The organism is Pirellulales bacterium (assembly GCA_035533075.1).
Classification (GTDB): Bacteria; Planctomycetota; Planctomycetia; order Pirellulales; family JAICIG01; genus DASSFG01.
Genome location: DATLUO010000081.1, coordinates 1 through 55,433 on the forward strand (window position 1 = coordinate 1; position 55,433 = coordinate 55,433).

Here is a 55,433-nt window from a genome sequence, read left to right on the forward strand (position 1 = left end):
CGACGAGCCCGCCGATAAGGTGATCTTCCACCTGCCCGTCACAAGGCCCTGGTTGAGGCAGCTCGTTCTGGGCCTGGCCCTGCACTGCCATAGTTCGTTCCGTGGCATTCAGGATCTGCTCGGCGACGTGTTCGACACCTCTCTGTCCATCGGCACCATCCACAATGTTCCACAACGCGGTGGCTCAAGCGCGCGAGGCCAACGCGCGGCCGGATTTGTCGCGGGTCCGGATCGGCGCTCACGACGAAATCTTCCAGAACGGCCGACCCGTCTTCGGTGGTCTCAATGTCGAGTCGACGTACTATTATCTGCTCAGCTTGGAAGACCATCGCGACGCCGAAACGTGGGGCGTGCGTCTCTTGGAGAGGACGGTCGAACGAAAGCTGAAGGTGATTCGCAGCCGCTGGCAGTCTTGACGTCCCTGCCCACATGGCCTACCGGGACGCCGACGTCCCGGCGCGCCGGGGCTCGCCGAGCCGGCCACAATCGGGCCACGAAAGGCCAGTTTTTGGCCGCCGGAACGGCTTTTGGCCGCTTCCAGCCCCGGTTTTCGGCTTTTTTTGGCCTCCGGGGGCATTTTTCGGGTTGCTTTTTCGCTTTTGTCGGTTTTAATCGTCCCGTCCCCACATTTTTCGGACGGACGTGCGTTTTGTTCTATTTCCCTGGTCCCCGCGAGGAGGATTGCGAAACTATGGCGAAAGCCCCAGCAGCGACGGGAGCGAAAAAGCCCAAGGCTCCCAGCAAGAGTGAAGTGTTGAATGCCATTGCCGAAGAAACCAATGTGCCGAAGAAGGACGTGGCCGCCGTCCTCGACGCATTGACCACCGAGATCCAAAAGGCGATGAGCAGCCGCGGTCCGGGAATGTTTCAGATTCCCGGCCTGGTGAAGATCACCCGCAAGAGCGTGCCGGCCCGCCCGGCGCAGAAGAACGTGCCGAACCCCTTCAAGCCCGGCGAGTTCATGGACCGCCCCGCCAAGCCGGCCTCGAAAAAGGTGAAGGTCATTCCGCTGAAGAACCTGAAGGCCATGGTCTGACGACTTGTTCGATCGGCTCACGGACTATCCAGCCCGGCACGCGGCACTTCATCGCTCGTGCCGGGCTGTGTTCGTTTGCTGTCGACGATCAGCGTGACCGGCCCGTCGTTGACCAACGCCACCTGCATCGTTTGCCGAAACCGGCCGGTGGCGACTTCGATCTGCGCGGCCCTCGCGGCGCTGACGAAGACTTCATACAGCCGCTCGGCTTTTTCGGGCGACGCCGCGGCCGCGAAACTTGGCCGGCGGCCGCGCCGGCAATCGCCCAACAGCGTGAACTGACTGACGACGAGCATCGCTCCGCGAGCTTCGCGGAGCGACAAGTTCATCTTGCCGGCCTGGTCTTCGAAAATGCGCAGGCCGGCAAGTTTGTCGGCCAGCCAGCGCGCGTCGTCTTCGCCGTCGTCGGCAGCCACTCCCAACAGCACCAGCAGGCCGCGGCCGATTTCAGCCACGACTTCGTCGCCGACGCGGACACGTGCTTCCAGCACTCGTTGAACGCAAACTCGCATGGAAATAGGGTACAGGGATGAGGGAACAGGGGAACAGGGTAGAGGCGTCAGGCGTCAGGCATCAGGCGTCAGGCATCAGGCGTCAGGCATCAGGCATCAGGCATCAGGCATCAGGCAATTGCAACTTTGCGATTTGCAATTTGCAATTTCCCTCTCACTCCTGTTCCCTGCGCCCTCTAACCTGTACCCTGTAACATAATGACGCCCGTCCTCCTGCTCGCCGTCTATTGCACGCTGATCTTTGCCGCCGCGCTGTCGGGCGGGCTGCTGCCGTTTTTGTTTCGGCTCACGCACGTCTGGTTGCAGCTCATCATGAGTTTTGTGGGCGGCGCGATGCTGGGCGTTTCGCTGTTGAGCCTTCTGCCGCACGCCTTCTATGAGTTCGACGGGGCCATTTATCCGGCGGCCATCTGGCTGTTGGCTGGATTCTTGGCGATGTTCTTTGTCGAACGGGCATTCCACTTCCACCACCACGATGCACCGCCGCAGGCCGACGCCTGTGAGACCGCCGGACAGCACAAACACCACGATCGCAGCCATCACTCGCCTGCCCATCCGCATGCGACGGAGCCGCGGCGGCTGACCTGGACGGCCGCTCTGATCGGCCTGGCGCTGCACAGCATGATCGACGGCATGACGCTGGCGGCCAGCGTCGTCGCCACGTCGTCGCACGAAATGGTGGAGGCGTGGACCGGCCTGGCCGTGTTCCTGGTGATCGTGCTGCACAAGCCGTTCGATTCGCTCACTTTGGGTTCGCTGATGCTGGTCGGCGGGCAAACGGCACGGACGCGGCACGTCGTCAATTTTTTTTATGCCCTGGCGGTGCCCACGGGCGCCGCCCTGGCTTACTTCGGCGTCGAGTATGAGGCCGGCGGCGGCTCGCAAGTTTTGGGGCCGTTGCTGGCGGTCGCGGCCGGCACGTTTCTGTGCATCGCGACCAGCGACCTGCTGCCTGAACTGCAGTTTCATTCCCACGACCGCGTCAAGCTTTCGGCCGCCCTGCTGGCCGGCATCCTCCTGGCCGGCGTCATGGTCTGGTTTGAAGAGTCAGGCCATTCGCACGAACACGGCCCGCCGGTAGGAACGCGGCACGGGCACGACGAGCCGTGAGCTGCGTTCGCCCGGGTGATTCACTGGCCCGCCCTGGATTGATCAACGAACCGCGGCCCCTCAATTTGACTTCGGTATCACCGACTCTCGGCGAGGCAGTATAGCGCGTGCTCGCCGCGCAGAAACAGCTCATCACCGGCGATTGCGGCCGACGCGCTGAAGGTGTCGTCGAGTTGGTTGCGGGCCAACAGCCGCGGCGTGTCGCTATGGCTGATCACCAGCGTCAAGCCGCTGCGATCGGTCACGTAAACACGATCGGCCGCGCCGACGGGCGAGGCATAAACCTCGCTGACTCCGCCCAGGCGAAGCGGCCCTGGCCGGTCTTCGCCCGTCCGCGCATCGACTCGATTGAGGATGCCCTGATAGTGCGTGAGGAAATAAAGCGTGTCGCCGTACAACAGCGGCGACGGAACATAGGGCGTTCCGCGCGAGCGGCTCCACAGCACCTGTTCGCTGCCGGTGATGTCGCCCTGGGCGCCTTCGAGGCGAATCGCCAGCAAGGCACGCTTGTCGTAACTGCTCCCCACATACACTACTCCGCGGCTGGAAACCGGCGAGGCCACGATGTTGGCCGACAGGCCGCCGCACTCCCACAGAATCTTGCCGCTGGCCAGATCGTAGCCGCGCACGCGGTTGGTGCCGCTGATAATGACCTGCGGCTTGCCCGCCTGTTCGACGATGATCGGCGTAGCCCAGGAAGTGACTTCATCGCGTGCGACTTTCCAACGCTCGTCACCGCTCCGCTTGTCGAGGGCCACCACGAACGACTGGCCCTCATGGTCCCAATTGATCACGAGCGTGTCGCCGTAGAGCGCAGGCGACGCTCCCTCACCGTGCCCGTGCAGCGACTGCATGAGGCCAAAATCCTTCTGCCAAAGCACTTCGCCGTCGAGATCCAGGCAGTAGAGGCCGAAGGAACCAAAGAATGCAAACAACCGCTCGCCGTCGGTGACGGGCGAATGCGAGGCCAGGCTCGCAGTGTGGTGTCCTTGCTCGTGCGGCAGCGCTTCGCGCAGTTCTCGTTGCCAGAGGATGTGGCCGTCGCCCCGGTCGAGCGCCAGGGCCACAAACCGCTGCCGGCGGGTCACGGGCAGATTGTCGTGATTGCCCGGAGCCGTGCTGGGCCGCGGCGGCATTGGGTCGCCATAGGGCACGGCAGCGGTCAGAAACACGCGGTCGCCCCAGACGATCGGCGTCGAATGTCCCAGGCCCGGCAATGCGACCTTCCAGCGGACGTTCTTCGTTTCGCTCCACTCGATCGGTGGATTGGCCTTCGGTGCGACGCCGTTGGCCAGCGGTCCCCGCCATTGCGGCCAGTTCTGCTCGGCATCTTGGATGCGAACAACGGTATCCGCGGCAGCGGTTGGTGCCGCCAACAAGAGGAACGCGCAGAAGAAATCGAAATAGCGACGAGCCATGTGGTCATTGTGACAGATTGTGGCGGAGACGGTGCCGTGGCGGCGAGTCGGTCCCTCACGGCTGCGGCAGTTGCGGGACCGTCGGGGGCCGAGGCGGGAAGAACTCATCGCCGCGCATTGGCTCATACGGCGCCTGCCGTATCAGCTCGACAGCGCGATTCAGCGCGTTGACGACATATCCGGCCAAGACGACGGGCCAGCGATCTCCCTCGCCAATCCCCATCTCCCGGCGGAATGCCGGATCGTCTAGTCTGTCCTTCGCCCAGGGGTAGGCGTCGTCGAAGCAATGTTGGACCAAGTCTCCGACCCGATCCTCTGTAAGAATCCCGCGCTCCGCTTTCAGTGAATGCGCGAGCTGCTCGACCAACTCCTCATCGAGCCCAGCTACGACGCGAAGATCACCTACCATTTCGGGGGGCAGCGCGCGCCCGCTGACCTCGTCTGGGACCAACAGAAATTCATCGGGCATAGCGACTGGCCTGGCTTTTATCGAGGGCGGTTTTAGCCGACGGCGAGGTTTCGCTCACCTCTAATAATGGCATCGTCAACGTGCATGAGGCAAGCCCTTGGACGGCATCCGACGACCAAAAAGTTCCTAGAAATCTACCAACCGGCAAAGTCGGAGGCGATGAGGCGCCATAATGCGTTCCACCAGGCGATCTCGCACGCGGATCCATCCGATAGCCGTTGACGAGCAGAGGGCGAAAACAATCGCCGGCAGAGCGATCAATCGAAAACCCAAAATGGTGGTGGGTATTCTTCATGCCAGCAATCCCCTGATCACTTCGCCGTGTACGTCCGTCAGGCGATATTCGCGGCCTTGGTATTTGAAGGTCAGACGCTTGTGGTCGAGGCCCAATTGGTGCAGCACCGTGGCGTTCAGGTCGTGGACGTGGACGGGGTTCTCGGCGATGTTGAAGCCAAACTCGTCGGTCTTGCCATAGCACACACCAGGCTTGATGCCGCCTCCCGCCAGCCACATACAGTAGGCGTCTTTGTGATGGTCGCGGCCGGGCGACGTCTTGACGCCTTCGCCGGAAATGCCTTGCCGCAACGGCGTGCGGCCGAACTCGGCGCCCCAGATCACCAGCGTTTCGTCGAGTAGGCCGCGTTGCTTGAGATCGCGGACCAGGGCGGCCATGCCCAGGTCGACGTCGCGGCACTTGGCCGGCAGCCGTTTGGCAAGATCGGCATGATGGTCCCAGTCGGCGTCGTAAAGCTCGACCAGCCGCACGCCACGCTCGACCAGCCGCCGGGCCAGCAGGCAGTTGCTGGCGAAGGACGGCTTGCCCGGCGTCGCGCCGTACAGAGCGAGCGTCTCGGCCGGTTCGTGGCTGATGTCAACCAGCTCCGGCACCGACATCTGCATGCGAAAGGCCATTTCATATTGGCTGATCCGCGTGGCGATCTCCGGATCGCCCACGGTGGCAAGCTGCCGCTGGTTCAACTCCTGGACGGCGTCGAGCACGCGGCGGCGGTCGGCGGCGGCGTGGCCCGGCGGATTCGACAAGAACAGCACCGGGTCGCCGCTGGAGCGAAGCTGGATGCCCTGGTAGACGCTGGGCAAAAAGCCCGCCGACCAGAGCGAGGTGCCGGCGCCGCCGAGCGGCCCCGATTGCAGCACGACGTAGGCCGGCAAATCCTGACTTTCTGAGCCGAGTCCATACAGGACCCAGGAGCCAAAGCTCGGACGGCCGCCGCGGCCGAAGCCCGTGTGCAGGAACATTTGGGCGGGGGCGTGATTGATCTCGTCGGTGTGCAGCGAACGGACAATCGCGATGTCGTCAGCCACGCCCGCAAGCTGCGGCAGCAGCTCGGAGATTTCCTGCCCGCTCTGTCCATGTCGAGTGAACGTGAACGGCGAGCCGGCCAGCTTGAGCTCGCCGCCGATGAAGGCGAAGCGCCGTCCGCGAGTCAACTCTTCCGGGCAGGTCTGGCCGTCGCGTGCGTTCAATTCGGGCTGGTGATTGAACAGATCGAGCTGCGATGGGGCGCCGATCATGTGCAAATAGATGACGTGCTTGGCGCGCGGCGGCAAGTGGCCGGCGTGCGCCGTCAGCGGGCCCGTCGGTTCAGCCGATGCTGCCGCCGCACGATCTTCGTTCAACAGGGCGCCGAGCGCCACGGCGCCCAGGCTCAGGCCCGAACGACCGAGGAAGCCGCGTCGCGTCAGGTTTTGGAGGTAGGTGTTGATGGGGTGCATGGCTTGGGATTGGAGGCGTAAAGCGTATCTACTGTGGCGATCTGGACTTCGTCGGCTTCGACCTCGAGCTGGCTGCCGTTGCTGAACAGGACCGAGTGCCGAAAACAATCGGGCCGACTGCCGAGGTCGACTTCGTCGTACATCCACTGCATCAAGGTCGCACGAAACTCGCTTGCAAAAGCGTTGCTGTTGAGACGGACCTTATCGACCGTGCGGTAGGTCATCAACACCGTGCCGCTCAGTGGGGAGTCGCGCTTGAGCAGAATCGCGAAGAAGGGCCCGGTCTGACCCATCCAGAATACTTCTGCATCGTGCAGCCTCACCCCGTCGAGAAGTTTCAGCGCCGAATCGGGCAGCTTGTCGCGCACCGCCGCCAACCGACGCTCGTACCGGCCCTCCGCATCTTCCCAATCGGCGTCGGCGGCGTCCATGTCAGCGACGTCAGGCCGCTGCAGACGCACATAAAGATCGGGGGTGAAAAACTTCATTTGCCCTTTCTCGCCTTGGCATTCGCCGTTTCATAAAATGTATGACCGTGTGGCGGCGGACTGCGTTGCTGGAAGTGTGGCAGGGCCATCGCGCCCGCCGACCAGGTGTGTTTCTGTTGTCGCATCCACGGGCCTACCGCTTCTTCGATTCTTAACGCCACTTGCCGATTCGCCTGCGCATCGTCGCCACAGACCACAACGTCCTGACCACCGTTGCGTCCGCTGATCGCCGTTGCCGTGTCAATTTCGCCGCCTTTGATAACGGCCCCGCTGCCATCGGTAGCCCTTGTCGCGAGGTGGATTGTCGTAGCGGCCGGTGGGACGTGCTGCTGATCTCCGTTGGGTTGGTTCAACGTTATTGTATCCCCGTTGGTGCATCAAGTCGCCGGTCGTCAGCAGGTCGTGTTAATTCTTGGTGATCGTCTCATCCAGGTTCAACAGGGCCGAGGCCACGGAATACCAGGCGACAAGCTGGTCCGTCGGACCGGCACTCGCAGCGCCGGCTTGCTCGGCCAGTGTCTTGGTGGCCGCCTGGCCGGCATGGGCCGCGGCCAGTTGCCCATCGTGTAATTGTCGCAAGACGGCCAGTTCCGCATCGTCGGGGTTTCGCGCCAGGCACAACCGCCAGGCATATCGCAACTGTTCATCGAGCGGCGCATCGGCGCGCTCGCGCAAGACACGCCCGGCCAAGGCAAAGGCTGCTTCCACATACACCGGATCGTTGAGCAGCGTCAGGGCTTGCAGCGGAGTGTTGGACCGCGAGCGCTTGACGGTGCAAGCCAGCCGGGCATTCGCGTCGAAATTGACGAAGCTCGGATAGGGCGAAGCCCGCTTCCAGACGACGTAGACGCCGCGACGATACCGCTCGTCGCCAGGGCTGACGATATACTCCAGCGGCTGACCACCGACTTTCGTCCACAAGCCGTCGGGCTGAGGAGGGCGAATCGGCGGTCCGGTCGCACGCAACGAGAGCAAGCCGGCGATGGCCAGGGCGTTGTCGCGAATGGTTTCGGCGGCGAGGCGGAACCGCGGCCCACGGGCGTAAAGCAGATTCTCGGCGTCGCGGGCCAACTGGTGGGTTGTCGCCCGTGAAGATTGCCGATACGTCGCCGAAGTCACGATCTTCCGCAACACGTTCTTCATCGACCAACCGTTCTCCATCAACTCGACGGCCAGCCAATCGAGCAATTCGGGGTGCGTGGGCGGCTCGCCCTTGATGCCGAAATCTTCGAGCGTGGTCACAACGCCGTGGCCGAACAATTCGGCCCACCAGCGATTCACCACTACGCGGGCCGTGAGCGGATTGTGGCGATCGACCAGCCAACGGGCCAGCGTGAGGCGGTTGGGCGGTCCTGCCGGCAGCGGGTGTAGCACGGGCGGAACAGCGGCCTGAACCGGCCCGCCGGGCGTGCGGAAATCGCCCCGCGTGAAAATGCTCGTCGCTCGCGGCGCCGCCAACTCACGCATCACCAGCGTGGCCGGCTTCTTCAGCGCTTGCTGCGATTTTTGCAGCGCATCTCGGCGGGCACGCAGTTCTTGCGCGGTGGCGTCGCGCTCGAGCCGGAAATCGAGCAATCGCGAGTGTTGCGCGTCGCTGCGCGCCTCCGCCGCGGTTTTCAAAATCGCCGCCACCTCGGCCGGCAGCGACGCGGCCCCAGGGTCGCCCGTCAAAGCCGAAAGACGCAGCCGGCCAAGGGTGCGGCCAGTGCCAAATTGTTGCACCAACGTGAAGGTCAGGCGCGTGCCGCCTTCGTTGCCTGGCAAGGAAGGCACATCGAAAACCGCCCAGTGTGGTTGATGGAATCGGGGTGCGATTGCCCAGCCGGTCTTCGGTCGCTCGTCGAGTGCGGCGGCCAGCGGAAAGTTCGCTTGCTCAAAGCTGGCACTTCGGGCGACGAGCCGCACCGGCTGCGGCGGACGACGGTCGTCCAGCGGCGCCGCCGTGACGGCGAACGTGTTGAGCACGAAGTTCGGTCGATCGGCGTCGCCGCGCCCCGGCCCCATGCCCGGCAACGCCGGATCGGTCAACGCGTCGAGTCTGATGCCCGTGATGCCGCGCAGCGTGGTCTCCACCACGATGGTGTAGGTGTCGACGTTCGGGGAATCGTCGACCAGCAACACCGAATCGTCGTCGAGCAGCTTGTGCGCGGACCCTTCGGCCGATTGGAATTCGGCGATCTTGAGCGCGTGCGTGGTCGGCGCTCGGTCCACTTCGCCGGCCAGCGTCGCTTCCCAAGCGGCCAAATCGCCGCCAAGCTCGCCGCGCCGCGCGGCAATCGCCTGGTCGATTTCCTGCATCTCGCCCTTCAGCCGCTGCTGCTCGGCTTCGATGGATTTGTCGGCCAGTTCCAGCGACGGACCGAGAAAACGGATCGAACCGGGCACATTCGGATTGCTGCGGTCGGCCTCGATCTCGGTGTTGTTGAAGAAGGCCAGCAAGCCGTAATAATCTCGCTGCGTGAACGGATCGTACTTGTGGTCGTGACACTGGGCGCATTCCAGCGTCGTGCCGAGCCAGACGGTCGCCGTGGTGTTGACGCGGTCGATGACCTGGTTGGTGCGCGTTTCTTCGGGGTCGGATCCGGCTTCGACGTTGGTGGTCGTCGAGCGATGAAAGCCCGTCGCGATAAGCTGCGATTCGGCCGCGCCCGGCAATAGATCTCCGGCGAGCTGCTCGACCGTGAACTGGTCGAACGGCATGTCTTCATTGAGGGCGCGAATCACCCAGTCGCGATAAGGCCATAGCTCGCGCAGATCGTCGCGTTGAAAACCGTGCGAATCGGCGTATCGGGCCAGATCGAGCCAGGGCCGCGCCCAGCGCTCGCCGAACTGCGGCGAGGCCAGCAGCCGATCGACAAGCTTTTCATAGGCGTCGTCGCTCGCGTCGGCGACGAACGCGTCCACGTCGGCCGGCGAGGGCGGCAAGCCGATGAGATCGAGCGACACGCGGCGGATGAGCGCCGTGCGGTCGGCATCGGGCGAATGCGGCAAATGTTCGCTCTTCAATCGGGCCAAAACGAAATCATCGATCGCATTGCGGCACCAGGCACTCTCCGCCACCTTGGGCCGCGCCGGCCGGACCGGCGGCACGTAAGCCCAATGGGCGACGTGCTCGAGCTGAGCGGGCCAGACGGCACCGGACTCGATCCAGGCACGCAACGTTTCGATCTGCCGCGGCGTCAGCGGCTTGCCACGGGCCGGCATGATGTCGTCGTGGCCTTCAGGCAGCATGACGCGACGCAACAACTCGCTTTCGTCGGGTTTGCCGGCCAAGATCACGGCCCCGCTACCGCCGCCCGCCAGGGCCGACTCACAAACGTCGAGCCGCAAGTCGCCTTCTTGCCGCCGCGGTCCATGACATTCCAGGCACGAACGTTCAAAGATCGGGTAAACATCACGCGCAAAATCGACCACGGGCGTTTGGGGTTCCGCCCGAACGGGACTGGAACACGCGAGCACGGCGAACAACACCGCGACGCAACATCGAAAAGTCTGTGGGCTGAACATGATGCAAGATGCCGGGTCACTACGGCGCGTTCCGTAGGTTGCTCCATTATGCCGGATGTCGCCCTGGATTTCACGCCAGTGACGGAAATCGTAGAAACGGACGGGGCCGGCGGCTATCATGGCGTGCCACGGAACCGAGGTCACACATCAGAGGCGTTCTTTTTATGCATTGGGTTCAGGTCTATGATCCTTTCCATTCACCTTGGATCTCGACCTTGGCCGCCGGAGTGCCGATCATCGCGCTGTTGGGTTTGCTGGCGCTGGGCATGCATGCACATCGGGCGGCGGTGGCAGGGCTGGTCACGGCACTGGTAGTGGCGATGGCCGGCTTTGGCATGCCCGCACGCGCCACCCTGGCCGCCGCTGGCTATGGGGCCTGCTTCGGCTTGCTGCCGATCGGCTGGATCGTGGTTGCCGCGGTCTTTCTCTACCACCTGACTCTCCGCTCCGGCCAGTTCGAAATCGTCAAGCGTTCGGTGGCCGCGATTTCGCCCGACCGGCGGCTGCAAGCGCTCCTGATCGCCTTCTCGTTCGGCACGTTCGTGGAGGGCGCGGCCGGCTTCGGCACGCCGGTGGCCATCTCGGCGGCACTGATGATCGGGCTGGGCTTCTCTCCGCTGTATGCCGCCGGCCTGGCGTTGATCGCCAACACGTCGCCCGTGGCCTTCGGGGCGCTCGGCACTCCCATCCTCACGTTGGCTCAAGTCACCGGCTTCGATGAAATGCTGATCAGCAAGATGGCCGGCCGTCAGCTTCCCCTGTTTTCGCTGATCGTGCCGGCCTGGCTGGTGGCGACGATGGCCGGTTGGCGCGGCGTCGTCGGATGCTGGCCGGCGATCGCCGTTTGCGGCGGGAGCTTTGCCGGGTTGCAGTTTCTGACTGCGAACTTCCACGGGCCGACGCTGGTGGATGTTGTCGGTGGGCTCGGCTCGCTGGTTTGTCGGACGCTGTTCTTGAAAGTCTGGCGGCCGCGAGAGGTGTGGCGATTTGCCGATGAGCCGGTGCAGACGGTTCTCGCCGATCAGCCGCCGTTGCGCGTCGGCCAGGTCGCTTATGCCTGGATGCCTTGGGTGTTCTTGTCAGTGATGGTCTTGCTATGGGGCTGGCCCCCGGTCAAGACGGTTCTCAACGGAGGCCCGACGGACCGGCCCAACCTGCTGGCCGGCCGAAGCAAGCTCTCTTTTTCGGTTCCCGGCTTGGACAAATTCGTCTATCGCACGTCGCCTGTGGCCGTCGTGCCCGCCGGTCTCGATCACGCGGCCGAACCGGAGAAAGCGGTCTACGATTTCAACTGGCTGTCGGCCACCGGGACGGGCATCTTTCTGGCGGCCATTCTTTCGGCCGTGTGGCTGCGAATCGGGCCGAAGCAGTTCATGGAAATCTTCCTGAGCACCGCCTGGCGAATGCGGTGGGCGCTGCTCACGATCGCCTGCATGTTGGCCTTGGCGTTCGTGACCAAGTACAGCGGCAGCGATGCCACGATGGGGCTGGCGTTCACCCGCACCGGCTGGTTTTACCCGTTCTTCGCGCCGCTGCTGGGCTGGCTGGGCGTGGCTCTTACTGGGTCCGATACTTCGTCGAACGCGCTGTTCGGCAGCTTGCAACGGATTACCGCGGAGCAGCTCAATCTCAATCCGCTGTTGATTGTGGCTTCCAACAGCACGGGCGGGGTGATGGGCAAGATGATCGATGCTCAGAGCATCGTGGTGGCGGCGGTCGCGACCGAGCAAACCGGCGGCGAAGGCAGGATCCTGCGGTTCGTCTTCTGGCACAGCGTGACGCTGGCGGCGTTGATTGGGCTCTTGACGATGTTGCAGGCCTATTGGCTGACTTGGATGATTCCGCAGGCGTCGCCCTAAAAATCCCCCTCGCCGCAACCCATGTCGGGGAGTTAAGATAACATCGGTGAGGCGTGGTTGAACCGCATCGACGCGTGGCCGAGAGAACAACATGGATAGCTGGGACCTTGCCCTTTGGGCGATCGCCGGTTACGTGGCGGTCTTCACGCTGGTGCGGTTGATGAATGCCCGGCGCACCAAGGTGCTCGGCGAGCTGCGCGAGCGTGCGGCCGCGCAAGCCAGCCGCGCACCGGCGACCGAAGAAGGCGAGGCAAAGAAGTAGTCAGGCTTTCGGCCTGACGGAGTTTTATGTCAGGCCCGCAAGCCTGACTGGGAATATGGGTCGGAAACTATACATCGAAACCGTCGGCTGCCAGATGAACATGCTCGATAGCGAGCTGGTGGTCGCCAGCCTGCGCAATCAGGGCTATGAGCTGGTTTCGACGCCCAAAGAGGCCGACACGATCCTGTTCAACACCTGCAGCGTCCGCCAACATGCCGAAGACAAAATCTACAGCGCCCTGGGCCGCCTGAAGCACGCCAAGACCCGTCATCCCGACAAGATCATCGGCGTGCTGGGGTGCATGGCCCAGAAAGACCAGCGGCTGATCTTCGAGCGCGCCCCCTACGTCGATCTCATCGTCGGTCCCGGCCAGCTCCACCAGGTGCCGGCCCTTTTGCAGGAAATCGCGGCCGGCGGCGGGCCGCGGATGGAGGTCAGCCTGGGCCGCAAGGAGGGCAACCGTCACGAAGTGGAAGAAAGTTTCGAGAGTTACGACCCGCTGCGCGACGAGCAGATGCGGCCCACGCCGTACCAGGCGTTTGTGCGGATCATGATCGGCTGCGACAAGTTCTGCACCTATTGCATCGTGCCCAGCGTGCGCGGGCCGGAGCAAAGCCGCCATCCCGGCCAGATCGAGGCGGAAGTCCGCCGGCTCGCCGCCGAGGGCTGCCGCGAGATCACGCTCCTGGGGCAAACCGTCAACAGCTACCGCTATCACGCCGACGGACGGACCACGCGGCTCGCTGATTTGATCAGCCGGCTGCATGAGATCGACGGTCTGGACCGCATCAAGTTCGTCACGAACTTTCCCAAGGACATGACCGACGACCTGTTGCAGGCGGTGCGCGATCTGCCCAAGTGCTCGCACTATTTGCACGTGCCCGCCCAGAGCGGCTCGAACGAGATTCTGCGCCGCATGAAGCGGAACTACATGGTGGAAGAGTATCGCGAGATGCTGGGCCGCATTCGCGAAACAATTCCCGACGCGGCGGTGACGAGCGACTTCATTGTCGGCTTTTGCGGCGAGACCGACGCCGACTTCGAAGCGACCGCAGAGCTGGTGCGCGAGTCGCGGTTCAAGAACAGCTTTATTTTCAAGTACAGCCCGCGGCCCGGCACGAAGTCCGACGAGTTGTTTGCCGACGACGTGCCCGAAGAGGTGAAGCGCCGCCGCAATAACGAGCTGTTGGCCATCCAGAATACGATCAGCGAGGAAGACAACCAGGCGTTTTTGGGCCGCGAGGTGACGGTGCTTGTCGAAGGGCCGAGCAAGAGCAGCCGGAAGCACGCCAGCGACGGCGAGGCATTGCAGCTCACCGGCCGCACGAATTGCGACCGCATTGTGGTGTTCGAGGGCAACCGCCGACTGATCGGGCAGTTTTTGCCGTTGGTCGTTTACGATGCGAATGCGTTTACCCTGTTCGGCAGCGTGGTGACCCAGCACGTGGGACCGGAGATATTCGAGTTAAGGGTAGCCAATGGAAGATCCGGACCGGGGAATCCACCAATTATGGCGGGAGCCTTGGGAGGGGCTGCATCGCCATGACTCCAAGCACTACTGAGGCAACGGTCGAGCAGCAAAATCTTGCGACGCGAATTGAAGGGTTTTATCACTTCTTGAACGCCAAGCAGTGGCAGAAATGCTTTGACCTTGTCGACCCTAAGCTGAGGGACGCAGGTGAAGTTGAAATTGCGGCCTACACCAACTCGCTCTCGTCATTCTTTGCGAAGCACGGGCCGATGGTGAGTCAGACCGTTGAGCGTCTGCGACTCTACGTGAACGCTCCGAATAAGCATGACGACCGAGATTTCGCCTACGGGCTGGTCGCGTTGGAAGATCGGGAACATCATTCCCTTAAGATACGCGAACGTTGGGTGAAAGCGTCGGACGGCCGCTGGTACACACGGACGGCGGGCATGGTGTAATTGAAATTTGAATGTACGGATTTCGCGTCCGGCTGCCACTATTAAGGATGACGGTTCGATTCACTCCCTTTTACCGGCGGTTCTGACCCATGCGATTGACGCTCCGCACGATGCTGGCTTATCTGGAAGACCTTCTGGAGCCGGCCGACGCCGAACAGGTCCACAAGAAGATCGAGGAAAGCGAATTCGCCACGAGCCTGATGCACCGCACTCGCGATGTGACGCGGCGGCTGCGGCTGGGGGCGCCCAAATTGCACGGCCGGGGCATGGGCTTCGATCCGAACACGGTGGCCGAGTATTTGGACTACACGCTCCCTTCGGAGCGGGTGCCCGACTTCGAAAAGGTCTGCCTGGAGTCCGACGTCCACCTGGCGGAAGTGGCCTCGTGCCACCAGATCCTGGCTCTCGTGCTCAGCAAGCCGGCGGAGATTGAAGGCGGCAGCCGCCAGCGGATGTACGAATTACTCAGCCAAGCCGATGCGACCGCGGCCGCGCGGACGGCGGCCAAAAGCGAACGCACGTTGGCCGAACGGGCGGCGCGGTCGTCTCGCCGCAAGAAAAAACGCCGCCGCCCCAAGGTGCCCGACTATCTACGCGAAGCGTCGGACACGCCCGCCCGGTCTCGGCCGTGGGCCGTAATGCTGCTGGCCGCGCTGGTGTTGCTGGCCGCCGGTATTGGCGTGGCGAGCTTCTGGCCGCAGATTTCGGCGCATTTCCGGAACGGGGAGGTGGTGGCGCGGGTCGAGCCGCCCGACCATGTCGCCGACGTTAACCATCCGCCGGAAAACGCAGGCGGCGTCTCCGCACCGCAGTTCCAGAATCAGGCCCCAAGCCGAACGGCGGACCAAGAGAAAACGCCCTCCGGCGCGCAGGAAGCCGCATCGTCGGACAACAAGTCTGCGGACAACAAATCGGCGACCGCCGACCGGCACACCCCGCCCGAGCCGTCTCAGGAACAGCCGGCCAAGGCAACGAAGGACGCGAACGCGAAACCAACGCAGACCGGCAACGCCGACGAAAGCACGATGCCCGAAAAGGTCGCGGCCGAGAGTTCGGCGGCGCGCGAGGGCCCGCAACCGGCACGGCCGGGCCGCCCGCCAGCGGCGTCTGACGAAGAGGCAAGCCACACGGCGTCGAGCACCTCCAAGCGGCCCGTCGAAAAGGAGCCTGCCGACGAAGGACCGGCCTCGGAGGCGATCGGACGACTGATTACCGATCAGGACGTGCTCTTGCGACTGGCCGGCGACGACTGGCAGCGCGTGGCCGCCCGCGGCACCGTCCATGCCGGCGAGCGGCTCATCGGGCTGCCGACCTATCGCCCCAGTGTGACCATGAGCAACGGCGTAACGCTGCAATTCGTCGGCGGCGCCATCGCGGCATTGGGGCGGCCGGATGCCGATGGCACGCCCGAAATCCGCCTGACGTCGGGGCGGCTGCTGCTGCTGACCGTCGCCAAGCCGGACACCAAGATTCGCTTGCAGGCCGGCGACTATGCCGGAACCATCGAGTTCGGCAAAGAAGAAGCCGCTTTGGCGATTGAGGTCCGTCCCTTATTGCCCGAAGGCGCCAATCCCGAAGAAGAGGCGGCTCCGGCCGCGGTCGACCTGTATCTGGCCAGCGGCCAGGCGACCTGGACCGACCGCAAGGGTCGCAGCGATACGATGAGCGGGCGGGCATGGCGCTCGCTCGGCAGTGCCAAGACCGGCAACCGGCCGGCCGAGGAGCTGCCCATCTGGATCGAAGACAGCGAACTGAATCCGACCGACCGACGGGCGTCGGAGGAAATCGAGAAATTCCTGCGTGCCGACAAGCCGGCGACGCCCGCCCTCACGGAGCTGGCCACGCACCGCAAGATCGAGAACAGTCTGCTGGCCACGCAAAGCCTGGCCCTGATCGATGAATTTGGCCCGATCATTCCGCTGCTCAACGACAAAGCCTATCGCATTGCCTGGACCTCGCAGATCGAATCGCTGCGATCGGCCCTGGCGCGGGGCACCGAAACCGCCGCCCTGGTGCGGCAGGCCTTCGAGAGTGCGCGCGGCAAAGCCATGGGTAGCGACCTGTATCGGATGCTCTGGGGTTACGACTCGCAGCAACTTGAAGACGGCGCAGCGGCGCAGCTCATCGAGTGGCTCGACGCGCCCGACGAGCAGCTCGACTACCGCGTGCTGAGCTTCTGGAATCTGCACCACATCACCGGCCTGGGGCTGTATTATCAGCCGGGCGACCCCGAAAAGCAGCGTCGCACGTCGATTCAGCGGTGGAAGCAGAAGCTCGAATCCGGGCTGATCGTGCCCAAAGCGGCGTGATGCTGGCAAACCGGACGGCGGCAAGTTACAACAATGGGGAAGGACCGTTTCGTCTTCCCACGCCCCCGCTCCCATCCACCGAGGCATTTTGCCATGAATCGAAAGCCGCCCGAATCGCCTGCCCGACAAACTCGCCGTAAGTTTCTTCGCACTGGCGCGACGATCACCGCCTCCGCCTTCGCGGCCCCGATGGTGATACCGCGGCACGTGCTGTCCGCTCCGGGCAAGCCCGGCGCGAACGACCGCATTACGGTGGGAGCCATCGGAGTGGGCGGCCGCGCCAAGCTGCTCTTGCAACAGCTCCCGGAGTCGGCCCAGATCGTGGCGCTGTGCGATTGCAATCTGCCGCGGGCCGACGAGTTCAAATCGAAGGCCAAGCAAGACTGGCCCGTCTATCAAGACTATCGAAGTTTGCTGGAGCGAAAGGACATCGACGCCGTGATCGTCGGCACCGGCGAGTTTCAGCGGGTGTTGCCATGCATTCACGCCTGTCAGGCGGGCAAAGACGTCTATGCCGAGAAGCCGCTGACGCTCTACGTGCGCGAGGGGCGTGCCTTGGTCGAGGCGGTGCGACGCTCCGACCGCGTGCTGCAGGTCGGTTCACAGCAGCGGTCGATGGCCATGAATCGCGTGGCCTGCGAGCTGGTCCGCGGCGGCGGCCTGGGCAAGCTGCTGGAAGTGCGGGCCATGAATTACAGTAATTCGTCGCCGGCCGAACCGCGTCCGGCGGCGGCCGTGCCCGACGGACTCGACTGGAATATGTGGCTCAACCAGGCGGCCGAGCGGCCTTATCATCCCGACTGGATGGGCTGGATGCGGTGGCGCGATTTCGCCGGCGGCGAGATGACCAACTGGGGCGCTCACGGCGTCGACCAGATCCAATGGGCGCTGGGCATGGACGGCAGCGGGCCGACCGAAACGCGTCCCCTCTCGGCCGGACCGAACGGGCAGGTGGCCATGCGGTACTCCAACGGCGTCGAGGTCAAGTTTGTGCTCGAACAGGGGCACGGCCCGATGGGCGGCGCCGTGTTCGTCGGTGAAAAAGGCAAGCTGGAAATCAACCGCAACAAGTTCACATCGAATCCGCCCGAAATCGCCGAAGAGCTCAAGAAGAAGGTCAACGTCGAAGAAGAAGAGCGGAAGTGGAGCGATCAACTGGCCCTCTGGCAGGCGCGCTGGCACATGCAAGACTGGCTCGACTGCATCCGCAGCCGCGAGCGGCCCGTGGCCGACGTCGAGATCGGGCACCGCTCGATCACGGTGTGCCATCTGGCCAACATCACTCGCGCCCTCGGCCGCGAGCTGCGCTGGGATCCGGTCCGCGAACAGTTCGTCGGCGACGATGAGGCCAACGCGATGCTCGACCGACCGCGGCGCAAGGGATTTGAGTTGCCGACGGTCTGAACGGTTCCTGACCATCTGCGTCAGAAAATCAATCAGCCGCGCCGCATCGTCGACCACCAAGTAGGGCGTGACGCTAGGATGACCTTCGGGAATCGGCTTAACGGCCATGATCGGCGGTCCTCACCGTCTTTTCCGTCGCCGTCGCCGTGGCGAGGCGGAAGGCGGCGCAAGCCAGGGCCGCGCCAGAATGACGGATGACGCCGGAAGCCCGCGCCGGAAACATACCACCGCGGAACTCGTCCACGTACTCTTGCCCGCCGCCCGCCATGCCGAAGCACTTGCAGCGACAGATCGAGCTACTCAAGCAGAAGATTCTTTTCGTCGGTTCGATGGTGGAAGGGGCGATCGCCAATGCCGTGGCCGCCCTGGTGGAACGCGACGAAACGCTGGCCGCCAAAGTGCTGGAAGAAGACGCCGAAATCGACCGCATGGAGGTCGATGTCGAGGAAGACTGCCTCAAGATTCTGGCCCTCTATCAACCGGTGGCCGTCGATCTGCGGTTCGTGGTCGCCGTGCTCAAGATCAACAACGACCTGGAGCGGATGGGCGACCTGGCCAAGAACATAGCCAAGCGAGTGCTCTATCTGGCGAGGGTCGACCGGGTGGACGTGCCCGTCGATTTCCGCGGTATGGCGGTGCGTGCTCAGGACATGGTCAAGCGGAGCCTCGACGCCTTGGTGCGGGGCGATTCGGCGTTGGCCCACCAGGTGCGCCAGGACGACGACGAATTGGACGCCATGCGGCGGACGGTCCACGAGAAAATCCGCGTCGCTATCCGCGAGCGGCCGCAGCAGACCGAAACGCTGATGAAGCTCTATTCGATCGCCAAGCACCTGGAGCGGCTGGGCGACATGGCGACCAATGTGGCCGAAGACGTGATCTATATGGTCGAGGGCGACATTGTCCGCCATCAGGACGAAGAAGCCTGAGCGGGCCGGCAAAATGGGCAGGAGGGCCAAAGCGGGCGTGTTCGGCGGAATGTTTGTTTCGCAAAAAGTCGGGTAATTCTCCGCCGCCGAGGGGACCGAACTAAGCGAAGAGTGCCGATTGCTCGTCAGAAGCCGGCTGGTGCGCCGCGCGGATTGGATCCGCCGGCTTTGGCCGGGCCGCCTTGCGCGGCGGGTTGGGAATTGCCTTCGTGTCACGCATCTCGATTATCATCCCGACGTTGGAAAACACCGAAGCCCTGGAAAGCACCCTGCTTTCGGTGCTCGAACGCCGTCCGCCACGAAGCGAAATCGTCGTCGTGTTGGGCTGTGTTTATACAGACCCCTACGGCCTGAAGGACGAAATCCGTTTCGTTCAGGCGCCCGACCGGTCGACGCTGGTCGACTTGGTCAATTGCGGCATTGCCGCCGCGCGGAGCGAGGTTGTCCATGTGTTGGCCTGCGGAGCGACGGTCGACGACGGCTGGACGCTCTCGGCGGTACGCCGCTTCGAAGACCCGCACGTGGCCGCGGTCGCGGCCGTGGTGTTGGACGCAACGGCACCCGCGCGCGTGATCGCAGCCGGCTCGACATGGTCGTGGGGCGGGCACTCGGCGGCGTCGGCCCACGGTTGCCCGGTTGAAGCCGTCGGTGTGATCGGTCGCACGTGGGTTGGCCCGCATCTGGCCGGCGCGTTTTATCGCCGCGGCGCCTTCGTCGAGCTGGGATCGCTGGACGCCACGTTGCCGGCCGAGCTGGCCGCCGTCGACCTGGCTTTGCGAATGCGGCACGCCGGCCGGCATTGCGTGCTTGACTGCGAGTCGAAGATCTTCGTCGATCCGCGACTTGTGGGCGGCGACGGTTTCTTCCGGCGATCGCGGCACAGCGAACGGCTGTTCTGGCGACACGCCCGGCAGCGCGGTTGGGTACGCAGCCTGTTTGCCCACGGCTGTCGCGTGGCGGTCGAGGCGCTGACCAGTATTCCGCGGCCGTGGCTCGTGACGCAACTCGTCGGCCGCATGGCGGGTCTGTGCGACGGAACTGCTCCGCAGATTTCGCCGATCGCGCCTGTGGCGGAAACAAATGCCGCTACGGCCGTGAGCAATCCGGCGCGGCGGGTTGACGCAGCCCATAAATCGCCGGAAGAGAGAAAGAAAGCTTCTCGCCGTTCAACGGGCCGCCATAAACGGCGCCAGCGGAAAGAGATCATCTAAGGCTGTCGGCCTGGAACGTCTGCGCCGCAAGGGGGCTCACTCCCGTCGCGCGGCCACCTGCCGCAACTCGCGGGGCAGCGGAAAATAGACCTCTTCGGGACGCACGCTCCGCGATTCGACGCTGGCATCGAACCGCTTGCGCAAGAACTCGATGCAGTCTTCCACCACCAACTCCGGCGCGCTGGCCCCGGCCGTGACCAACACCGTTTCGTGGCCGCGAAACCAACTGACGTCGATGTCGGCCGAGCCGTCGATCAAGTAGGCCGGCACACCGTTCTCCGTCGAAATCTCGGCCAGCCGCTGGCTGTTCGAGCTGTTCTGGCTCCCCAAAACCAGCACCAGGTCGGCTTCGCGCGAGAGCACCTTGACGGCCTCCTGCCGGTTTTGCGTGGCGTAGCAGATGTCTTCCTTGGGCGGGTTGGCAATCTGCGGAAAGCGTCGTCGCAGCCGCTCGATGATGCGGTTGGCGTCGTCCACGGAAAGCGTCGTTTGCGTCAGGTATGCCAGCTTGGCTCCCGGCGGCACCTGCAGGCGATCGACGTCGTCGGGCGTTTCGACCAGCACGATCGAGCCGGGTGCTTCGCCCATCGTGCCAATCACCTCGTCGTGCCCCTCATGGCCGATCAGCACGATCGTGTAGCCCTCTTTGGCGTAGCGGATCGCCTCCAGGTGGACCTTCGTCACCAAGGGACACGTGGCGTCGATCGTTTGCAGGCGGCGTTCATCGGCCAGCCGCCGAATTTCGGGCGAAACCCCGTGGGCCGAGTAGAGCAGCACCGCTCCCTCGGGCACTTCGGCCAACTCATCGACAAACACCACCCCTTTGGCGCGGAACGTTTCGACGACGTAGCGATTATGGACGATTTCGTGATAGACGTAGATCGGCGTGCCGTAAATCTCGATGGCCAGATCGAGGCTTTCGATCGCCATGTTCACGCCCGCACAAAAACCGCGCGGGCCGGCCAGGATGATTCTCATAACGGTTTGTCTCGGAGGCGAGGATTCATCATAATACATCATTGGGGGGCGGTTGACCATTTGAACGGACGCTGATGACTTCTGCTGTATTCGCCGCGGAATTGGCAAGGCACGGCCCCGCCGCCGCGGTACGTGAGCCGCCGTCGCTCGCCGCCAGCCGGGACTATTGCCGGCGTCTGGCCCGCCGTCATTACGAGAACTTCGTCGTCGCCAGCCGCTTGCTGCCACGTCCGCTCAGGCAGCACTTCGCCAACGTCTATGCCTATTGCCGCTGGTCCGACGACCTGGCCGATGAAACCGCCGGAGCGGAAGAAAGTCTCGCATTGCTCGATTGGTGGCAAAAGCAACTTGAAGAGTGCTATGCCGGCCGGGCCTCGCACCCGGTGTTCGTGGCCCTGAGCGAGACGATTCGCGAGTTCGAGATTCCGCCCGGTCCATTGCGGGCGCTGCTGAGCGCCTTTCGACAAGACCAGCGGGTCACGCGGTACGAAACGTTCGACGATCTGCTCGATTATTGCCGGCGGTCGGCCAACCCGGTCGGCCGGCTGGTGTTGTGCTTGGGGCGGGTCCACGACGAAGATCGCGGCCGCCTTTCCGATTCGGTTTGCACCGGCCTGCAGCTTGCCAACTTCTGGCAAGACGTGGCCGGCGATTGGCGACGCGGCCGCATCTATGTTCCGCTGGAAGACGTTCGCCGCTTCGGCTTTTCGGAAAGCGATTTCGCGGCCGGCAGATCGAACCAGGCTTTTCAGCGGCTGATGGCCTTTGAGGTCGAGCGGGCAGAAACCTGGCTGCGCAACGGGTTGCCGCTGATCGAACGCTTGCCCGGCTGGCTGGCGGGCGACGTGTGGCTGATCGTTCAAGGCGGGCTGAAAATCCTCGACAAAATCCGTTCGGTCGAGTTTGACGTCTGGTGGCGACGCCCGCGGGTGACGCGCTGCGACCAGGCACGTCTGCTGGCCGGCTACCTGGTGCGCCGCGCGACGGCGGGAAGAAGATGACCGTTTCGCTCGCCGCCAGCTACGACAACTGCCGCCGCCTGGCCCGCCGCTCGGCCAAGAATTTTTACTATTCGTTTCTCGTCCTGCCGCGCGAGAAACGCCGGGCGATGTGTGCGCTGTACGCCTTCTCGCGCCAGACCGACGACTTGGGCGACAGCCCCCGGCCGCTCGATCAGCGGCGGGCGGCCTTGACGCAATGGCGGGCGTCGCTCGACCGTTGCCTGAGCGGCGTCTACGACTCACCCATCTTCCCCGCCTTGGCCGACACGATCGAACGCTATCGGCTACCGCCGGAGCACTTGCACGCTCTGATCGACGGCGTCGAGATGGATCTCGGTTCCTGCCAGTACGAGTCGTTCGCGGACCTGAGCGATTATTGCTACAAGGTCGCATCGGTCGTCGGCCTGTGCTGCATCCGGATATGGGGCTTTAGCAACGAGCGGGCGTTCGAACCGGCGGTGAAGTGCGGCCTTGCCTTGCAGTTGACGAACATCTTGCGCGACCTGGAAGAAGACGCCGCCGCGGGCCGCGTATACCTGCCTCAAGAAGACCTGCGCCGGTTCGGCTACGCCGCCGATGAATTGCGGCGAGGCGTTGTCGACCGCCGGTTTCGCGAGTTGATGCGGTTCGAGATCGAGCGTGTCGAGCGGTTTTACGACGACGCGGCCGAACTGCACCGCTGGCTGTCGCCCGACGGCCGGTCGGTGTTCGGCGCCATGACGAGCATCTATCGCGGGCTGCTCGATGAAATCAAGCGTCGCGACGGCGACGTGTTCGGGCATCGCGTTCAGCTCACGGCGTGGCGCAAGCTGAGCATCGCCGGTCGCTGGCTGCTGGCGAGTCCCGGCCATGCGGTGCCCGCGCCGGCCGGGGCCAGGCGGCAATGACGCCCGACGCCGCCCCGCGCCGCATCGCCATCGTGGGAGGAGGCCTGGCCGGCCTGGCCGCGGCGGCGGCGCTGGCCGAACGGGGCTTCGAACTGGAACTGTATGAGTCGCGCCGGCGGCTGGGCGGACGCGCCGCCAGCTTCTACGACGCGGCCAGCGGCGAGTGGATCGACCATTGCCAGCACGTCGGCATGGGGTGTTGCACCAACCTGATCGACTTTTGCCGCCGCACCGGACTGTCGAAGCTCTTGCGACGCGACCGGGTGCTCCACTTCTTTGGGCCTGACGGCCGATGCTTTCGGCTGGCGGCCAGTCGTTGGCTGCCGGCGCCGCTACACTTGGCGCCGGCCTTGCTGCGCATGGGCTATCTCTCCTTGGGAGAGCGGGCGGCGATTGCCCGGACCATGCTGCGGCTCGGCCGCATCGGATCGGACGGCAACCAGGAAGCGACCATCGGCCATTGGCTGCGCGACCAAGGTCAAAGTCCGCGGGCCATCGAGCGTTTCTGGTCGGTCGTGCTGGTCAGTGCTTTGGGAGAGGATCTCGATCGGGCCTCGCCGGCGGCTGCTCGAAAGGTGTTCGTCGATGGGTTCCTCGCTGCCCGCACGGCGTATGAGATCGATGTCCCTCGCGTCGCGCTGGGCGAGCTCTATGGCGAGCGGCTGGAGGGCTGGTTGAATAGCCGCGGCGTGTCGCTGCAGTTAGGCACGCCCGTCAAGCAGATCGAAGGCGACGCCGCGGGCGTGAGCAAGATCGTGCTGGCCGACGGCACGCGGCGCGAGATCGACGGCGTGATTGCGGCCGTCACTTGGAAGCGGGTTCACGAGTTGTTCGACGCTCCGCTACTGGCCCGACTGCCCGAGTTGTCGGGCGTCGATCAGATCGAGGCGGCTCCCATCACGGGCGTCCACCTCTGGTTCGATCGCGAGATTACGCCCTTGCCGCACGCGGTGCTGGTCGGCCGGTTGAGCCAATGGCTGTTCAATCGCGGCGGCGCGTCGGCAGGACCGGTCGAGCACTATTATCAAGTGGTGATTAGCGCATCGCGGTCGTTGGCCGGACGCGATCGCGCGGCGGTGATCGACGAAATCATCGGCGACCTCGCTGCGATCTGGCCGGTGGCACGGGAAGCAACGCTGCTCCGCTGGCGGATCGTGACCGAACAGGCCGCGGTGTTCTCCGTGCGGCCGGGCATCGAACGTCTGCGTCCTCCGCAGCAAACCTCGATCGCCAACCTGGCGTTGGCCGGCGACTGGACGCGCACGGGCTGGCCCTCCACGATGGAGGGCGCCGTCCGCAGCGGCTACTTTGCCGCTGAAGCAATCTTGAACGCCTTTGGGCGCCACGAGCGAATCCTGGTGCCGGACATGAGGCCATCCTGGTTGGCCAGGCTGCTGCTGGGCTGCGGCGGACAAGAGGGATGGAAAGGCACGGCCTGAAATGATATTCTGTACACGCTGGGTGGATCGAAGGGCGTACTTTGGAATATGGGCGACGGGGACGTTTACGGAGCGACATGGTGAAAATCAAGAACGGGTCATCGCGGAAGCGGAATGGAAACGGCTCGCAAACCGCTTTGTTCGAGGAAGACGCGCGCGAGTCGGTCGTTTGCGGAGCGGGGCACGAATACTTGACGGTGCTCCCGCCCGCAGATGTGTCGGACACCCTGCAAGCAGTCCGCTCCCCCGTGAAAGTCGTCATGCTCGACCCTTGGTACAACAAGGGCTTTGGCGGTGTCCGCGACGACTATGACGAATGGCTCGCCGACGTCGTGGCGAAGTCGGGCAAGATCGCGGAGCACGTCTACGTGTGGGGCTTCCCCGAGATTATTTGGCGGCTGTTGAACAACCTTCCTGGCGATTTGAAATTGATTGCATGGTTGACCTGGTTTTACCGAAACTGCCCCTCGGTCATTCGCGGCTGGCGTTCGGCACAATACACCTGCCTGCACTTGGCGCGGGAGGATGCTCAACTCTATGCCGAGCATTTTTTGAACGACGTTCAGCTCGCGAAGCAACGCGAGGGCAAGTTGAGGTACATCCCCGGACCGCCGAGCGTAATCGACGTTCCGCTCAATATTGGGTTTGTCGGCAGGAACGAACAAACGGGGCATCCCTCGCAGAAGCCCGAAAAGGTCATCGAACCGCTGATTCAAATGGCAACGAAGCCCGGAGATACGGTTTTGGACCCCATGTGCGGTTCGGGGACGACGGGAGCGGTTTGCGCCAAGCTTGGCCGGCACGCGATACTGTGTGACATCTCCGAGGAATACACGGTGATTACCGAACAGCGGCTTGGGGTCACGCGCTGTCAATCGCCGAAGTATTCGCGCAAGAAGTCATAGACGGCCCGCTTTTCGCGCTCTGGCGCCGCTTGCACGATCGCGTAGACATTCAGTTTGCCAGTTGCATGGTCCCAGAAATTCTTCTTGACGACCTGGTGGCGACCGCAAAGCGCTTGCCAGGCATTCGGGTCATGGGCGTCCGCTTGGGGATTCATGGAATGCGGCGTCTTGTGATCGGCGGTCAGTTTTACGGTCCCGCCGCCGATCGGGTCTTGTTCACCCGCTTTCAGCCCGCACCGAACGCCACCGTCCTCCCATTCGCACGAATGTCGAGCGCGTTCCAACACCGCTTGCCATGTCTTGGGGGCGATTTTAACCCGCCTGCCCGACGTCGTTCGCCGTTCCGCCGACACCAGGCGGTACTCCGACCGCTTCAGTTCTTGGGTGTCGCGCGATGACTGAATGGTGTAACCGTACTCGACGCGGAGCTCAGACAGTCGCTGGTGCCAGTTTTCGGGAATCTTTCCCGTCACCGGATCCGCGGCGACCTCCAGGATTCGCTCGCGCGTTACGATCCTCCCGACGTTGTCGAGAAACAACGCTTCCAGACGCTGCAAGATCGACGCCTGGGTGTACTTCTTTTTCTTCGTGGCCATTCGCCTTGCACCGCGCGGGACCGCACTTCGCTTTGATCGACAGGCTGCGACCGATAGCTGAAGGCGTTTCCTGGCCGTGGGACGCGACGGCCCCCCGGAGCCGCCGAGCCCGGTTGGACCGGAGCACCGTTTGGCCTTATGCTGAAAGAGGGCGACCGAGAGCATATAAATCGGGGCGTTTAACGTAGTCGTTGCGAGGACTGAGCAGATGCCGCACATTGTCGTAGACACCACCGAAGCGGAACTGATCGCCGCTGCTGGTAGCACGGTACACGTGCGTGATCCCAAGGGACGCTTGGTGGGCTTTATTACGCCTGCCCCACCGGAAGAGGAGATCGCCGCGGCCAAGGCGCGACTGGCCGAAGGTCGAAAAGGCCCGACGTATACGACGGCCGAAGTCCTTGCGCATCTTCGCTCGCTTGAGAACCAATGACTCGCTTCACGGTCACGTGGTGGGATCCGGCTCGCGAGGAACTGACTGAAATAGGGCTGGCGGATCCTGGGCAGCCTCCAGGATTCGCTCGGGCGTCGCGATCTTCCCGACGTTGTCGAGAAACAATGCTTCCAGACGCTGCAAGATCAGGATCCGCTGTCTCTGGAAAAACGGCCCAGCTTACCGCATAATCCGAATTCACAAACCCCGCCTCCTCCGAACCGCACGCATAAGGGAAACTCTCGCATGACTCAACCGCTCAACGTCGGCATGATTGGCTACGGCTTCATGGGCCGGGCACACTCCAACGCCTATCGCCAGGTAAGCCAGTTCTTTCCGCACCAGCGCCGCCCCGTGCTCAAGGCCTGCTGTGCCCGGAATGAAGAGAAGATCAAGGCGTTTGCCGAGAACTGGGGATACGAGTCTTACGAGACCGATTGGCGGAAGCTGATCGAGCGGAAAGACATCGACCTGGTCGACATCGGCTCGCCGAACAATACGCACCGCGAGATCGTGCTGGCCGCGGCCAAGGCGGGCAAAATGATTCTTTGCGAGAAGCCGCTGGCCATGAATGTGGCCGAGGGCGAAGAGATGACCGCGGCCGTCGAAAAGGCGGGCCTGCCGAACATGGTCTGGTTCAATTATCGCCGCGTGCCCGCCATCGCGCTGGCCAAACAGCTTGTCGACGAGGGCCGCATCGGGCGTCCGTTTCACTACCGGGCAACCTATTTGCAGGACTGGACCATTGCCGAAGACGTGCCGCAGGGCGGGGCCGCGCTGTGGCGGCTCGACGTGAATGTGGCCGGATCAGGCGTGACGGGCGATCTGCTGGCCCACTCGATCGACGCGGCCGAATGGCTCAACGGCCCGATTCGCCGCGTGACCGCTGCCACCGAGACCTTCGTCAAACAACGGATGCACCAGGAGACCGGCAAGCTGGAGCCGGTCGGCATCGACGACGCCTGCATGTTTCTGGCCCAGTTCGCCAACGGCTCGATGGGCACCTTCGAGAGCACGCGCTACGCCCGCGGCCGCAAGAACTACAACACCTTCGAATTGAACGGCCAATCCGGCAGCGTTTTCTTCGATCTGGAAGACCCGCAATACCTGCAATACTTCAAGTACGCCGATCCGAAGACGGGGGCGAAGATCGAGAGCCATCTGACCGGCTGGCAGAAGATTCACGTCACCAACTTCGAGCATCCCTATATGAAGAATTGGTGGGTGCCCGGCTGCACGATCGGCTACGAGCACACGTTCATCAACGCCCTGGCTGACTTTTTGCAGTCGCTCGAGACCGGCAAGCCGGTGCAGCCCGACTTCCGCTGCGCGTTGCACACGCAAAAAGTTTGCGACGCCGTGCTGACCAGCGCCAAGAGCGGGCAGTGGGTGGAGATTGACTGACTTCCGCGACCGGGCAGGGGGCAGTATGCGGCCGATTTCGGATTGGACCGGCCATCGTGTCGGCTGTATGCTGGAATTGGGGGCGGAGTTGCCTTAAAAGTCGGAGAACCCGATGAAGCATCCCTACATCATCCAGCAGCTTTTAGTTGGCGAAAAGCACTCAAAGATCGAGGTGTGACCATGCAGCATATCGTCGTCGACAAGGTTGAGGCAGAGCTGATCCGCAGGGCGGGCAGAAGCATTCAGGTCTTGGATGCGGCCGGGAAGATCATTGGGTATGTTACTCCTGCTCCGCCAGAAGAGGAGGTTGAGCGCGTAAAAGCTTGGCTCGTCGAAGAGCAAAACGATCCGGTGTACTCCACCGAGCAGGTCCTAGAACATTTGCGGTCTTTAGAGAAATCATGAGCCGGTATAGCGTTGTCTGGCGGAGAAGAGCCGACAACCAGCTTGCTGAATTGTGGCTGGATACCGACGACCGCGCCTCGATTACCGCCAACGCTGACGAGATTAACCGCCGATTGGCCGAGCAGGCGCCGGAATGGGGCAACGAAATCATTGCCAATCTTCGGTGGATGGAGGTCTCAAAGTTGCGAGTCTATTTATGATCTCTGAGTTGGATCGGCGCGTCGACGTGGTTGCCATCTTTGCGCGGACAAGCGGCAGCAGTGATATTGAGCCGTAGATACGACATGAACTACTTCACCCACAGCGTTGTCGATGATCAGGAGGCAGCCTTGATAAAGAAGGCAGCGAAGATGGTGCAAGTGGTCGACAAGGAAGGCAACCTAGTCGGTTATGTTACTCCGGCACCGATTGACGAAGAATTGGAAAAGTGGCGGCAACGACTAACCGTCGACGAGCCGACGTTCACGACTGAGGAGGTGCTGAATCATCTACGTTCGTTGGAACAACAATGAGCCGTTTCACCGTGGCCTGGGCCTTACCGCGTTGGGCGAAGTTGCTGACGTATGGACCAAAGCCGCGAACCGCAACGAAGTCAGCTCCGCTGTTGACGTAATCGAACGAAAACTCCGCGAGAATCCGGCGGGGTTTGCTGACGGACAGGTTGAAGACTTGTATTTTCTGGCCGAATCGCCGCTGCGCGTTGGCTTCACGATTAATGACGCTTCGCGAACGGTAACCGTTGTCGGACTTGGAGTATTGCGCCAGCGATAGCCAACAGCGAGTTTTTTAACCAACGTCTAACGAATGAACTACTTCGCCCACGGCCGCCGGTTCACCGACGAGCCTTATTTTCTGGCCGGCACGGCGGTGCCCGATTGGCTGAATGTGGTGGCCCGGCAGGTCAAGGTGCGGTCGAAACATGCCCGGCCCTTTGTCGACCATGCCGATCCAAAGCTGGCGGCGTTGGCCCGAGGCATCGAGCAACATCATGCCGACGACCGCTGGTTCCACGAGACCCGCGCTTTCGCCGAGTTATCGTGGCACTTCACGGCCCAGATCCGCGACGGTCTGCCGGCCGACGACGGACTGCGGCCGAGTTTCTTGGGGCACATTCTGGTCGAGCTCCTGCTCGATGCTTGTCTGATCCGCCAGGCACCGGCCGAGCTCGATGCCTACTATCGGGCGTTGGCCGCCGTCGATGGCCGTTGGTTGGAAGCGGCGGTGGGGCAAATGGCGACCGGCCATCCCGCATCGCTGGGCGATTTTGTTCCGCTATTTATTCGCGAGCAATTCTTGTGGGATTACCTTGACGACGGCAAACTGTGTTATCGGCTGAATCAGGTCATGCGGCGGGTCGGGCTGGCTTCGCTGCCCGACACATTCCGCGGTTTGCTGCCCGAAATGCGGCAGATGGTTCAGGGACGCCAGCATCCTCTTTTGAGCGATGGCTCGTAGTAACTCGACGGTTGTCGACACGGCGATCATGTTGAACTCGAAACGACACTAGTCCGCCAACTTTGACCGCAAGGCTTTTATCTCATCGCTCAGCTTTTCCATCTGCTGCTGGAGTGATTCGACGTTGCGGCCGAGTTCTTCCAACTTCTTTTCCATGTCGCTGCGCTCGACGCGAATAACATTGGGTACGGGCTGTGGCTCGACGGCCCGCGGCAAGCCGGGGGCTGGCGGGATCCGCAGCGCCCTGGCAGCGGTCCGTAATCGCTCAAGCTCCTGCGGCGTGGCCGGCACCGCGACGGTCTTGCCGTCTTCAGACAACAGATAAAGCTTTTCGGGACGCACAAGGTTAGCGCCGGGGGCGACGGGTGCGATCAGCTTCGTAGGCTGCGGCAAACCGACACGCAAATCCCGCGCGGCAGGCGCGCGGCCGAGGGTGACTTCAAGCTTTTGTTCCTGCTCATCGCGGAGGACGGTGACGGCGATTTTCTCGCCAGCCGCGTGTCGCGCCACGGCAGACATGGCCTCGGCGCCCGACGTGATCTTTTCACCGTCGATCGCCAGCAATTCGTCGCCGTCAAGTATGCCACCGGCTCCCGCGGGTGAGTCGGGCAAGGGATGCACGAACACACGTGGGCCGTCTTCGGTCTTGCGATCGATCTTAATCCCTAGCCAACCGCGATGTATGACCACGGTGTTTTCGAGCTGCCGCGCTTGCAACAAGGCGCGAACTCCATCGACCGGCACCGCAAAGTTCGCGGAATCTTCGCCGGGACTGCGGGCGATCTTGCCGGCGATCACGCCCACCAGGAGCGCTTCGCTGTCGACCAGCGGCCCGCCGGCGCTCATTTGCCCCACTGCCAAATCGAGTTGCAAGAAGCCGCCCGCGGGCGCGCCCTGGCGCGCCGCGATCATGCCTTGGGCCGCCGCGCGCCCACGATCATGAGTGCAAAAGGCGGCGAAAACCTGGTCGCCAACCTCGGCCTGAGCCTCGACCAGCGAGAGGTGCGGCAAAGCTTGGCCGTCGATCTTCAACAAACGCAGGCCGGTGCGGCGGTCTTCTACTAAAACTTTCCCCGACAAGCGACGCCCGTCTTCGAAAACGACGGTGTACCGGCCTTCGCCGTGCTCGCGGCTGAGGGTCACGACCAAGCCGTCGGCTGAGACCACGACGCCGCTGGACAGCGCCAGGTCAGGGATTGGCTGTGATTGGGCGCCCACGATCCTGTTCCGTACCGTTTCTTGCCCCGTCGCCGGATCGATCTCCACCCATTGTTCTTCTCGAATCTGTCCGCTATTTGTCGGCGGCGACGGTTGGTCGGCTTTCTGCTCGGCACGCCACTCGACCGCGACGGTGGCGGCCAGCGCCTTTTTCACCGCTTCGCGGCTCCCCGCATCCGCAGGCCAAGCCGTTGCCAGAACTGCTAAGAAGGAAAAGACGCTGAAGAACGTGCGGACCTGACGGCCGTACCACCACAACGAAGATGGGAAATCGCCATTCATTTTGTGCTCCTAGTGCGAATCAAACCGGTTAAATAATGTCGCCGTTTTCGATCTCCTCCTCGATGCCAAGGACCGCGCGAACGGCCTCCCGCTCGGCCGGCGACAAATCGCGCATGTCGATCGGTTCGACTTGTTCGGGAACATAGAAACCCTTCACGATCGGTTCACCGCTGTCGGGGTCGCCGATGACAAACGGAATAGCCGGCAGTGCCCCGCGCGCTTCGACCGTCATGGATGATGGCAACGGAGCGGGTGCCTGCACATCGGCCTGTCGGGCGGCCGCCGTTTCGTTATCCTGCCGAATTGCCTCGGTGGCCGGCCGGTACGAGGGCGGCAAAGGCCCTTCCTCGCCGCTGCGCCAGCCGAACATTACCGCCGCCGCAGCCGCGGAAGCGATTGCGGTCGCCGCCAGTCGTTTTTGAACGCTGCGTCGCCGCCGACACTGATATTCGTTCAAAAGCTGCGCCGCCGGCCGGCTATCGGCGATGAGCAAGCGGCCGGCTTCGGCTTGCAGCCGTTCTTCGATTCGTGAATAGTTCGTCTCTTCACTCATGGATCACCTGTTCGTCAATTCTGCAAACGCCGCGGCGGCATCGCCGTTTTGTAACTTCTTGGCCAAGGCCCTCAAACCGTGGTGCAAGCGTGACTTCACGGTCCCCAGCGGACATTGCAGGACCTGCGCGATTTGTTCGTAGCTGAAATCCTCCGAATAGCGCAACAAGATCGCTTGCTTTTGTGCTTCGGGCAACTCCGCCACCGCGCTCCACAAGGATTGCCGCCATTCCTCGGCCACGATCTGCTTGTCCGGCGCGGCGTCGTGGCGACCGGGCTTTTGGTCGAACCAGGCCATCCAAGACCGCCACCAGCGGCCTTTGCTGCGTAATCGCCGCCGGTGCTGGTTCAACAAAATCGAGTACAACCATGTGTGTACCTGGCTGGCGCCGTTGAACGCATGCCAGCCCCGTGCGGCCTGCAACATCGTTTCTTGTGCTAGGTCGTCGGCCTCCCAGGCGTCGACATTCGACAGCATCAGCGCCGCCCGGCGAATACGCGGGTAGTGCTCGATCAGGCAGTCGAAGTCGCGCTCGTCCACCGGCGGAGTGCGTGCAAGTTTTGTGAAACCGATCTATTTGTTCCCGCCGCCCGCAATTAGTTCAAGGCATTCTTGGGCGCGCAATGCCCCACAGGCTCGTGTAGTGGTCGGTCCAGAGCGGCAGCTCGGGTGCGGCCTTCAACGGTTGCCAACGAGCGTCTGACGCCAACGTACCGAAATCCGACGCTCGCCTGGCCAGCAGCACCCAGTGCGACACCGACTTGCCGGCCTCCGTTTCGTCGAAGCCAATCTGCAATTCATTCTGATCCAGGCCGGCCAGATCCGATGCCCGTGCCAGGTTGCCCAAGACCGGCGCCAGGTCAAGAAACTGGTTCGAGATGTGAAACGCCAGCAGCCCGCCAGGAAGAAGCTTTCGCAGGTACATCTCGATCGCCTCGTGCGTCAGCAGGTGTACCGGGACGGCGTCGCCGCTGAAGGCATCGACCACGATCAGCCCGTAATGCCGGTCGGGCGCCGCCCGCATCGACAACCGGGCGTCGCCCAGCACCACGCGGCAATTCGCCCGGCTGTCTCGCAAAAAGGTAAAATAGCGGTCGTCACGGGCAATCTTCTCCACCTGCGGGTCGATCTCGTAGAAGGTGAATTCCTGCCCCGCTCGGCCGTAATAGGCCAGCGATCCGACCCCCAGGCCGACGACCGCGACCGGCGGCTTGGCCCGCATCACGGGCACGGCCGCGTGGAACGCCTGTCCGATCGGGCCCGTGGGGTGGTAGTAAATCAAGGGCACATCGCGGATCTTGGGGTCGTCGCTGCGGCGCTGCTGGCCGTGGCGAATGCGGCCGTGCGTGAGGCAATAAAACTTGTCTTCCGCGTCGGTTTGCACCAGCAGCACGCCATAAAAATCGCGCTCGCGCAGCTTGACGTGATCGACCACGTCGTCGTAAAAGCCGATGACCACAAAAATCGCCCCGGCGCTCAGCCCAAACGACACGGGCCTGCCGACGGCAAGAACGCAGATCGCAATGCAGAGCACGATCGGCGTGTCGGAACGGTCTTGCCAGCGTGTGAATAAGATGAGTGCCGAAATCAGTCCGGCCAAGGCCGCCACCAGAGCGTCGAGCCAGAACCGGTTGCCGGGCCAGTGCCAAAGCACGAGCGGCGAAAGTGCGCAGGCCAAGGACATGGCCAGCGGATATTCCAACAGCGAGTTGAACAGCAGCGGAGCCAGCAGCGCGTTGAACAAACCGCCCAGCACGCCGCCCAGCGACAACCAGAAGTAATACTCGCTGAGAAACATCGCCGCCGGCCGGGTGCGGGCCAGTTCCCCGTGGCAAACCATCGCGGCACTGAAGAAGGTGGCCAGGTGAATCGCGGCCAGCCGCAGCATCGAGTAGTTCTCGCCCGCGTGCGACGTAAACAAGTGATAAATCTGCGCCAGCACCAACAGCGGCAGCGCCACGGCGAACAGCCGCGGCAGCCAGGCCGGCATACGCGAAAACACCAGCATGAAGCTGAGCAGATACAAGGCCAGCGGCACAATCCAGATCAAGGGCACCGGCGAGACGTCGCTGGAAAGATACGACGTCACGCCAAGCAGCAAGCTCGAAGGGACGAATGCCCATGCAATCCAACGCAGCCGCGTGATGATCGTGGACGGCGAAACTCGCGACGCCGACGGCTTGCGCTGCGTGGCGCCTTCTTCGCACGGCGCCTGCCGCCGCCGCCAGACCACAACCATGCAGGCCAAAATCAGGACCGCGAAAACGGCGTACCCCACGGCCCAGATTCGGCTCTGCTGGCCAAGTGTCAGATTCGGTTCGACCAACAACGGATACGCCAACAGTCCCAGCATGCTGCCGGCGTTGCTGGCCGCGTACAGATAATACGGATCGCCGGCATGCCGGTGTCGCGTGGCGGCCAGCCACTGTTGCAGCAGCGGCGAAGTGGAAGCCAGCACGAAGAAGGGCAGACCGACCGTGGCGCACAGCATGCCGGCCAGCGCCGCGATCGGCTCGCTTTGCCCCTGGGGCGCCCACTCCGACCGCACGGCGAACGGCAGCACCAGTAAGGGAACGGCCAGCACGAGCAAATGCGCGACGAGCTGGCCGCCGGTGCGGCGCCAGCGGGTCAGCCCGTGAGCGTAGGCGTAGCCGGCCAGAAGCGCCGCTTGAAAGAAGGCGAGGCAGGTGTTCCACACGGCCGGCGCGCCGCCGAAGTCGGGCAGCAGCATCTTGCCGATCATCGGCTCGACGAGAAACAGCAGGGCCGAGGCGGCAAACAGCGTGACGGCGAAGAGAACAGCCATGCGGCCAGCGTGTGGGGCGTTGCGTGCGCGGCGGACGCCACGTCGGCTGCCGCATCGACTTCGATTTTAGACGCCGCGGCCGAGTTGTTCCATCGCCCTTGCCGTCACCGTTCAGTGGACAAACGCCGCAAAAACCCGGTGAACATTCGACGACGTAACCCTATACACCACAAGCAGATACAAAAAGTGTACATGCGCTATTGACTATGAACAGCAGTATATTATACTTGGTCGTGGGGCAAGACCCAATTCAACCCGCCTTAAGCAAAGGACCAACGATCATGACTTACATGGACCACCTGACCGCGCGTCAGAAAGAGGTATACGAGTTTATCCGCGAGAAGATCCGCAACCGCGGCTACGGCCCCACGGTGCGAGAAATCGGCGCCAATTTCGACATCAGCTCGCCCAACGGCGTGATGTGCCATCTGAAGGCCCTGGAGAAGAAGGGTCTGATTGTCCGCGAGCCGAACATGTCGCGTGCCATCATGCTCACCACCGAGCATGCCAGTAATCGCGGGCTGCCCTTGGCCGGGCAGATTGCCGCCGGCGTGCTGCACGAGGCCGTCGAGCAGACCGAGAGGGTCGACTTCAGCGATATGTTCAGCGATGATTCCATGTTCGTGCTCAAGGTCAAAGGCGACTCGATGGTCGACGACCAGATTGCCGACGGCGATTATGTGGTCGTCAAGCGGCAGCACACGGCGCAACGAGGACAGACCGTGGTGGCGATCACCAACGACAACGAGGCCACGCTCAAACGCTGGTATCCCGAAGGCAAGCGCATTCGCTTGCAGCCGTCCAACTCGTCGATGAAGCCGATCTACGTGACCGATGCCCGCGTGCTCGGCGTGTTGGTGGGCGTGGTGCGAAAGGTGGGTTGATGGCGATTGACGAATGGTTCGATTGAATGGATTTGCAATTTGAGCACGCGCCTCAAACGGTGACGATTGCCGCGGGCGATCTGCACGTCGTGTTCTCGCGCCGTGGCGATCGTTACGGGCATGAGGTGTGGTGCGCGCGCGGAGAGGAGCGAATGCTGCTGGCCTCGGTGGAAGGAGCCGCCGAAGATCCTTGGCCGCCGAGTCCGCCGTTTCAGGAGTTGCACGTCGAGCAACGCGGCGACAAGCAGGTGGCGCTGCTTGTCGGCCGCGCGGGCCGCAGCCATTGGTCGTTGAGCGTGGAGCCGGACCTCGCCGACGGCTCCCTGGTGTTTGACGTCGCCTGCCGCTCAGCGGCTGCGATGGGCTGGTTGGGCAGCACCTATCGAATCGTCGATGCGGACGCGGCCAGGTCGCTCGGCAACGGCCGATTTCTTTTTGCGTCGGGGTATGAACTGCACGTTTCGGCAGGCGGGGTGGAGGCGGAGCAGGCCGGTGAAGAGCGCCGATTGCGGATCGCCGCGCGCGCGGAGCATTCGCATGCGCCGCAAACCGTACGCTGGCGATATCGGCTTGCGCCGATCGCACCCTGCATTTAGCGCGATCGATACTTCACGCGGCTCAGCGCGGCTGCAGCGGGCGGTGGGCCAGCACCGCGTGCGACCGGCTGCGGAATTGCGGAAACAGGACGTCGAGCCGGCAGCTCCGCAGAAGTTGCTGGTTGTCGTCGGAAAGGCCCGACAACCGCAACAGACCGCCCTGCTTTTGCAGCCGGCGGTGCAGTCCGATCAACTGGGCAATCAGCGCGCTCGTGAGCAGCGGCAATCGGTCGCACTCCAGCACGACGCGATAGACGAAGTGCTGCTTGACCACCGACCAAACGGACTCGGCCAGCGAACTAGCCTCCGGGTCGCCGTCGGCCGGGATTTCCAAGTGAACGAAGAGCCAGTCGGGCCCGCGCTCCACGTCGATCATCCAACCAGATGCCGGTGCGATCATGACAGTTGCTCCTTCAACCAAAGAAAAATGAGTCGGCCGCCTAAAATCCTCACGACAGGTGCTTCCATCATAAGGATTCGCCGAATTGCCGCAAGTGGTAGAGACGCTCGCGACGCCGTAATTGCGTGCTCGCCGCTTCGCCCCCTTGATGCGAGGGGCGAAAACGCCATACTAGCGTTTCTACATTCGACGAACCAACCTTTTGCCAATCTGCGAGGAGCAACCCCATGTCTCGATCTGGAGCCGTTACGTTCAAGGGCAATCCGATGACACTGGCCGGCAACGCCGTGACGGCCGGCCAGCAGGCGCCCGCCTTCAAGGCCTACCGCTTCGCCGACGGAAAGTTCGAGGAAGTCACGCCGGAGACCCTTAAAGGCAAGCCGACGATCATCAGCGTCGTCCCTTCGCTTGATACGCCCGTCTGCGCGAAGCAGACCAAGAACTTCAACCAGCAATTGGCCGCCTTCGGCGACAAGATCAACGCCATCACCATGAGCCTCGACCTGCCGTTCGCCATGAACCGCTTCTGCGGCGCCGAGGGCATCACCACGCTGAAGAGCGTGAGCGACTATCGCGACCGCAGCTTCGGCCAGAACTGGGGCATGCTGATCGAAGAATTGAAGATTCTGGCCCGCGGCACGTTCGTGCTCGACGCCAACGGCAAGGTCGTGCATGCCGAAACGGTCAAGGAAGTCGCCGAAGAGCCGAACTACGACGCCGCGTTGGAGGCACTGCGCAAGCTGGTGCATTGAGCCATGCAGCAAATCAAGCTGTTCAAGGGCATCGAACACAACCTGGCCGACCTGGAAGACGAGATCAACCGTTGGCTGGTCGAATCGCAGGCCGAGGTGCTGCAGATCGCCGGCAACATTGCGCCGCAGTCGGCCTCGCCGAAAGCCGGCGCCTCCGGGCTGACGCAGGGCGACTTTCCGCCTTCGGACATCTTGGTGATCGTGCTCTACAAGCGCCCGCCGGGGACGAAATAGCTAGTGCTCTGTCAATTCTCCATTGATGACGGCGCAAAACTTCGTAGGGTGGGACCGGCGAGCTTGCGAGCGCCGGCCCACCATGAAAACGACGTTGCTATCGGCGGGCCAGCGCTCGCAATCTCGCTTGCCCCACCTTACGTCCGCGACAACCCTGTGAATGATCCATCACAATCCACGAATGACAATGACAGATATCTAGGTCTTCAACCGCTTGCGATAGACCACCATGCTGTCGCCGTCGGCGTAATAATCGGGCACGATCGCCACTTCCTCGTACTGCTGCTTGATGTAAAACCGCCGCGTCAGGTCGTAGTGCGACAGCGAGGAGGTCTCGATCAGCAGGATGCGGCCGTGCCGCTGGCGGATGTCGTCTTCAGCAAACCGCAACAGCGTGCCGCCGATGCCGCGGGCCTGCGTCCGCTTGCTGACCGCGATCCAATACAAATACCAGGCATGGTCGGTCATCGCCGCCGGAGCGTAATAAGCGAAGCCGAGCACTTCGCCGCCGTCTTCATAGGTTACCGAACGGTGCCCGTGGGCGTGGTTCGTGGCGTGGTAATCGTTAAGCACTTCTTCCAGTGCGTCGATTTCGATCGGCTTGAAGACGCCGGTCTCGCGGGCCAGCGTGAGCAGCGGGAACTGGTCGGCGGGAATCGTCGGGCGAATCATTTGTAGTCCCTGGTCCGTGGCGCAGCAGCCCCGACGAACAGTGTAGCAGGGAAACGAACGCGAAAGAAACCGCACCCGCCGATCGCGACCACCTTGCAGACCAGCGACCTCTCCGCCATAACTGCAGCATGAACACGTACACCTCGCTACCTGTTCCTGAAGCCAGTGCCGCCGCCGGCGTGGCGCCGGCCACGGCGGTTGCCTTTACGGAAGGTCCGGCCGTCGATGCCGAGGGCAACGTCTATTTCTCGGACATCGAGAACAACCGCATCCTCAAACTCGCACCTGACGGCCGCCGCAGCGTGTTTCGCGAGCCGAGTCACCGCACCAACGGGCAGACCTTCGATCGCGAAGGGCGGCTGCTCCACTGCGAAGGCGCCGAGTTCGGCCCCGGCGGCGGCCGCCGCGTCACCCGCACGAACCTGGCCACCGGCAACGACGAGGTCTTGACCGACCGCTTCGAGGGCCGGCGCTACAATTCGCCCAACGATATCTGCGTCGATGGCCGGGGGCGCATCTACTTTACCGACCCCTGCTATGGCGACCGCTCGCAGATGGAAATGACCGTCGAAGGCGTTTATCGCATCGATCTCGACGGCCGGGTCGTCCGCATTCTCCAGCAGCCCGATGTCGAGCGTCCCAACGGGCTGGCCGTGACGCAGGATTGCCGGCGGCTGTATGTGGTCGATAGCTGCCCAACGCCGGGCGGAAACCGGAAGATTTGGTCGTTCGATCTCGACGACGAGGGCAATCCGCAGGGACATCGGCTGGTTTACGATTTCGCTCCCGGCCGCGGCGGCGACGGCATGCGGCTCGACGTGGAGGGCAACCTTTATGTGGCCGCCGGCGTCTCACGGCCCAGGCACGCCAACGAAACGGCCGACGTGCCGCCGGGCATCTATCTCATCACGCCCCAAGGCGAGTTGCGCGGCCGCATCCCCATTGGCGAAGACGTGCTCACGAACCTGGCTTTTGGCGGGCCCGATGGACGCACGCTCTACATCACCGCCGGCAAGACGCTGTTCACCACGCGCGTGGCGGTGCCCGGCCAAGTGGCCTGGCCGCGGTGGAAATGAGAGGGAGAGACGGAGAGGGGGGACAAGGGGAGTACGGTTGCGCAGAGCCGGTGCGGCTGGCTCACGCCATTCCGCTTGCGGAGCAAGCGGGCTACGTAGCCCGCTCACTGCGTGAGCGGAGCGGCTTTGCAAGCCAATCAGGCCTCATGGGACGGAAGACGTTGTGGCAGGCTCGCGCCGTCCCGCTTGCGGAGCAAGCGGGCTACGCGTCACTCACTCTATGCACAACTCAGCCGATACGGCGGCCAGATAAACGGCTGCTGTCTCGACGCGCAGGATGCGGCGGCCAAGACTGACGAACGGCCAACCGTGCCGTTGCGCGACATCCAGCTCGTGCTCGCTGAATCCTCCCTCGGGACCGATGAGCCATGTCAACGCCGTCGCGGCCGATAACTTGAGGCCCGCCAAGAAGGATCCGACCGATTGCCTGCCGCTCGGGTCGGCCATCGCGCGGACCGCATCGCCCTCGGACGCCGCGGTGATGCAATCGAGGCAATCGACCGGCGAAGCGATTTCCATCAGCCGGTTGCGGCCGCATTGTTTCGATGCTTCAATGACGGTCCGACGCAGCCGAACGAGTGCTTTGTCGATCGGTTGCGCGACGCCGCGCTCGGTCACGAGCGGTTGCAGCCGGTGTACGCCCAGCTCGACGGCCTTCTCGACCAGCCACCGCTGACGGTCGCCCTTGGGCAACGCCACGGCCAGCGTGATCCGGAGAGGCAGCTCGCGATCGACTTCGCGCCGCTCAAGTAGATCCAGTTCGACTTGGCGACGGCCGATGCCCGCCACCCGCGCCTGCCATTCGGCCCCGCTGCCGTCGAACACCACGACTTCATCGCCCGTGCGTGCCCGCATGACGTGCGCCAGGTGGCGCGCCTCTTCCTCCACCAGGCGCGTCTGGCCGCCGTGGACCGGTTCGGCAACGAAGTAACGCTCGGACATCGAATCTCCGCACAGGCTCAAGACTCCGGCCGTATTTTACCGATGGTGATGAAGGTGCGGAACCGGCCGATCGTGCCGCGCACCCGCCGAGGAGCGACGGAGAAAGGCCCGATGTACGAAGTCTATTGGGGTTTGCGCACGCCGCCTTTTCGCCAAGGGGGCCTGGAAAACTACGTCTCCAGCCCGGTCCACGACGAGGCTCTGGCCCGCCTGCATTACCTGGTCGAGGCAAATCACCGCCTCGGCCTGCTGTTGGGGGCGCCGGCCAGCGGCAAATCGCTGGTGCTGGACGTGGCCGCACAGCAATGGCGGGGCGTCGGTGCGACGGTCGCCGTGGTCAATCTGGTGGCGCGCGACGCGCGTGAAACGCTCTGGTCGCTCGCCAGCGGCTGGGGTCTCGACCTCGACGTGCGGATGGGCCAGCTCGAAATCTGGCGGGCCATTTCCGATCGGCTCGCCGAGGGACGCTGGCAGCAGGTTCCGGTCATCGCCCTGTTGGACGACGCCCACCGGGCAACGAGCGACGTGCTCGACCAGGTGTTGCGGCTGGCGCATTGCGAGCCGACCGCCGAGAGCCGGTTGACCGTCGTGCTGGCCGCGCAAACCGACCGCTTCAGCGAGTTGGGCCGGCGGCTGTTGGGTTTGGTCGAGCTGCGGATCGACCTGGCGGCCTGGGACCTGACCGACACGCACAACTACCTGACACACTGCCTGGCCCAAGCGGGGCGGCCGCAGTCGGCCTTTGCCGAAGACGCCGTGATGCGCATTCACGAGTTGTCGGAAGGCATCGTGGGCCGCATTGCCCGACTGGCCGAACTCAGCCTGCTGGCCGCCGCGGGCAGCCAGCTTTCGCTGGTCGATGCGCACACCGTCGAAACGGTTTACGACGAGCTGGGCGTAATGGAGACGGCGGTGCCTGTGTAGCCCGCCGCGATGCGTCGGGCACCAGGATCCTACGTTCGCGCCTTCCAGAGCGACGGATCGCGGTGCCGCGCTTCGACAGTTTCCCATGGAACAACGTCATCAGGGTTGCGGTCAAGCTCGTCGCAACGGCGATCAAGCTCCGCTTTCATCTCGTCGTCAATCGACGGCTCGTGTCCCTGCTCGATCAGGCCGTCCCAGATGCTGTCGATGAGACGTAAACGATCTTCGACAGGCCGGGTGTTGACTTCCGAGTAAACGGCTTGCATGTCCATCAATGATGCTCCGTAAAAACCAGATGCACCTCATGAGTACAGCGGCGAAAATCGCTGGAATCGAGATCACGCGACCGCTTAGTCTGGGTCGCAATACTGGTCGAACCCCAGCCACAAGCCGCGAGCGTAACGGAAGAACCAGAGGGGGAAGACGACGACAAACACCAGCAGCCCGGCGAGCAGGCTGCGATCGCTGAGTGTCGTGGCGAAAAAGAGCGTGAAATAGACGACGGTCACGATCAGCGCCGTCAGGCCATAGTTGAAGTAGATCGAGCCGAGGTAAAAGCCCGGTTCCTGCTTAAAGTCCAGGCCGCATTCGTCACACCGCGGCCGCATCGAGAACCAACCGTCGAACAGCCGTGAACGTCCGCAACGCGGGCAGCGCAGCCGGCAGCAGCGAAACAACGTGCGCCAGAACGGCAGTCGCACCTTCGTCGAATCGTCATGTGCGGCAGGCATCTCTTTAGCATGACCGTTGCGGGCCAAGCGAGCAATGTCGCCGATTTTTTCCGCTGAAGACGAGGTTCGTCCCCAATTCGACTGGAAACCGAAACCATTGCCTGCTAAGAAGATCGGTTCGTCCGCCACCGGTCGCATGAAACCGAATTCCTCAATCAACGTAGAATAGTAGGCAAAGCGATGCCGGCTGCGAGCGAATAACCAAGCAGGCCGGATGCGCATTCGCCCAACCTAGAACCGAGGTCCACTGCCGATGTACTTTTTCGATCCCGTCTATTTCCTCTATATCGCTCCCGCTTTGTTGTTGGCGGTCTGGGCGCAGTTTCGCGTCCGCTCGGCCTACGCCGAAGCCCAGCAGGTGCCTGCGCCCATGAGCGGCGCCGAAGCGGCGAGGCGCGTCCTCGACTCCGCCGGGCTGTATAATGTCGAGATCGAGCCGGTCGCGGGCGAATTGAGCGACCACTATGATCCGCACGACAAAGTGCTACGGTTGAGCAGCGGGGTCTACGGCAACCGATCGATGGCGGCCGTCGGCATCGCCGCCCACGAAGCGGGGCATGCTTTGCAGCACGCCCTGAACTACGCTCCGCTGGTCGTTCGCAATCTGGCCGTGCCCGCCGCGAACTTTGGCAGCGGCATCAGCTACATCCTGCTCATCGCCGGCTTCCTGCTTCATTTTTCCATGCTGATTTGGACGGGAATCCTGCTGTTCGGCTGCGTGGTGTTCTTCCAGGTCGTGAACCTGCCCGTGGAGTTCGACGCCAGCGCACGGGCCAAAGACGAGCTCGTTTCGCTCGGCATCATCAACCAGGACGGCCTGGTCTACGTGCGTCGCGTGTTGAATGCGGCCGCATGGACCTACGTCGCCGCCACGCTTCAAAGCCTGTTGATCCTGCTGTACTACATCATGCGGTTTACGGGCAACCAGCGAGACTGACGGTGCCGATTTCGGCCATTCCCCCTACTTCTGCAAGATGAGCTTACCGCTCCGCGTAAGTCGCAGACGATAGGTGTTGGGTCCGTGCTCGATCAACACCTCCACTTGGCCTTGCAAAAGGTCAGCGGATCGAAGCGTGCGCACTCCGCGGCCGCCCATTTGCGGCGCGGCGATCTGCTCTGGTGGCGGGCACTTGTTCGGCATCGGCGGGTCGTGTGACACTGAAAAGCAGTCGTCGATAAGGTTGGATTCACGTCGATCTTAGGCTTATTGAGACTCGGTGTCAATAATTTCTGCGGCACGCTCTTGACGGACGAACCGGCTCGGCTATACTTGGATTCGTTGTTGATACGAAGTCTCAATTAGAGGCTTCGGCTCTCTCACCCGCGAGCCCGCCAGCCCGGCCATCAGGCCCCCGCCCGCCAGCCACGCTCGTTCCTTTTGTGGCACCCGAATTCCTTGGAGGTTGTTATGCGCCGTCGCTCTGCGTTCACGCTGGTGGAATTGTTGGTGGTTATCGCCATTGTCGGCATCTTGGTGGCTCTGTTGTTGCCTGCCGTGCAGGCCGCGCGCGAAAGCGCGCGGCGCACGCAGTGCGTCAACAATCTGAAGCAGATCGGCATCGCTTGCCAGAATTACCATGATGCGACGTGTCACTTGCCGCCCGGCTACTGCGCCGCCGGCGCGTACGTCGACGGAGCAACGGACACGACTCCGGGCTGGGGCTGGCAGGCGTTCCTGCTGCCCTACATGGACCAGCGCGCGCTGTATGAGGCCGTCAATTTCAACCTCGCCATTGAAAACCCCGCCAATGCCCGAGCGGCCCAGACTTGGATCGCGCCGTATATCTGCCCCTCGGACTTGCCGCCTCCGCCGCAATCGCCGTATGCCGTGCCGGACGCGAATGGAAACGTCGTGGGCCCGGCGGCGCCCTCCAGCTATGCCGCTTGCGTGGGCAGCGATGAGTCGGACGTGTTCGCTCCGACTGGCAATGGAATCTTCTACCGCAACAGTGGAATGCGGTTCGCCGAGATCGTCGACGGGACGACCTTTACCATCCTGGTCGGCGAAAAAGCGTGGGCCAAACAATCGACCATCTGGGCCGGGGCGATGAATCGAGGCGTGCTGGTGCGGGGCAAGCTCAACAACTGCCAGCCCGAAGTGCCGGGCATGTATTATCCCGCGGCGGCACTCGTGCTGTCGCACGCCCACCTGAACAACGCCGAGATCGACGGCGACGGCAGCGCGGGCATGGATGATTTTTCGAGCATGCACCCGGCCGGCTCGAACTTCGTCTTCGCGGACGGCTCGGTCCACTTCATCCAAAGCATCAGTATGGACGGCCCGAACGGATACACCGGCGAGGATTTGATCTTTCAACGGCTGGGGACCCGCACGGACGGGCTGACCGTTCCCGGCGACTTTCTGAAGTGACGAGCCGGCCGCGCACCGACTGCCGAGCTTGCCGGTAGTGTCTTAACAGTGCGTTGGTCACGAGATGTAGGGTGGGAGCGAGCGAGCTTGCGAGCGCCGGCCCACCATTTTCGGCAATCGTGGTGGGCCGGCGCTCGCAAGCTCGCTGGTCCCACCCTACGGCTATTGCTACGGCCAACTACGGCTATTGCTACGGCCAACTCACTATTAAGACACCACCCGCTTGCCGCGGCGATTGACTCGCGCTGGGCGGTGCGGTAAGGTCATAGACATGTTAACCTTGAATCGCAGTCCAGTGCGGTCCGACCCGGCGGTCATGGGCGGCACACTTGTCTTTCGCGCCAGCCGCGTTCCGGCGCAGACGCTGCTCGACTACCTCGACGACGGGTACACGGTCGACGAATTCTTGGAAATGTTTCCCTCGGTTGAGCGCGAAGATGCGGAGGAATTCCTCCGTCTTGTCCGGGGTGAATGCAATGCGGATCGCCTTTGACGAGAACGTGCCTCGCCCTTTGCTGCGTATCTTCGAACCCCGCCCATCAGGTCAAAACGGTCGCGGAACTTGGGCTCGCTGGGACAACAAACGGTGCGCTCCTCGCGAACACGGAGGGCAATTTCGACGTGTTCCTCACGGCTGACAAGAATCTGCGGTATCAGCAGAACTTGAGGGGACGGTCGCTGGCGATCGTCGAACTTCCTACGAATCGACTCCCGATCCTGAGGACCATGACGGCGGAGATCGCGTCCGCGGTAGTTTCCGCGGCACCTGGGTACGTACACTCAACTCGCCTTGCCTCAGCCGCGGCCTTGACCGCCTGGATCGGGACGATCACCGGAACGTGAATGTGGCGTTTCTCTAAATGGCCGTGTAGAGTGATACACACAAGCGGGATTTCGCTCATTTGCTGATCGAACCATGAAGCACCAGCAACTCGTTCGCCGATTATTTTGGCTGGCCGCCGTTATGAGTCTCGCGTCCGATTCCAAAGGCTTCGACCGTCCCACAGGCGATCCCCAGCAGGGCCGCTCGATGATCGTGGCAGAACATGGCATTGTGGCCACCAGCCAGCCGCTGGCCGCCCAGGCCGGACTCGACGTGCTCAAGCGGGGCGGCAATGCGGCGGATGCCGCCGTCGCCGCCGGGGCCGTCATGGGCGTCGTCGAGCCCATGAGTTGCGGCATCGGCGGCGACCTGTTCGTCATCTATTGGGACAACAAGACGAAAAAACTCTACGGCCTCAACGCCAGCGGCCGCAGTCCCTACCAACTCACGCGCGACGTGTTTACCAAACAGGGGCTGGAGCAGATTCCCGACGAAGGACCGCTCTCGTGGTCGGTGCCCGGCTGCGTGTCGGGCTGGAACGATCTGCTGGCACGTTTCGGCAGCCGTCCACTGGCTGAATTGCTCGGACCGGCTATCGTTTACGCGGAGCGCGGCTTCGCGGTCAGCGAGATCATCGCCGCCGATTGGAAGTCGTCTGCAAAGAGCCTGGCGCGTCGGCCCGATGCCGCCAAGACATTTCTGGTCGAGGGCCGCGCCCCGGCCGTGGGCGAATTGTTCCGCAATCCGCGCCTGGCCGCCACCTATCGCGCCATCGCGACGGGCGGGGCCGATGCCTTCTATCGCGGACCGATCGCCGAGCAAGTCGTGGCCTTCAGTCGAAGTCAAGGCGGCTACTTCTCGCGCCAGGATTTCGACGATCATCGCAACGAATGGGTCGATCCCGTGTCGACGCATTACCGCGGTTATGATATCTGGGAGCTGCCGCCCAACGGCCAGGGCATCGCCGTGCTGGAAATGCTCAATCTGCTGGAAGGTTACAACCTGGCGTCGATGGGGCCGGCCAGCGCCGACTATCTGCACCTGTTGATCGAAGCCAAGAAGCTGGCCTTTGCCGATCGGGCACGATTCTATACCGACCCGGCCTTCGCCCGGCTGCCGTTGGCCGAGCTGATCTCCAAGCCCTACGCCCAGCGGCAGCGGGGCCGCATCGACCTCGCCCGTGCGGCCACCGACGTGCCCGCGGGCGACCCGCGCCTGATCCACGGCGACACGATCTATCTGGCGGTGGTCGACAACGACCGCAACTGCTGCTCGTACATCCAGAGCAACTACTATGGCTTTGGTTCGCAGATGGTGCCGGGCGACCTGGGCTTCGCGTTGCAGAACCGCGGCACGCTGTTCGCCCTCGACGAGGAGCATCTCAACCGCTACGAGCCGCACAAGCGACCTTTCCACACGATCATTCCCGCCCTGGTCACCAAGGGCGGCCGGCCCTGGTTGGTGTTCGGCGTGATGGGCGGCGACATGCAGCCGCAGGGCCACGTGCAGGTGCTGGTGAATCTCATCGACTTCAAGATGAACGTGCAGGCGGCCGGCGACGCCCCGCGCGTGCGGCATTCGGGCAGCGCCGCGCCGACCGGCGTGAGCGGCGACCCGGCGGGCGGCAGCGTGTTCGTCGAGTCAGGCATCAGCGACGCGACGGTCGCGGCGTTACGCGAGAAGGGCCATCGCGTCTCGCGGGCCCGCGGCGGCTACGGCGGTTACCAGGGCATTCTCATCGACTGGGAGCACGGGACGCTGGCCGGCGGCAGCGAGTCGCGCAAAGACGGCTGCGCGGCGGGCTACTAAGCTTCACGCTTCAACGTTCAGCGTCACCCGCTGGATCGTGTTCCGCCCCGATTTGGCAAACGGGCGCGGCAGCGGCTGGGCATGGCCGGCCACGTCGATGGTCCGGCAACGCACGTCATACTTGCCGGGCGCGAGCGCGGGAGCCAGCACGGCCCAATGCGCGATCGTATATCGCAGTGGCCATTGCCGCGGACGCCCGGTCAGCGGATCGAACTGCACCATGCCATCCGGCAGCTTGCCGTCGGGCAGGTTCGGCCAGCGATCGGGCGGCGGCAAGATGTCGGCGCCCTGCCAGGGCGCCGTCGCCAGATACGGATCGTCGGGCGGCAATGGCCCGTCCTTGGGCTGGAGCCAGTATTGCACTTTAGCCAGGCCCGAAATGCCCACTTGAGCGATGCCCGTGATCGCGATCGGTTGCCCGGCGCGGCCCTTGATCTCGATGTCGGCGAAGCGGGCCAGCGTCTTCAGCCAGCTATTGTTCGTGTCGTTGTTTCCATCGGCGTAGGTGTCGTTGGACTGATGGTTGTTGGTCAAGAGCACCCGCTGGATCCATTTGACCGACTTGAAGCCGTAGCTTTCCGGCACCAACATCCGCACCGGACCGCCGCGTTTGCCCGACAGCCATTCGCCGTTCAGCTTGTAGCACAACAGCACCGGCAGACCTTCGGGTGGGTCTTCCAGCACGCGATTGACGGGCAGCCAGCACTGGAACATCTGCTTGGGGTCTTCATTGTGGTGGCCGTAGTAAGAAACGTGGCGGATGTTTTCCTTCGGTCCTGTGAGCCAGATCACTTCTCGCAGCGGCACACCTTCCCACAGTCCCATGCCCAGCGGCGAGTTGCCGTTGTTGCAGGTCATAAGCTTCAGAATCCGTACGGCATGCTTCTCGGCCAGTTTCATCAGGCCGTCAAAATCGAGGGCCGTACCTTGCGCTTTGGACAGCGGCCGCTCGATCTGCGAGTTGCTATCCGGATCGGCGAAGACTTCGAGTTGCCATGTTTCTCGCACCAGGCCCGCCTCGCGGAGCTTGTCGGGCGGCAACGTGTAAGGCAGCGGATTGCCGCGCTCGACGGTTCCGAACTTCGCGTCCGGCGTGAGGTATTTGTCTTGCAGAGCTGCCGCCGCGGCACGTAGCGGATCGCCGCCTTCCGTTGCGCCGGCGAATGACCGCGAACTGGCGAGCGCCGCAGCACCCGCGGCGCCGAGGCCGAGGAAGTAACGTCGCGTGAGCTGGAGATGTTGTCGGGCAAGATCGTGGCCGAGCATGGCGCGAACCTCAATGGGGCGTGATCGCCGGGATACGAAACTGTTCTACATCGCCGAGCGGCGGAATGCGAGCGTCTCTGGGAGGATGGGCTTCCCAGCCCGTCACGGTCGACTGGTGACGGCCGTAGCGACGAGTTGCCGGGCGGCGCTTTCACCCGCTCGCAACACCAACACCTTTCCTCGCCGCACCGATGATTGAACGCCAGCAGCGAAGCTCCAATAACCTTTACCCTTTTCCCCGCCTTCCGCCGCCGCGACGCCGGGCTTGGCGAACCGGCTTTAGCCGTTGCGGCGATCATGGTTCGTCAACGCTTCACCTCCGGAGTCTCTTTCGAGCCAATCACTGCCGCATCGGCTGGATTCAGCTTGGCGGCCATCAGTGAGCGCAGCTCCTCGGCGGTTTTATCCTTTGCGTTCAGCGCGATCGCTTTGTCCAGTTCGCGGACCGCCTCCTTTGGATGTCCGAGGTACGCGTACTGAAAACCGAGCAAGAACCGCGCGGCGGCCGAGTCGTTCGTCTTGACGGCTTGTTCCCGGTGCCGATTGGGGCGCACCCACTCCACCGTGTATGGAACGGCCGAATCATCAATGGCGGCACGAATCTCGGACTCAGCGTCGATGGGCTCGATTTCGCGCACGGCGTCGGCTGGCGACTCGAACACGAAAAGACCGGGTTCATCGAGGAGAACAATGAGCATCTCGTTCCGTCTAACGATAAGGCGAAGCTGCCGAGGCCGCACGCAGGGACGTTGAATCGCGGAAAATCAGTTGGCGGCCGCGGTCCGCTTCCAGGGCCGTTGGCCCGTCCCCATGTCATTCTCGCTTGCACGACCCGCGGAATTACGGTGCCACGGGCCGCGGTCGTTCTCGGCATCATCGTAGTCGTCGATCGCGCCGTTGTCGAGCGGCGGTTCGCCGCGGAGGCAGGCACCTTGAATTAGCCGGCTGTAGTGTATAACTACGAGTCGACTCGACGGCGAGAACGCGCGGAGGTGGCATCGTCCGCCGCAAGTTGAGCCGCATCCGCGTGTCGGATCGAGGTGGGTTGCGGATCACTTCGTCCTGGCCAAAAGGTCCCATGCGTAGAATCGCCAGCGGTGGGCAAGCCGTTTCGCGGTCCAGTGCTGGAGGCGCACCAGCGAACGCACGAACATACCGGTTTGGACCTGCCTGCACCAAGGCCGACGTGCGGCAACGATGGGCGCGCTTTTGCCTGCGGCGCGCAAAGCACGTAGGATGGGCGGTATCGAACTCACGCCCGAGAGCGAAAGAACATGGGCCTTTGCGACCGTATTGCAAGCAATCGCTTTTCGCGCCGCCCGCGGCTGCAATTCAGCCTGAGATCGCTGTTGGCGGCGATGCTGGTCGTTGGCCTGGTGCTGGGTTGGTACGTCGAGCATGTTCGCCGGCAGCAATTATTCGCAAGACTGCGTGAGTTGGGCGCCGGCGTGTGCGACGATTTGAAGGAGGACGATTTCGCCCTCGTCGAAATGGCGCTGAACGGCAGCACTGCCGAAGAGCGACGGTGGGCGTGCTTGGCGTTGGAAAAATTCGCCCAAGCTCTGATTCACGCTGAGGGCGATTCCGAGTCCGCGGACACGGGTAGGGTGGCGCGACTGTGTCTGACTCCGGCATACGTTGCGCGGCGCTTTCCGCGATTGCTCGGCGCCGCCGACGCCGCCGATCCTGACCTCAACGAATTCGCCTTTCGGGCGATGGGCTCGCTCGCCAGACATACCGACGTTCTGAGCCGGGACCAGATTGCCACCTCCTGTGACAAGGCCGTGGCCAGCCTTGAGTCTGATGATTTCGAGCGCCGCCGAAGGGGCGTGCATCTGTTGAGCGACTTGATGGGACGACTGGATGATACGCGACAGAAAAAGGCTGTCGATCAATTACTTCAAATCGCCGCGGATTGGCTACGGTCCGACCGATGGACATGGGGCGAATGGCAGCACAAGGTGAACGCCCCCGGCACACCAAGACAGCGATTTCAGCATCAGGCTTTGCAAGCCCTGTTGTACAACTGTAGATTCATTAACGACGATGGCCAGGCGATGCGGGCGTATCGGTTCCTGGAGACCGGATTGGCCGGCCACGCGCTCGATTTGCAGGCGGTGGTCAGCATGGCAGCGTTAGCGTCGCGGTTGCCGGCCGCGCAGCGCCGCAACGTGGCTCAGCTAGTTATCGGCGGAGTGTCCGACCGGCTCTTTTGGCACGACGTGGGTTCGGGTGTTTCGATTTGGAGAAACTACGCCGCCGACGCGCTGCTCCAACTTGCAGCGTGCCTTGACAAGGACGAGGTTCAGCAAGCGCTCAAGGCGATTAAGTCGCAACACTTGGATGCGGAACACGCGGACGCTTTCAAAGCGGCGAAGATGGCTCTGCAGAGTCGGCTGGCACAATCGAATTAGCCGATGAACTGATCGCCCTAATCATGGCGTCGACACATTTGCTCGCGCGTGCTGGTGCCGCTGGGCCGTCGCCTGGTCGGCGATTGTCACCGTGGCTGCGGAAGCCGTCACGCTACACTTGCGCCTCGGCTGGGAGCTGACCGCGGTCGAGTTCAACAAGAACGCGCCGCTCGTCTTTCAAACCCACCACATGTTTTGGAGCGTGCCGCTGATCGCCCTGTTGTCTCTCTGATGGCGGCGGCCGAGACGCAGCGGCGCACTGGTGGGGCTAATATAGCGTGGAACGGTCAGCCTCAAGAATCGGATTAAAGGGGCCAGGGCTGGTAAAAACGACATCGTCACGTATCGCAAGACTTGTCAGGTGGCGAATCGTGAGCGACGTTTTCGTGGCGCGCGAGTTTGTGCTCGTCGGCTGCCACGTTCCATGACCTTGACGTCGGAGGGAGATGGCGATGCGTTGGCTCTTGCTGGCTTCGATCGTGGTCCTTGCTCTCGGGGCGGCGGACAGCGCCCATGGCGACTGGCGAACCTACGGTACTGCCAATCGCATCAGCCCCGACGGCGTCTGGCAGAGGGGCTACGGGCGGATGGGCTACGGCTGGTACAGCGCCTACGGCGATTACATCGGCAACGACTACAGTTGGATCAATTTCCGCTATCGCAACCGGTCGTCTGGTTTCAATTTCAATCGCACGGACAACTACGGCTTCCCCGGCCCACGGACCAACGGCTCTCGCGCGCGTTGAGCGTCTCGGCGGCGTCGGTAGACAGCGACATCTGCAATTGGCCGGCTTACTTCGGGTCCGCCAGGTCTAAGTGTCACGAGGCGGCCTTTGCCAGTCACCTCTTGGCTTCGCGAATCAAGCCCTCGATGATCGGCGTAAGATCCCCGCCGTGTTCCTTGTAGCGAATGACCCCTTTCGCGTCGAGCAGATAAATTGTCGGCCAGGCGTCGACATGCCAACGAGTGCAGATGGCGCCGTCGCGGCCGCCGTCCCACCAACAGTGCCAGGTGATTTCGCCGCGGCGGACCGCCTCGCGCAGAGTGTCGACCTTCTCGTCGCCGCTGACGCTCAACAGGACGAACGGTTCGTTGCGCCACTTTTCTACCGACTCGCGCTCGGCGGGATACGCCGCAACGCAAGCGCCGCACCAGTTCGCCGAGAACGTCAAGCAGACGACCTTGCCGCGATAGTCGCTCAGCCGGAACACGACTCCGCCGGCATCCTTGCCTTCGATTTCGGGTGCTTGGCAACCGACTTGCAAATGCTCGATGGCAAACAGCATCCCTTCGGCCGCTTTGGCGTAGGTCTTGTCGGGCGACGGCGCGCTCGTCAAGCGAATCCGCGAACCGGCCGCGAGCTGATACTCGGGGTAGCTCACGTCGGCGAATTCCGCCGTCAAGCGCTTGAGCAGTTGCTGGGCCTCGCCCACGTATCTCTCCGGCGGCTCCGAAGTCATCGACTTCATATAGGGAATCGTCACGAGCAACCAGAAGCGGCGCCATGTCGCATCGTCTTCGGTCTCGGTGCTGCGAATCCGGTCCGCCAGTTTCGACCGCTCGTACAGATAGCATGCCAGATAGTAGCAGGCCGCGGCCCGCACTTCGCGGTGCGGGCTCTTGTCAAGAGCGGCGCGCAGCAAGGCTTCGGCCTTCGCCGCTGGAACCACCCAATGCACCTTGACAAGTGCCTGGTCGAGCTCTCGGTCCTCGATATGCCTGCGGAGGGCCAGTTCGAGGGCGCGCTCCTGGACTTGCCAGGCGGGCGATTCCGGATCGCTGGAATTGCCCAAGGCATGGCACAAGGCCGGTACTGCCACGCGGGGATCGGGCTCGCGTTCGGCAAGGGCCAGGAATTCAGCGGCCATCATGTTTTGCGGCTGCCGTCGCTGATCGTCGCGGATGCAAGCTAAAAACTCGGCATCGGTCAGCCTGGCGAGAAAGGAATCGGTCCTTTCCTTGTGCGTCTTCAGGTCCTCCCGCGAGTCGTTCTCGAACTTCTGATAGACTTGCTCCAACTCCTCGAGATGGCGTTTGACTTGGTTGCCGGGCTCCTCGGCGGCACTGGCGTGCAAGACACCGGCGAAAAGAAAACCGGCTCCTAGGAGGCAAAGCATGAAGGTGCTTTTGCACGGCCGCATTGGAATCTCCATGAATGAGAGCGAGGCGGAGACGGGGCACATTGCAGATCTACCGGGCGCATCCGAGAAAAGCAAGGGGATGGGTGCTTGTGGGACCCCTCGGTTAGCATAGCCCGCGTAAGCACCAGCCAGCCGGAAAACATGCCCGGTTGACTTTCAAAACGCCTCGATCCAGCTTTGCTGCGAGGCTTGCGTGAATGGAACGCGCAGAAGTACCTTGCCCGAGGGAGCGAGCTGCAAGACTTCTGAATCGCACGAGACCCAAACGGCGCCGGTCGTGGGACTGACGGCGACTTTGTAGGCCGTCATCGGCACCGGCTCGCCCACCTCGCCCGCGGCCGAAATAAATCGCACGCCGTCGCGCCGCCCCGCAACCCAGGCGCCGCCCATCTTCGGCACGCAAGCGACGCTGAACACCTCGAACTCGCCTAATTCCGTCTTATGTCGAACGCCGCCGTCGGCGTTCAGCAGCCAGACGCGGTTCTTGCTGCGAGGAATGTCGGGATGAGAGCGCTCGGTCAGCCAGACGCTGCCGTCGTTCGGGTTCACCGACAGCGAGGCGCAGCACCAGCCGTCGACCCGCTGGCGAAACAACACTTTCCCTTCGCGGCTGAGCTTGATGGTTTCATAGCCGGCCAGCCAAAAGGCGTCGTCGTGAGGATCGTAGGCCAGGTCGATGGCGAGGAAAGGATAGGCGGCAACTTCGTTCCCCTCAGGGTCGGAGACGAGGGTCTCGCCGTCGTTGAGCCGCTGCCCGCCGCTCGTCCAAAGATTGCCGGTCTTGGCGTCGACCGCCAGCGCATCGGCCTCGACCTGCTCAATTTGCCAGAGTTTTTGCCCGTCGATAGCGAACGCCACGATCCGGTTGGCGACATTCTCTCGGACATAAATGCGCTCTCGCTGCCGGTCGACGGCGACCCCATTTACTCCACCGACCGTCTTGCAGCAGTTGAAGCCCGTCGCCGACCAAAGCTCGTCGCCGCTGCTCGAGAGCAGCCGCAAAGCGTCGTGGTGCGGTTTCGTGTTATCGTAATCCGGATCGGCGTCGTCCAGCAGCACGACTGCGGGCTTTTCGGGCAGCGGTTTCGCGGCGCCCGTCGGCTCGAAGCGCGTGATTGGGAAGCGGGCGAACGGCCGCCCGGCGTTGTCGAACAGCTTGTCGTCGGCCAAGGCGGCGGCCACGGCCTTGCGCAGCTCCTCGCCGCGCAGGTTCCTGGCCAGTACGCGGCCGTCGGGGGCGATCAAAAACGTGCCGGGCAAGCTGCGCACCGTGTAAGCGGTCGCCACGTGGCCATTGGTGCCCCCAGCGAAACCCTGCCGCCAGGGAAGCCGCTTTTCATCGACGTAGCGCTTCGCCACATCAGGCGTGTTGTCGCAGGACAGGCTAATGAGCGCAAACCGCGGATCACCGCCGAACTCGTCGTACAGTTTTTCGAAGGCGGGAATCTCAGCCAGGCACGGAGCGCACCAGGTGGCCCAAAAATCGAGGAGCACCAGCTTGCCGCGCAGTTTGCTCAGGCGCAACGACCCGCCCGAAAGCTGCTCGACTACAAAATCGGGCGCCAGCTCGCCCGCGTCGAGCGTATCGAACAGCACGGCCTCGATCTGGCCCAGGTCGAGCGGTTCGTCGCTTCGTCCGCCGGGCACCTCGGGCACGGTGAATTCGAGTTCGGCGCGGCCGATCTCCGTGCCGACGCCGTAGGCACTCGGTGAGGGCGGGTTGGCGATGGGAACCCTTAGCTTATAGGCGCCGGCCGGCACATCGGTTATTTCAAAGTGGCCATTTTCGTCCAGTTTTGACAGATACCTCGCGGAGGGCCAGGCATAGGCGCGCTTGCTCGCGTCCCAAGCGATTATTGCGACGGGATTATTCGTTTCCCAATCAATCCCGAGCTTGTTCTTATCGGTAAGCATTACGGAACCGACGACGGTCCTGCCCCTGCCGCCGATCATGATCTTCGTAATCCGTCCTGGGCGGATATCGACGGGCGCCTGCCAGGCGTACCACCGCATTGAACTACCAAGATAACTGGTGACGACGACTCTGCACACCGAACCCTTGCCGGGAATGACACGGTCGATGGTGAATCGACCATTTTTGTCACTCTTGAGTTGGTAATCTTGGAAACCGTACACCAGTTAGGGATGCGCGCGTTCGCGAACAAACGCCACTTCGCATTCCGGAGCGAGCTTTCTCCCCATCGCGACGAGCCCCTCGATGCGGCCCCACGGTTCGAGCACGATCGGGGCGTCGGGTTTGAATTCGCTATGGAGCCGCTCGGCATAGCCTTCGTCGTGAACAATCACCAGCAGGAACGGCTCGTCGCCCTGAGGCGGAAACGCGAAGCGACCGTCGGCGCCAGTTTTGACGACGTCGGCCTGGTTTTGATGCCGGTCGAAGTTTCCCGACTTCAGAACAGCACGATTCTGTTGCGTCGCCAATCCCACCTCGGCACCCGCTGCCGGTGAACCATCGGCGAGCAGTACGACGCCGGTCGGCCCGTTGCCCGGTTTCAACTCGAGGTCGAAGCTTTGCTTTCCTTCCGTCGAGCGGAAAACACGGGAGGTGGCCGGCAAATAGCCGTCGGCGACCACTTGCAACACATGGCCTTCCATCGGCTCGTCGAACTTGATGTCGTACTCGCCCTTTTCAAACAGCGTCGGTTCGTCGCGCGACCACGACACGTCGTCTCGGTTCGCGGACCGCCAGCCGTGACGCAGGCGGAACTTCTTGACGGGCTGATGCGAGACGGCATCGGTCACTCGGCCGCCGATCGTCAGCTCCGGGTAAAGCGTGACCTTGTGCGTTTCGGCCGAAGCCGCCAGCGGCGTTCGCCGCGCCGACATATAGCCGCTCTTGA

General features: G+C 63.0%; 59 protein-coding genes (1 of these 59 running past the window's edge). 35 read left to right on the top strand and 24 right to left on the bottom strand.

The window, feature by feature from the left end; genetic code table 11:
* Positions 1–164: 164 nt before the first annotated feature.
* Both VNH11_10530 and VNH11_10535 read left to right on the top strand, forming a co-directional pair.
* Entirely contained in the window at positions 165–416 is a 252-nt protein-coding gene (locus VNH11_10530; GenBank protein ID HVA46789.1) for a hypothetical protein, read from the top strand.
* Between the two features lie 275 nt (positions 417–691).
* The gene (locus VNH11_10535; protein HVA46790.1) at positions 692–1,036 is read left to right on the top strand and encodes an HU family DNA-binding protein; all 345 of its coding nucleotides are present in this window, start codon (positions 692–694) and stop codon (positions 1,034–1,036) included.
* Between the two features lie 17 nt (positions 1,037–1,053).
* Here VNH11_10535 and dtd read toward each other — a convergent pair whose 3' ends face one another.
* Positions 1,054–1,548, bottom strand: a complete 495-nt coding sequence (gene dtd / locus VNH11_10540) for a D-aminoacyl-tRNA deacylase (GenBank protein ID HVA46791.1) — start codon at positions 1,546–1,548, stop codon at positions 1,054–1,056.
* A 198-nt stretch (positions 1,549–1,746) separates the two neighbouring features.
* On the opposite strand from dtd, the gene VNH11_10545 reads away from it, so the two are divergent.
* Positions 1,747–2,658, top strand: a complete 912-nt coding sequence (locus tag VNH11_10545; GenBank protein HVA46792.1) for a ZIP family metal transporter — start codon at positions 1,747–1,749, stop codon at positions 2,656–2,658.
* 77 nt (positions 2,659–2,735) lie between these two features.
* Here the strand turns inward: VNH11_10545 and VNH11_10550 are convergent, their stop codons facing one another.
* The 6 genes from VNH11_10550 to VNH11_10575 all read right to left on the bottom strand — a co-directional run bounded on the left by VNH11_10550 (position 2,736) and on the right by VNH11_10575 (position 10,274).
* The gene (locus tag VNH11_10550; protein ID HVA46793.1) at positions 2,736–4,076 is read right to left on the bottom strand and encodes a PQQ-binding-like beta-propeller repeat protein; all 1,341 of its coding nucleotides are present in this window, start codon (positions 4,074–4,076) and stop codon (positions 2,736–2,738) included.
* Between the two features lie 55 nt (positions 4,077–4,131).
* Positions 4,132–4,545, bottom strand: a complete 414-nt coding sequence (locus tag VNH11_10555) for a hypothetical protein (protein HVA46794.1) — start codon at positions 4,543–4,545, stop codon at positions 4,132–4,134.
* 291 nt (positions 4,546–4,836) lie between these two features.
* A complete protein-coding gene (locus tag VNH11_10560) occupies positions 4,837–6,279 on the bottom strand; it encodes a DUF1501 domain-containing protein (GenBank protein HVA46795.1) in 1,443 nt (480 codons plus the stop codon).
* Positions 6,246–6,767, bottom strand: a complete 522-nt coding sequence (locus tag VNH11_10565; GenBank protein ID HVA46796.1) for a hypothetical protein — start codon at positions 6,765–6,767, stop codon at positions 6,246–6,248. Before VNH11_10565 ends, VNH11_10560 begins: the two co-directional genes overlap by 34 nt.
* Positions 6,764–7,120 carry a hypothetical protein gene (locus tag VNH11_10570; protein HVA46797.1) on the bottom strand — a complete coding sequence of 119 codons (357 nt, stop codon included), beginning with the start codon at positions 7,118–7,120 and terminating at the stop codon, positions 6,764–6,766. Before VNH11_10570 ends, VNH11_10565 begins: the two co-directional genes overlap by 4 nt.
* A gap of 52 nt (positions 7,121–7,172) precedes the next feature.
* Entirely contained in the window at positions 7,173–10,274 is a 3,102-nt protein-coding gene (locus tag VNH11_10575; protein ID HVA46798.1) for a PSD1 and planctomycete cytochrome C domain-containing protein, read from the bottom strand.
* Between the two features lie 164 nt (positions 10,275–10,438).
* On the opposite strand from VNH11_10575, the gene VNH11_10580 reads away from it, so the two are divergent.
* The 8 genes from VNH11_10580 (at position 10,439) to VNH11_10615 (ending at position 20,174) form a co-directional block, all read left to right on the top strand.
* The gene (locus VNH11_10580; protein HVA46799.1) at positions 10,439–12,133 is read left to right on the top strand and encodes a lactate permease LctP family transporter; all 1,695 of its coding nucleotides are present in this window, start codon (positions 10,439–10,441) and stop codon (positions 12,131–12,133) included.
* 91 nt (positions 12,134–12,224) lie between these two features.
* A complete protein-coding gene (locus VNH11_10585; GenBank protein ID HVA46800.1) occupies positions 12,225–12,395 on the top strand; it encodes a hypothetical protein in 171 nt (56 codons plus the stop codon).
* 55 nt (positions 12,396–12,450) lie between these two features.
* The gene (miaB, locus tag VNH11_10590; GenBank protein HVA46801.1) at positions 12,451–13,941 is read left to right on the top strand and encodes a tRNA (N6-isopentenyl adenosine(37)-C2)-methylthiotransferase MiaB; all 1,491 of its coding nucleotides are present in this window, start codon (positions 12,451–12,453) and stop codon (positions 13,939–13,941) included.
* Entirely contained in the window at positions 13,938–14,321 is a 384-nt protein-coding gene (locus VNH11_10595; GenBank protein ID HVA46802.1) for a hypothetical protein, read from the top strand. Before miaB ends, VNH11_10595 begins: the two co-directional genes overlap by 4 nt.
* An 89-nt stretch (positions 14,322–14,410) precedes the next feature.
* Positions 14,411–16,630: a hypothetical protein gene (locus tag VNH11_10600; GenBank protein ID HVA46803.1), complete on the top strand. Its 2,220-nt coding sequence runs from the start codon at positions 14,411–14,413 to the stop codon at positions 16,628–16,630.
* Positions 16,631–16,723: 93 nt separating this feature from the next.
* Entirely contained in the window at positions 16,724–18,034 is a 1,311-nt protein-coding gene (locus tag VNH11_10605; GenBank protein HVA46804.1) for a Gfo/Idh/MocA family oxidoreductase, read from the top strand.
* A 266-nt stretch (positions 18,035–18,300) separates the two neighbouring features.
* The gene (gene phoU / locus VNH11_10610) at positions 18,301–18,963 is read left to right on the top strand and encodes a phosphate signaling complex protein PhoU (GenBank protein HVA46805.1); all 663 of its coding nucleotides are present in this window, start codon (positions 18,301–18,303) and stop codon (positions 18,961–18,963) included.
* 209 nt (positions 18,964–19,172) lie between these two features.
* The gene (locus tag VNH11_10615) at positions 19,173–20,174 is read left to right on the top strand and encodes a glycosyltransferase (protein HVA46806.1); all 1,002 of its coding nucleotides are present in this window, start codon (positions 19,173–19,175) and stop codon (positions 20,172–20,174) included.
* Positions 20,175–20,210: 36 nt separating this feature from the next.
* On the opposite strand, the gene ispH is transcribed toward VNH11_10615, so the two are convergent.
* Positions 20,211–21,152, bottom strand: a complete 942-nt coding sequence (gene ispH, locus VNH11_10620) for a 4-hydroxy-3-methylbut-2-enyl diphosphate reductase (protein ID HVA46807.1) — start codon at positions 21,150–21,152, stop codon at positions 20,211–20,213.
* A 74-nt stretch (positions 21,153–21,226) separates the two neighbouring features.
* Here ispH and hpnC point away from each other — a divergent pair, with 74 nt between their 5' ends.
* The 4 genes from hpnC to VNH11_10640 all read left to right on the top strand — a co-directional run bounded on the left by hpnC (position 21,227) and on the right by VNH11_10640 (position 25,384).
* On the top strand, positions 21,227–22,153 hold the full coding sequence (gene hpnC, locus VNH11_10625; protein HVA46808.1) for a squalene synthase HpnC: 927 nt from the start codon (positions 21,227–21,229) through the stop codon (positions 22,151–22,153).
* Positions 22,150–23,040, top strand: coding sequence for a phytoene/squalene synthase family protein (locus VNH11_10630; protein HVA46809.1), 891 nt, complete (start codon positions 22,150–22,152; stop codon positions 23,038–23,040). The genes hpnC and VNH11_10630 overlap by 4 nt, the downstream gene beginning before the upstream one ends.
* Entirely contained in the window at positions 23,037–24,479 is a 1,443-nt protein-coding gene (hpnE, locus tag VNH11_10635; GenBank protein HVA46810.1) for a hydroxysqualene dehydroxylase HpnE, read from the top strand. Before VNH11_10630 ends, hpnE begins: the two co-directional genes overlap by 4 nt.
* Before the next feature lie 77 nt (positions 24,480–24,556).
* Positions 24,557–25,384 (top strand): site-specific DNA-methyltransferase, encoded by an 828-nt coding sequence (locus VNH11_10640; protein HVA46811.1) that lies wholly within the window; start codon positions 24,557–24,559, stop codon positions 25,382–25,384.
* Here VNH11_10640 and VNH11_10645 read toward each other — a convergent pair.
* Positions 25,351–25,980, bottom strand: coding sequence for a hypothetical protein (locus VNH11_10645; GenBank protein HVA46812.1), 630 nt, complete (start codon positions 25,978–25,980; stop codon positions 25,351–25,353). The two genes, VNH11_10640 and VNH11_10645, sit on opposite strands and share 34 nt — an antisense overlap.
* A gap of 208 nt (positions 25,981–26,188) precedes the next feature.
* Here VNH11_10645 and VNH11_10650 point away from each other — a divergent pair, with 208 nt between their 5' ends.
* The 7 genes from VNH11_10650 (at position 26,189) to VNH11_10680 (ending at position 29,677) form a co-directional block, all read left to right on the top strand.
* Positions 26,189–26,413: a hypothetical protein gene (locus tag VNH11_10650; protein HVA46813.1), complete on the top strand. Its 225-nt coding sequence runs from the start codon at positions 26,189–26,191 to the stop codon at positions 26,411–26,413.
* A 246-nt stretch (positions 26,414–26,659) separates the two neighbouring features.
* Positions 26,660–27,817 (top strand): Gfo/Idh/MocA family oxidoreductase, encoded by a 1,158-nt coding sequence (locus VNH11_10655; GenBank protein ID HVA46814.1) that lies wholly within the window; start codon positions 26,660–26,662, stop codon positions 27,815–27,817.
* Between the two features lie 180 nt (positions 27,818–27,997).
* Entirely contained in the window at positions 27,998–28,222 is a 225-nt protein-coding gene (locus VNH11_10660; protein ID HVA46815.1) for a hypothetical protein, read from the top strand.
* Positions 28,219–28,422 (top strand): hypothetical protein, encoded by a 204-nt coding sequence (locus VNH11_10665; protein ID HVA46816.1) that lies wholly within the window; start codon positions 28,219–28,221, stop codon positions 28,420–28,422. Before VNH11_10660 ends, VNH11_10665 begins: the two co-directional genes overlap by 4 nt.
* A gap of 84 nt (positions 28,423–28,506) precedes the next feature.
* Entirely contained in the window at positions 28,507–28,734 is a 228-nt protein-coding gene (locus tag VNH11_10670; protein ID HVA46817.1) for a hypothetical protein, read from the top strand.
* A 31-nt stretch (positions 28,735–28,765) separates the two neighbouring features.
* Positions 28,766–28,993: a hypothetical protein gene (locus tag VNH11_10675; GenBank protein ID HVA46818.1), complete on the top strand. Its 228-nt coding sequence runs from the start codon at positions 28,766–28,768 to the stop codon at positions 28,991–28,993.
* Between the two features lie 33 nt (positions 28,994–29,026).
* The gene (locus VNH11_10680) at positions 29,027–29,677 is read left to right on the top strand and encodes a hypothetical protein (protein ID HVA46819.1); all 651 of its coding nucleotides are present in this window, start codon (positions 29,027–29,029) and stop codon (positions 29,675–29,677) included.
* A gap of 48 nt (positions 29,678–29,725) precedes the next feature.
* On the opposite strand, the gene VNH11_10685 is transcribed toward VNH11_10680, so the two are convergent.
* The 4 genes from VNH11_10685 to VNH11_10700 all read right to left on the bottom strand — a co-directional run bounded on the left by VNH11_10685 (position 29,726) and on the right by VNH11_10700 (position 34,536).
* A complete protein-coding gene (locus VNH11_10685) occupies positions 29,726–31,177 on the bottom strand; it encodes a trypsin-like peptidase domain-containing protein (GenBank protein ID HVA46820.1) in 1,452 nt (483 codons plus the stop codon).
* Between the two features lie 28 nt (positions 31,178–31,205).
* Entirely contained in the window at positions 31,206–31,730 is a 525-nt protein-coding gene (locus VNH11_10690; protein HVA46821.1) for a hypothetical protein, read from the bottom strand.
* 3 nt (positions 31,731–31,733) lie between these two features.
* Positions 31,734–32,270 carry a sigma-70 family RNA polymerase sigma factor gene (locus VNH11_10695; protein ID HVA46822.1) on the bottom strand — a complete coding sequence of 179 codons (537 nt, stop codon included), beginning with the start codon at positions 32,268–32,270 and terminating at the stop codon, positions 31,734–31,736.
* Positions 32,271–32,331: 61 nt separating this feature from the next.
* On the bottom strand, positions 32,332–34,536 hold the full coding sequence (locus VNH11_10700; protein HVA46823.1) for a fused MFS/spermidine synthase: 2,205 nt from the start codon (positions 34,534–34,536) through the stop codon (positions 32,332–32,334).
* Positions 34,537–34,817: 281 nt separating this feature from the next.
* Between VNH11_10700 and lexA the strand changes: the two genes are divergently transcribed.
* Both lexA and VNH11_10710 read left to right on the top strand, forming a co-directional pair.
* Positions 34,818–35,420 (top strand): transcriptional repressor LexA, encoded by a 603-nt coding sequence (gene lexA, locus VNH11_10705; GenBank protein HVA46824.1) that lies wholly within the window; start codon positions 34,818–34,820, stop codon positions 35,418–35,420.
* A 26-nt stretch (positions 35,421–35,446) separates the two neighbouring features.
* Complete coding sequence (locus VNH11_10710; protein HVA46825.1) at positions 35,447–36,016, top strand: hypothetical protein; 570 nt, start codon at positions 35,447–35,449, stop codon at positions 36,014–36,016.
* A gap of 22 nt (positions 36,017–36,038) precedes the next feature.
* On the opposite strand, the gene VNH11_10715 is transcribed toward VNH11_10710, so the two are convergent.
* Positions 36,039–36,416 carry an STAS domain-containing protein gene (locus VNH11_10715; protein ID HVA46826.1) on the bottom strand — a complete coding sequence of 126 codons (378 nt, stop codon included), beginning with the start codon at positions 36,414–36,416 and terminating at the stop codon, positions 36,039–36,041.
* Positions 36,417–36,643: 227 nt separating this feature from the next.
* Between VNH11_10715 and tpx the strand changes: the two genes are divergently transcribed.
* Both tpx and VNH11_10725 read left to right on the top strand, forming a co-directional pair.
* On the top strand, positions 36,644–37,168 hold the full coding sequence (gene tpx / locus VNH11_10720; GenBank protein HVA46827.1) for a thiol peroxidase: 525 nt from the start codon (positions 36,644–36,646) through the stop codon (positions 37,166–37,168).
* A 3-nt stretch (positions 37,169–37,171) separates the two neighbouring features.
* Positions 37,172–37,402 carry a hypothetical protein gene (locus tag VNH11_10725; GenBank protein ID HVA46828.1) on the top strand — a complete coding sequence of 77 codons (231 nt, stop codon included), beginning with the start codon at positions 37,172–37,174 and terminating at the stop codon, positions 37,400–37,402.
* Between the two features lie 198 nt (positions 37,403–37,600).
* Here VNH11_10725 and VNH11_10730 read toward each other — a convergent pair whose 3' ends face one another.
* A complete protein-coding gene (locus VNH11_10730) occupies positions 37,601–38,074 on the bottom strand; it encodes a GNAT family N-acetyltransferase (GenBank protein HVA46829.1) in 474 nt (157 codons plus the stop codon).
* Between the two features lie 128 nt (positions 38,075–38,202).
* On the opposite strand from VNH11_10730, the gene VNH11_10735 reads away from it, so the two are divergent.
* Positions 38,203–39,150 (top strand): SMP-30/gluconolactonase/LRE family protein, encoded by a 948-nt coding sequence (locus tag VNH11_10735; protein HVA46830.1) that lies wholly within the window; start codon positions 38,203–38,205, stop codon positions 39,148–39,150.
* Positions 39,151–39,363: 213 nt separating this feature from the next.
* On the opposite strand, the gene VNH11_10740 is transcribed toward VNH11_10735, so the two are convergent.
* Positions 39,364–40,092: a 16S rRNA (uracil(1498)-N(3))-methyltransferase gene (locus VNH11_10740; GenBank protein ID HVA46831.1), complete on the bottom strand. Its 729-nt coding sequence runs from the start codon at positions 40,090–40,092 to the stop codon at positions 39,364–39,366.
* A 111-nt stretch (positions 40,093–40,203) separates the two neighbouring features.
* Here VNH11_10740 and VNH11_10745 point away from each other — a divergent pair, with 111 nt between their 5' ends.
* On the top strand, positions 40,204–41,016 hold the full coding sequence (locus VNH11_10745; GenBank protein HVA46832.1) for an AAA family ATPase: 813 nt from the start codon (positions 40,204–40,206) through the stop codon (positions 41,014–41,016).
* A gap of 29 nt (positions 41,017–41,045) precedes the next feature.
* Here VNH11_10745 and VNH11_10750 read toward each other — a convergent pair whose 3' ends face one another.
* Together VNH11_10750 and VNH11_10755 are read right to left on the bottom strand one after the other, a co-directional pair.
* Positions 41,046–41,288: an addiction module protein gene (locus tag VNH11_10750; GenBank protein ID HVA46833.1), complete on the bottom strand. Its 243-nt coding sequence runs from the start codon at positions 41,286–41,288 to the stop codon at positions 41,046–41,048.
* A 78-nt stretch (positions 41,289–41,366) separates the two neighbouring features.
* Positions 41,367–41,747 carry a DUF983 domain-containing protein gene (locus tag VNH11_10755; protein HVA46834.1) on the bottom strand — a complete coding sequence of 127 codons (381 nt, stop codon included), beginning with the start codon at positions 41,745–41,747 and terminating at the stop codon, positions 41,367–41,369.
* A 253-nt stretch (positions 41,748–42,000) separates the two neighbouring features.
* On the opposite strand from VNH11_10755, the gene VNH11_10760 reads away from it, so the two are divergent.
* The gene (locus VNH11_10760; GenBank protein HVA46835.1) at positions 42,001–42,684 is read left to right on the top strand and encodes a zinc metallopeptidase; all 684 of its coding nucleotides are present in this window, start codon (positions 42,001–42,003) and stop codon (positions 42,682–42,684) included.
* Positions 42,685–42,708: 24 nt separating this feature from the next.
* Here the strand turns inward: VNH11_10760 and VNH11_10765 are convergent, their stop codons facing one another.
* The gene (locus tag VNH11_10765) at positions 42,709–42,888 is read right to left on the bottom strand and encodes a hemin uptake protein HemP (GenBank protein HVA46836.1); all 180 of its coding nucleotides are present in this window, start codon (positions 42,886–42,888) and stop codon (positions 42,709–42,711) included.
* A gap of 267 nt (positions 42,889–43,155) precedes the next feature.
* Here VNH11_10765 and VNH11_10770 point away from each other — a divergent pair, with 267 nt between their 5' ends.
* The 3 genes from VNH11_10770 to ggt all read left to right on the top strand — a co-directional run bounded on the left by VNH11_10770 (position 43,156) and on the right by ggt (position 46,750).
* A complete protein-coding gene (locus tag VNH11_10770; protein HVA46837.1) occupies positions 43,156–44,118 on the top strand; it encodes a DUF1559 domain-containing protein in 963 nt (320 codons plus the stop codon).
* A 271-nt stretch (positions 44,119–44,389) separates the two neighbouring features.
* Entirely contained in the window at positions 44,390–44,611 is a 222-nt protein-coding gene (locus tag VNH11_10775) for a DUF433 domain-containing protein (GenBank protein HVA46838.1), read from the top strand.
* A gap of 423 nt (positions 44,612–45,034) precedes the next feature.
* Positions 45,035–46,750 carry a gamma-glutamyltransferase gene (ggt, locus tag VNH11_10780; GenBank protein HVA46839.1) on the top strand — a complete coding sequence of 572 codons (1,716 nt, stop codon included), beginning with the start codon at positions 45,035–45,037 and terminating at the stop codon, positions 46,748–46,750.
* 3 nt (positions 46,751–46,753) lie between these two features.
* Here the strand turns inward: ggt and VNH11_10785 are convergent, their stop codons facing one another.
* Together VNH11_10785 and VNH11_10790 are read right to left on the bottom strand one after the other, a co-directional pair.
* Complete coding sequence (locus tag VNH11_10785; GenBank protein HVA46840.1) at positions 46,754–48,016, bottom strand: molybdopterin-dependent oxidoreductase; 1,263 nt, start codon at positions 48,014–48,016, stop codon at positions 46,754–46,756.
* A gap of 305 nt (positions 48,017–48,321) precedes the next feature.
* Positions 48,322–48,654: a hypothetical protein gene (locus VNH11_10790; GenBank protein HVA46841.1), complete on the bottom strand. Its 333-nt coding sequence runs from the start codon at positions 48,652–48,654 to the stop codon at positions 48,322–48,324.
* 711 nt (positions 48,655–49,365) lie between these two features.
* Between VNH11_10790 and VNH11_10795 the strand changes: the two genes are divergently transcribed.
* The 3 genes from VNH11_10795 to VNH11_10805 all read left to right on the top strand — a co-directional run bounded on the left by VNH11_10795 (position 49,366) and on the right by VNH11_10805 (position 51,176).
* Entirely contained in the window at positions 49,366–50,430 is a 1,065-nt protein-coding gene (locus VNH11_10795; protein ID HVA46842.1) for a hypothetical protein, read from the top strand.
* A gap of 91 nt (positions 50,431–50,521) precedes the next feature.
* Entirely contained in the window at positions 50,522–50,662 is a 141-nt protein-coding gene (locus VNH11_10800) for a hypothetical protein (protein ID HVA46843.1), read from the top strand.
* Positions 50,663–50,882: 220 nt separating this feature from the next.
* Entirely contained in the window at positions 50,883–51,176 is a 294-nt protein-coding gene (locus VNH11_10805; protein HVA46844.1) for a hypothetical protein, read from the top strand.
* A 94-nt stretch (positions 51,177–51,270) separates the two neighbouring features.
* Here VNH11_10805 and VNH11_10810 read toward each other — a convergent pair whose 3' ends face one another.
* From VNH11_10810 to VNH11_10820, 3 genes are all read right to left on the bottom strand, one after another.
* Complete coding sequence (locus VNH11_10810; protein HVA46845.1) at positions 51,271–52,572, bottom strand: TlpA disulfide reductase family protein; 1,302 nt, start codon at positions 52,570–52,572, stop codon at positions 51,271–51,273.
* Between the two features lie 156 nt (positions 52,573–52,728).
* The gene (locus VNH11_10815; GenBank protein ID HVA46846.1) at positions 52,729–54,585 is read right to left on the bottom strand and encodes a redoxin domain-containing protein; all 1,857 of its coding nucleotides are present in this window, start codon (positions 54,583–54,585) and stop codon (positions 52,729–52,731) included.
* 126 nt (positions 54,586–54,711) lie between these two features.
* Positions 54,712–55,433: the final stretch of a carboxypeptidase regulatory-like domain-containing protein gene (locus VNH11_10820; GenBank protein ID HVA46847.1), read on the bottom strand. It continues 2,236 nt past the right edge of the window; 722 of the gene's 2,958 nt are visible here — the last part of the coding sequence; the start codon falls outside the window, past its right edge; the stop codon is at positions 54,712–54,714.

Coding starts and splice junctions, on each gene's coding strand:
- phoU (HVA46805.1), top strand. CDS start 18,301: ATGCCGAAGCACTTGCAGCGACAGATCGAGCTACTCAAGCAGAAGATT.
- VNH11_10715 (HVA46826.1), bottom strand. CDS start 36,416: ATGATCGCACCGGCATCTGGTTGGATGATCGACGTGGAGCGCGGGCCC.
- VNH11_10645 (HVA46812.1), bottom strand. CDS start 25,980: ATGGCCACGAAGAAAAAGAAGTACACCCAGGCGTCGATCTTGCAGCGT.
- VNH11_10815 (HVA46846.1), bottom strand. CDS start 54,585: ATGCGGTGGTACGCCTGGCAGGCGCCCGTCGATATCCGCCCAGGACGG.
- VNH11_10555 (HVA46794.1), bottom strand. CDS start 4,545: ATGCCCGATGAATTTCTGTTGGTCCCAGACGAGGTCAGCGGGCGCGCG.
- VNH11_10580 (HVA46799.1), top strand. CDS start 10,439: ATGCATTGGGTTCAGGTCTATGATCCTTTCCATTCACCTTGGATCTCG.
- ispH (HVA46807.1), bottom strand. CDS start 21,152: ATGAGAATCATCCTGGCCGGCCCGCGCGGTTTTTGTGCGGGCGTGAAC.
- VNH11_10545 (HVA46792.1), top strand. CDS start 1,747: ATGACGCCCGTCCTCCTGCTCGCCGTCTATTGCACGCTGATCTTTGCC.
- VNH11_10760 (HVA46835.1), top strand. CDS start 42,001: ATGTACTTTTTCGATCCCGTCTATTTCCTCTATATCGCTCCCGCTTTG.
- VNH11_10810 (HVA46845.1), bottom strand. CDS start 52,572: ATGCGGCCGTGCAAAAGCACCTTCATGCTTTGCCTCCTAGGAGCCGGT.
- dtd (HVA46791.1), bottom strand. CDS start 1,548: ATGCGAGTTTGCGTTCAACGAGTGCTGGAAGCACGTGTCCGCGTCGGC.
- VNH11_10595 (HVA46802.1), top strand. CDS start 13,938: ATGACTCCAAGCACTACTGAGGCAACGGTCGAGCAGCAAAATCTTGCG.
- VNH11_10535 (HVA46790.1), top strand. CDS start 692: ATGGCGAAAGCCCCAGCAGCGACGGGAGCGAAAAAGCCCAAGGCTCCC.
- VNH11_10575 (HVA46798.1), bottom strand. CDS start 10,274: ATGTTCAGCCCACAGACTTTTCGATGTTGCGTCGCGGTGTTGTTCGCC.
- VNH11_10585 (HVA46800.1), top strand. CDS start 12,225: ATGGATAGCTGGGACCTTGCCCTTTGGGCGATCGCCGGTTACGTGGCG.
- VNH11_10565 (HVA46796.1), bottom strand. CDS start 6,767: ATGAAGTTTTTCACCCCCGATCTTTATGTGCGTCTGCAGCGGCCTGAC.
- VNH11_10685 (HVA46820.1), bottom strand. CDS start 31,177: ATGAATGGCGATTTCCCATCTTCGTTGTGGTGGTACGGCCGTCAGGTC.
- VNH11_10745 (HVA46832.1), top strand. CDS start 40,204: ATGTACGAAGTCTATTGGGGTTTGCGCACGCCGCCTTTTCGCCAAGGG.
- hpnE (HVA46810.1), top strand. CDS start 23,037: ATGACGCCCGACGCCGCCCCGCGCCGCATCGCCATCGTGGGAGGAGGC.
- VNH11_10655 (HVA46814.1), top strand. CDS start 26,660: ATGACTCAACCGCTCAACGTCGGCATGATTGGCTACGGCTTCATGGGC.
- VNH11_10755 (HVA46834.1), bottom strand. CDS start 41,747: ATGCCTGCCGCACATGACGATTCGACGAAGGTGCGACTGCCGTTCTGG.
- VNH11_10735 (HVA46830.1), top strand. CDS start 38,203: ATGAACACGTACACCTCGCTACCTGTTCCTGAAGCCAGTGCCGCCGCC.
- tpx (HVA46827.1), top strand. CDS start 36,644: ATGTCTCGATCTGGAGCCGTTACGTTCAAGGGCAATCCGATGACACTG.
- ggt (HVA46839.1), top strand. CDS start 45,035: ATGAAGCACCAGCAACTCGTTCGCCGATTATTTTGGCTGGCCGCCGTT.
- VNH11_10775 (HVA46838.1), top strand. CDS start 44,390: ATGTTAACCTTGAATCGCAGTCCAGTGCGGTCCGACCCGGCGGTCATG.
- hpnC (HVA46808.1), top strand. CDS start 21,227: ATGACTTCTGCTGTATTCGCCGCGGAATTGGCAAGGCACGGCCCCGCC.
- VNH11_10630 (HVA46809.1), top strand. CDS start 22,150: ATGACCGTTTCGCTCGCCGCCAGCTACGACAACTGCCGCCGCCTGGCC.
- VNH11_10550 (HVA46793.1), bottom strand. CDS start 4,076: ATGGCTCGTCGCTATTTCGATTTCTTCTGCGCGTTCCTCTTGTTGGCG.
- VNH11_10765 (HVA46836.1), bottom strand. CDS start 42,888: ATGCCGAACAAGTGCCCGCCACCAGAGCAGATCGCCGCGCCGCAAATG.
- VNH11_10560 (HVA46795.1), bottom strand. CDS start 6,279: ATGCACCCCATCAACACCTACCTCCAAAACCTGACGCGACGCGGCTTC.
- VNH11_10600 (HVA46803.1), top strand. CDS start 14,411: ATGCGATTGACGCTCCGCACGATGCTGGCTTATCTGGAAGACCTTCTG.
- VNH11_10660 (HVA46815.1), top strand. CDS start 27,998: ATGCAGCATATCGTCGTCGACAAGGTTGAGGCAGAGCTGATCCGCAGG.
- miaB (HVA46801.1), top strand. CDS start 12,451: ATGGGTCGGAAACTATACATCGAAACCGTCGGCTGCCAGATGAACATG.
- VNH11_10740 (HVA46831.1), bottom strand. CDS start 40,092: ATGTCCGAGCGTTACTTCGTTGCCGAACCGGTCCACGGCGGCCAGACG.
- VNH11_10710 (HVA46825.1), top strand. CDS start 35,447: ATGGATTTGCAATTTGAGCACGCGCCTCAAACGGTGACGATTGCCGCG.
- lexA (HVA46824.1), top strand. CDS start 34,818: ATGACTTACATGGACCACCTGACCGCGCGTCAGAAAGAGGTATACGAG.
- VNH11_10650 (HVA46813.1), top strand. CDS start 26,189: ATGCCGCACATTGTCGTAGACACCACCGAAGCGGAACTGATCGCCGCT.
- VNH11_10665 (HVA46816.1), top strand. CDS start 28,219: ATGAGCCGGTATAGCGTTGTCTGGCGGAGAAGAGCCGACAACCAGCTT.
- VNH11_10680 (HVA46819.1), top strand. CDS start 29,027: ATGAACTACTTCGCCCACGGCCGCCGGTTCACCGACGAGCCTTATTTT.
- VNH11_10730 (HVA46829.1), bottom strand. CDS start 38,074: ATGATTCGCCCGACGATTCCCGCCGACCAGTTCCCGCTGCTCACGCTG.
- VNH11_10750 (HVA46833.1), bottom strand. CDS start 41,288: ATGGACATGCAAGCCGTTTACTCGGAAGTCAACACCCGGCCTGTCGAA.
- VNH11_10690 (HVA46821.1), bottom strand. CDS start 31,730: ATGAGTGAAGAGACGAACTATTCACGAATCGAAGAACGGCTGCAAGCC.
- VNH11_10725 (HVA46828.1), top strand. CDS start 37,172: ATGCAGCAAATCAAGCTGTTCAAGGGCATCGAACACAACCTGGCCGAC.
- VNH11_10530 (HVA46789.1), top strand. CDS start 165: ATGTTCCACAACGCGGTGGCTCAAGCGCGCGAGGCCAACGCGCGGCCG.
- VNH11_10605 (HVA46804.1), top strand. CDS start 16,724: ATGAATCGAAAGCCGCCCGAATCGCCTGCCCGACAAACTCGCCGTAAG.
- VNH11_10770 (HVA46837.1), top strand. CDS start 43,156: ATGCGCCGTCGCTCTGCGTTCACGCTGGTGGAATTGTTGGTGGTTATC.
- VNH11_10700 (HVA46823.1), bottom strand. CDS start 34,536: ATGGCTGTTCTCTTCGCCGTCACGCTGTTTGCCGCCTCGGCCCTGCTG.
- VNH11_10785 (HVA46840.1), bottom strand. CDS start 48,016: ATGCTCGGCCACGATCTTGCCCGACAACATCTCCAGCTCACGCGACGT.
- VNH11_10805 (HVA46844.1), top strand. CDS start 50,883: ATGCGTTGGCTCTTGCTGGCTTCGATCGTGGTCCTTGCTCTCGGGGCG.
- VNH11_10640 (HVA46811.1), top strand. CDS start 24,557: ATGGTGAAAATCAAGAACGGGTCATCGCGGAAGCGGAATGGAAACGGC.
- VNH11_10670 (HVA46817.1), top strand. CDS start 28,507: ATGAACTACTTCACCCACAGCGTTGTCGATGATCAGGAGGCAGCCTTG.